The sequence below is a fragment of the Clostridium sp. C8-1-8 genome (assembly GCF_009928445.1).
Classification (GTDB): Bacteria; Bacillota; Clostridia; order Clostridiales; family Clostridiaceae; genus Clostridium_AR.
Genome location: NZ_JAABNO010000002.1, coordinates 346,029 through 403,699, shown reverse-complemented (window position 1 = coordinate 403,699; position 57,671 = coordinate 346,029). Strand labels below are relative to the sequence as shown.

Sequence of the window (57,671 nt, the reverse complement as noted above, 5' to 3'; positions counted from 1 at the left end):
ATATATCTTATTGATACCTTCATACCAAGCGAAGAAAGCACAGCTGCAGCCTATAACATTAAGTACAGTACTGGATACTCAGATATAAAGCTCCTAAGAATAGGTATCTTAACTGCACTTGCCATAGCAATCCACAATTTTCCTGAAGGCATCGCAACCTTCATTTCTGGGATACATAAACCTTCTATAGCAGTTCCAATTGCTGTTGCAATTGCTATACACAACATACCTGAAGGCATCTCAGTATCAGTACCCATATACTACGCTACAGGAGATAGAAAAAAGGCGTTTTTGTATTCTTTCATTTCTGGGCTTTCTGAGCCACTTGGTGCTATAATAGGATATTTTATACTTATGCCTTTTATAAATAATCTAACCTTTGGCATCATTTTCGCAGCAGTAGCTGGAATCATGGTATTTATATCACTAAACGAACTTCTTCCCGCTGCAAGGGATTATGGCGATGATAATCTCTACATATACGGACTTATTGGAGGAATGGCTGTAATGGCTATAAGCTTACTTTTATTCTTATAGATTAGCTTATAATAATAGAAATAAACACTCTATATCCATAATTATGATAAGTGTTTATATTTTATGGATGTACACATAGACATACACTCCAATACTTAAACTCAAAAGAAAGCTTTAGATAAATATGCTAATCTATATCTAAATGTATTTCAATATTAAGTAGTATATCTATACTACCCCTTAATAGAACTTATATTTTCAGAAATGTATAAATTAATAGTTGAGTTATAAATTATACAAGGGTTCCAACTTCAACTATTAAGTTATTCATGTAGCAAAAATCCTCAGAACCTGCGATTTTTGAACATGCATAACTTAAGTTTTTGTAATGGAACCCTATATACTTACCACTAAGTTAGTATGTAACAAAAATGTACATACTTACTTATTGTAATAAACTACTATATAATTCTCTAGTAGATAAACTATAATAAAAGTTTAAGCTATATTATTAAGAGGAGGTATTTTATGAGCTTTATTGAACTTGTAAAAGAAAGACATTCAGTAAGAAACTTTGATGAAAAAAAGGTAGAAAAAGAAAAACTTAATCTTATATTAGAAGCAGGAAGGTTAGCTCCAACAGCAGCAAACCTACAACCTCAAAGAATCTTAGTCATAGAAAGTGATGAGGCCGTTGCAAAATTAAAGGATTGTACCATTTTCTCTTTCAATGCTCCTATGGCCCTTATTGTATGCGCTGATAAAAACGAAGCTTGGAAACGTAAGTATGATGAAAAAATTCACACAGATATTGACGGAAGCATCGTCGCAACCCATATGATGCTTCAAGCTACTGAACTTGGCCTTGGAACCACTTGGGTTGGTCATTTTGATCCAGAAGCAGTAATAAAAGCGTTTAATATACCTGCAAACCTGGTTCCAGTATGCATCTTCCCATTAGGTTATCCAAGTGCCGATTCAAAGCCACACCCTAATCATGGAAAAAGAAACTCTCTTTCAGAGACTGTTTTTTATAACAAATTTTAATATAAAAAGTAACTAAAGAGAACTTTTTTTGCGCATTTTCCATTACTAATATAAATTAGTAAAGTATGGCAAGTAACATAATTTAATAAAGCAAGAAGGCCCTAAAATACTGCCTCGTATTTTAGGGCCTTCTTGCTTTATTCAAAACTTTACTCAAAAAATCTCATTAGTTACCATAAACTTATGGTACAAATTGTTCATCAGCAGAAATAATTATAGAATTCTCAGTATTTATCCAAAATATTTCTCTTTCTTTATGCTTGGCTATTCTGTCAGAAAAATCACTATAAGTGCACTGACTTAAGTTTCCGGTCCAATTGACGTAGTCATAATCTTTAAAAGTTGCCTTATTTGATATCTCATATACCTTCAGCTCTGTACTCTTGTTTCTTATATAATATCCATCTTCAGCATAATACTTGCCATCGCTTTCAAAAATAGCTTTCCCATCTTTTTTAGCTTCATCTGCTGCCTGTCTATCTTTGTAAAACTCTATTTCATCAAACTGAAGGTATCTCTTTCCATCCTTCTCATATACCGATTTAACATAGCCACATTTTCTTTCTCTTACTATTGGCTTTACTGTTAAAACTAATTTTACTGTTCTCTCATAATTACCTGCCACTACACCATCGAAGTTAAACTTTCCACTCTTACTAGTATCAACATTAGAATTATTCCAATTTACTGCTTGTTTAGTTTCTTCACCATTAATTTTTATATTTACTTCCTTGGGCAGAGTATAGTTCGTATCCGTATATACTGTATCTTGTAACACAGGCACCTCAAGCTTCCCTTGTATTTCCTTAAGAACTGACTTCATATTTTCTACATCAATGTTATTCTCTATTGCTAGTTTTACTATATAGTAAGCATCATCTAATCTATTCTTTTCAACATATCTATCCTTTATTTCTAAATAGGTACTTTTATTTCCTGTATCCAAAGCTATGGCACTTTCAAATACCTTCTTAGCATCCTCGTATTTCTTTTCTTGAAGATACTTACCTCCCTGTTCTATCTTTTCTTTTATCTCATTTTCTTCTGACTTTACTTGCTGACTCACATCTTTTGATACTACAATCTCTTTATCTTTTTTACTACACCCAATACATAGCACAGAAGCTGAAATGATTATAAAAAATATACCGCACATAGATTTTTTCAAGAAATTATTCATCATATTAACTCTCCTTTTCTTATCTTTAAGTTAATAATATCATTAAGTTTTTACCATCTTTCACAAACTTGTTTCCAAGTTATTGCCACTTAAAGGAAGTTCAATATTTGCAGTAATAATTTCTCCATTTTCTATACTAATCTTTCCATTGTGCATTTTTACTATTTCACTACATATATATAAACCAAGGCCTCTACTATCTTCTCTAACATCTGCCCCCTTAGTAAAAGGCTGAAAAATGTTATTATAGACCTCTCCAGGAATTACTTCTCCTTTATTCACTACCTCTATAATATAAAAGTTTTCTTTAATATAAGTTTTTATTAAAATAGGACTACTTCCCACAGAGTACTTTATTGCATTATCTAATATATTTATCAACAACTCTCTTATCTTGTTGATCCTGCCTGGAATTGTTCCTTCACTTACTTTTTGCTCTATCTCTAAAGAATACTTTTTAGCTTTAATACTCATGTCGTCACATATTTCACTTATAAGTAGCTTCATATCAATATCTTCAACATCCTCTTCTATAAAAGAAATTCCTTTAGAAATATCAATAAGTTCAAGAACAAGTGAATGTAACCTCTCGCTCTCTGAATATATTCTTTCTAACGCTCTATTCTTAAAATCTGGATCTGTAACTATACCTTCTAACAATAATTCAGCATATCCTGAAATTGCAGTTAGCGGTGTTTTTAATTCATGAGTAACGTTGTTAAAAAAATCTCGCCTAGCCTTTTCTAGTTTTTCAACCTTTTCCTTCTCATTTTTTATTGTATTTATTTGATTAAAAATCTTTTCTTTCATGTTTATGAACTCCATTGATAAGATACCTACCTCATCTTTAGAATTAACTTTTATATTAATGTCATAAATTCCTTCTCCAACTTTTTTCACTGCATTAGTTAAGTCAGATACTGGCTTTGTTATTTTAGCTGTGATTAAAAATGAAGTTGCAAGGATTATAACTAATATAATTATCTGAATAATAGTTATTGTGTTAATTGTATTTTTATATGTTACCAATATATCAGAGTAGCTTTTATTCAGGTAAATGATACCCAAATACCTACTGTTTATATAAACTGGGAATACCATATCACCTTGCACATTATCTTTGATATATTTAATTTTTACTACAGCCTCACCTTTTTTTGCATTTGCTATTAACTCGCTTTCTCCCCCCATGGATTCATTACTATCATCATTGTTAAGTATATTTCCTTGCATGTCCATAACCTTACTATTACTTTCATAGTTTAAAGAAATATATTTAGCTATATAGCTTGCATCATTCTTTAAAATATCATCATCTAATAGCTTATCATTTACCATTAGCCTATACTTTACATATTCTCTCGAACTTTTCATTATATCTTCCATGGATCTTGAAATGCTGTTTTCCATATTATAAACCAGCACTTGCCTTATCAATATATTTAAGATTAATGAAAAAGCAATCAAAATTATTGATATTGCTATTGTAATTTTAAATTTTATTTTCATCATAACCTCTCATTACATACCCAACCCCGAATACTGTTTCTATCAATGACTTACTGCTTTTATCATCCAACTTACTTCTAAGTCTTCTAACATGGACATCAACAGTTCTAAAATCACCTTCATAATCTAAGCCCCAAACTTTGTCTAGAAGTTCTTCTCTAGAAAATACTCTATTTCGATTCTTAACTAAAAACTCTAGCAAGTCATATTCTTGAGGCTTTAACTTTACCTCCGAGTCTACTTTAATTACAACCCTCGCTTCAATATCTATTTTTACAGATCCACTCAATTCAATGTATTTTGTATTACTAAAAGCTTTGTATCTTTCCACCCTTCTTAGTGCAACTTTAACCCTAGCCAATACTTCTTTTATATGAAAAGGTTTAGTTATATAATCATCTGCACCAAGTTCTAAACCTAAGACCTTATCGACTATATCGTTCCTAGCCGTTATCATTATTATTGGGATATAGAATTTTTTATTAACAAATTTACAGAGTTCAAAACCATTTTCATCTGGCAAATTTATATCAAGAAGGGTTACATCAGGAATAAAACTTTCTAATATCTTTCTAGCTTCTTTAGATGAAAAAGCACTCTTAACCTTATATCCATCAGCTATTAAAGCAGAAACCAATATATCATTAATTGATATTTCATCCTCTACAACCAATACTCTCAAGTCCATATTAATCGTTTTCCTCCATTATTCCTATTAAGTTTTGATTTTCATAATCTTTCATAATAAAAAATAGTAATACATAAAAAATTAAATCCATAATATACTTGGACATATTATTTCATTCTTTTTCAAATTTAAGTTTTAATAAATTTATTACTAGAAACTTTTAAATACTATAAAAAACTTCTTTAAAATAACATTAGTTTTGTAATTATAAAATAATTTTAAGGCTCAACTTTCTTTTAAAACTGTTTATACTGTCAATAGATCAATATTCTTATTTATATCGCCACATTTATTGTAACATAAATCAATTATAGCTAAATTATACCACCGTGCTATGTTTTTATAAAATATTAATTCAAGAAAACCATTATTTCAACCAAGGCATTAAATATATATCCAGTAAGTTATTATTCCTATAAAGTAAAAAAGCTCACTTAAATGAGCTTTTTTTGTGCATCTATCTTTATAAATGAATATCTAAAAAATCTAGCATGCCAATAAGTTTCAGGTTGCATTTAACTTCAATATGTTTCCAAACTAATCACTATAAAAATTCAATTTCATCAGTATACATGGACTTTACAAACCTTCCACCTAAAAGAGTATTGTGATGTTCCACTATCTTATCAGCAGTAAGTACTGGTCCATCAAAGGTAGAGTTAGCATCTCTTACTAGTACATTATCATGATATCCCTTGCTATATGCGGCTCTACAAGTAGTGTCTAAACAAAATTCTGTTTGCATCCCCATGATTATTAACTTCTTAATTCCCTTTTCCTCAAGAACTTGTTCAAGTCTAGTTTTATAAAAGGAATCCCAAGTAGTTTTTTCTACCACTGTTTCACTTGTTAGTGGTGCTATTCTAGGATGAATATGCCAAGTTGGTTTTGCTCTATTATATTCATCATCCTCCTCGCTTGTATGCTGTATAAAAATTACTGGAACATCAGACTTTCTTGCTTTTTCAAGCAAAAGCACTATGTTATCTAATACCTTTTCACCATTGTACAATGCTTGATCTTCATAAGAAAACATAGCAACTTGTACATCTACAATCAGAAGTGCTGTATCCTTGGACATCTTATTTCATTCCTCACTTTCAAATACTTTTTGTTAAATTACTAGTATATAATTGAAAACATCTTACTAATAACTTCTATATATGGATGTTTCCTTTGTAATAAAGTCTAATTATAGCACTTGTCTACTACTTAAAAAATATTAATTTAATAAAAATCCTATTAAAGCTCAAAGCTCTAATAGGATTTTTAATATATATTAGCAATAGTTATCTCTTAATACCTCAACAAGTTTACTTACCCTTTCATCTAAAATGAAATAGGTACATGTAAGTCCTTTTTTATTGTAATCAACTATTTTATGAGCCTTAAGCATAGCCAAGTGCTGAGAAATAGCTGACTGAGTCAAATTGCTAAGACTTTCATTAATTTCACTTACTGTCATTGGTTTTTCGATTAAATGACATACAATCATAAGCCTATTTTCATTTGAAAGCACCTTTAGCACTTCTGAAACCTCTTTAGCTTTATCAAGCATAGTTTACCGCCTCTCTTTTAGTTCAAATAAAAATCATTCCTTTGAACATATAACTCTTCACACTATTTATTAAATAATTCGATTTTCTATACTAATTTAGTGCCCAGTTAACATAATTTTTGAATCCAAGATTTAAGACCTTAACACTATAAGATTTTATATTAAATACAAAACCACTTATTTTTCAAGCTTCAAAAAAGCTCGCAGCTTAGAGAAAAATTTAAGTATTAATAATATAAACTTATAGTACCTATCTAGTTGCATACTCCATAAGCCTTATAGCTTTATACCCACCAGTTATATTTTTACACTTAAATCCATTTTGCTTCAATATTCGTTCGGCAATATAGGATCTAATTCCTACAGCACAATGAAGCCAATATTCCTTATCCTTATCTAATTCATTTAGTCTATTTCTAAGTTCATTAACATTTATACCTATGGAGTTTACTATTTTACCTAAAGCTCTTTCTTCTTCCGTTCTAACATCCAATACTATAATATTATCCTGTGGTTTTATCTTCTCTAATTCTCTTGGATGAACCAAATCACTCTTCCCAGTAAGATGGTTCTCTGCAACATAGCCCGCGAAGTTAACAGCATCCTTTGCAGATCCAAATGGAGGTGCATAAGATAGTTCAAGCTCAGTTAGATCATAAACTGTTCCTCCATATCTTATAGCAGTCGCTATAACATCAATTCTTTTATCTACACCTTCTCTTCCTACTGCCTGAGCTCCTAATATCTTTCCTTCATCATTAAAAATTAATTTTAATGTCATTTGCTGCGCTCCTGGATAATATCCTGCATGACTAAATGGATGAATTATTAATGAATGATGCGGTATATCAAGTCTCTCAAGAGTTCTCTCATTATTTCCAGTTGCTGCTAAAGCTAAATCGAATACCTTTATTACTGTGGTGCCCTGAGTATTTTTATATATTGACGGAATGCCTACTATATTATCTGCAATGATTCTTCCTTGTTTATTAGCAGGTCCTGCAAGTGGTATAGCGGTTTTATTTCCGTTTACAAAATCAATTACTTCTACAGCATCTCCACCAGCATATACCCCTTCTAGATTTGTCTCCATTGTACTATTGATTAATATATGACCTCTTTCACCTAATGCTATTCCTGAATCCTTCAAAAATTCAGTATCAGGACTAACTCCAATTGCAGAAATAACTATATCAGCCTTTATAGTATTCCCATTTTCAACCGTAGCTTCTATCCCATCTTCTATTTCCCTGAAACTAATTACTTTACTATTTAAGTTTAAGTTGACTTTATTTTTTTCCATAGCCATTTCAGCAGCTGCTACAATTTCGTCATCGAAAGGAGCCAATATATGTGATGCTGCTTCCACTAAAGTCACCTGCAGCTCCAACTTTTTAAGGTTCTCGGCCACTTCTATTCCTATATATCCTCCACCAACTACTATTACAGAATTTATCTCTTTTGTAATAGCCTTTAGCTTATCTGTATCTTGGACATTTCTTAAATAAAATATTTTTTCACTTTCTATTCCATTTATATTAGGCTTAAATGGTTTTGCTCCTGGTGCTAAAACTAAATAATCATAGTTTTCTTCATAATTACCTCTATCTTTAGAACTTATAACTACCTTCTTTGAATTACCATCAAGCTTAACCACTTCACTATTAACTCTCACGTCAATATTAAATCTATGCTTCATCAGCTCTGGAGTTGAAACTAAAAGCTCTTCTCTTTCTTCTATAACCCCACCGATATAGTAAGGCAATCCACAGTTTGCAAAAGATATGTACTCGCCTTTTTCAAATAGAACAATTTCTAAACTTTCATCTAACCTTCTAAGTCTTGCTGCAGCTGAAGCACCTGTTGCTACACCACCAACTATAATAACTTTACTCATATTATGTTCCCTCCAGGTTTTATTTGACACATAATTTATCTTTCTAATGGTCTTAAGTAAGAACCTGTTCCACCAGTTACATTTACAACTTTATAACCTTTAGTACTAAGCTCGCTACAAGCCTTGGCGCTTCTTCCTCCAGATTGACATATAATATGATATTCTTTTTCCTTCTCAAGATATTTCTCTGGATCCTTAAGAATAGTAGCCATAGGTATGTTCTTAGCATTTGGTACATGCCCTTCTTCATATTCATAGGGCTCTCTTATATCAATCAGATCTATCTTAGTAGCTATATCATCCACATCATGTATGCTTATTGCTTTAAAGTTGCCTCTCTTAATAAATGAAAACATAATAATACCTCCAAGTTTTTCACCAATATAATTTAGTATTTGTTGAAAGCGCAATTTTTATAAGTATATAAGTACCTTCTTATATACTTATATGTTATTTAGAAATAACTATTATGTCAATAGTTATTAATTCTAATTTTAAGCTTTTCTATTGGTGTATATAAAAGTTTAGCTTTATTATAAAAAGAAAGAAGCTAGTCCCAATTTAAAGCAAAATCGACTTAGCTTCTTATATTCTCTATCCATCAATATGAAATATTCCGATCTGCTTATAGTGATCCAATTTATAGTCTATAATTCCGAGACTATTGTTAAGTCTTTCAATTTGACTTAAAATATTCTCCTTATGTTTTTGTAGTATTTCTTTTCTTTCCTCACAGGTTTCTTCACCTTTTAGACACAGGTTCATAAATTCCTTGATCTCCCCCAATGACATTCCGCTATTCTTAAGACAGTTTATAAGTTCTATCCAGCAAATATCGTTTTCAGAATAATTTCTTATTCCAGAAGCACTTCTCTTTAAAAGTGGCATCAACCCTTCCCTATCATAGTATCTTAAGGTATGATCAGATAAATTGGTCCTCTGAGCCACTTGCTTTATTGTATAATTCATAATTCCCCCTCTTTCTTCATTAGGTATTGAAGTCATATATATAAATTTATACTTTAAAAACTTAATTCTATGTTTTCATTTCACTTAACCTTATGAATATCTACTTGCCTAAATAAAACAGCATTCCAAATTTAATTTAAACCAAAATTTCTGTGCAACACTAAAATCATTGAACACGAATTTAACCTTGCACTCACGAATTTAGTTTTTCATTTTACGGCAAATAATCTTATATACTCTTGACTTTGAGTTAACTCAAAGGTTTATATTTATTATATATTATATAGTTGGAAAGGTATAGGTGAATTTTATGAATTATAGAAAAGTAGGTAAATGGGGTTTAAAAGTGAGTGAAATTGCACTTGGTAGCTGGATGACAGATGTAAGTGGAGGTAATGCTGTAGATATTGCTAAAGATACGGTTAAACTAGCCTATGAAAACGGTATAAACTTCTTTGATTGTGCCGATGCTTATAGTGGTGGTGAAGCAGAAAAATTCTTAGGAAATATATTAAAGAACTTTGAAAGAAGTTCTTATGTAGTATCTAGCAAAGTATTTTTTCCAGTTGGTTCTGGACCCAATGATAGAGGTTTATCTAGAAAACATATATTTGAACAAATTGATAAATCTCTTAAAAATATGCAAACTGATTATCTTGATATGTATTTTTGCCACAGGTATGATGAAGAAACTCCCTTAGAAGAAACACTACAAGCTTTAAGTGATCTTGTTGAAAAGGGAAAAATACTTTATTACGGGGTAAGTGAATGGAGTCCTGTCCAAATTACAGAAGCACTTGGCATCATTAAAGCTATGGGTCTAAGACCAATGAATGTAATACAACCCCAATACAATATGATGGACAGATATATAGAAGACGAAATTATAGGTATTTGTGAGAAAAATGGCATAGGTATAGTTCCTTTTTCTCCACTGTCTCAAGGATTGCTCACAGGTAAATATAGAAAAGGTCAGCCTATTCCTGAAGGATCAAGAGCTACTCATCAAAGCGATAAGCAAATTAATAACTTATTAACTGAGGATAACCTTGATAAAGTTGAAAAGCTTTCAAAAATAGCTGATGACTTAGGAATTAGTCTCTCTGTTCTATCACTAGCTTGGACTCTTCGCAAGCCATCAATAAGCAGTCTAATCACAGGAGCTACAAAACCAGAGCAACTGAAAAGTAATATAAAAGCTAGTGGAGTCTCTCTTCCTTCAGACGCCTTAAATGAAATAGAAAATATTCTAAATTACCAACCATTTTCACGTAGAATAGGTTAATTTAAAAATAATACACCAGACATTTTATCTGGTGTATTATTCTATATGTCTTAGAATAAGATATTCCTACTTAAAACTATATATTTATATATGATAAAACTAACATTTAGTTTATACTTTAATAACTCTATTCTTAACTGGATAATATTTCTCATTAAAGAATATTGGTATCCCTTTTACCTTACAATTAATATCCGTCCTCACAATAAGGTAGTTTCCTGTGTAAATGGGGTCTAGGCGTTAATCTAGCATTTCCGATAATAGAATAAAAAATCCAAAATAAAAACTGTGATCTATCTAAAGATAAATCACAGTTTTTATTTTGGAGGCGCCACCCGGATTTGAACCGGGGCATAAAGGTTTTGCAGACCTTGACCTTACCGCTTGGCTATAGCGCCAAAAATGTTTAAATAAATGGTGGCCAGACCAGGAATCGAACCAGGGACACGAGGATTTTCAGTCCTCTGCTCTACCGACTGAGCTATCTAGCCACGTGGCGACTCAGAAGGGGCTCGAACCCTCGACCTCCGGCGTGACAGGCCGGCACTCTAACCAACTGAGCTACTGAGCCATATGCTTCTATCGTCCACGTATTATATTATATGAACTTTAGAAGACTTTGTCAACAAATTATTTTTTTAAAGTATTTATTAGTTCTCCAATTTGTTCATTAGTGAATAAATAACCTTTATTACAGAAATGACATTTTAGCTCTTCTTCTTTTCCTTCTTCATATATTTCAGTAAGATCTTTAAGACCAATACTTATAAATGCTCTTTCAACTTTCTCTCTTGAACAGTCACATTTATATAAAGGTTCTATGCTTTCATTTATTTTTAAATCCATTCCATCAAATATATATTCTAATATCTCTTCTATAGTCTTACCTTCAGTTATCATATTTGTTATAGGTGGTATCTCTTCCATTCTATAAGAAAGTAGATCTGCTAAAAGCTCATCTGCTCCAGGCATCATTTGAATTATAAAGCCACCTGCAGCTTTTATTGATAGGTCATTATTTACTAATACCCCAAGTGATACTGCAGATGGTGTTTGTTCTGAAGCAGTAAAGTAGTACGCAAGATCTTCAGCCACTTCCCCAGTATAAATAGGCACTTGTCCTACATAAGGATCTTTTAAGCCTAAGTCTTTTATTACCGTTAAGTTACCGTTTTTACCTATGGCTCCAGCAACATCTAATCTTCCATTAATGTTAAGAGGTAAATTAACAGCTGGATTACCTACATATCCTTTTACTGAGCAATCTGAATAGGCTGTCACAGTAACTCCTTTAGCCTCTCCCCCACCATTTATCTGAAGTGTAATTATTTCTTTTTCAGATTTTAACATTGCGCCCATTAAAGTTCCTGCTGTAAGCATTCTGCCAAAAGCAACTGCTGCTGTTGGGCTACATTCGTGAATTCTTGTTCCTTCATCCACTAAATTAGTAGTAATACCTGCTATTATTCTAACCATTCCATCTTTTGCCGTAGCTCTTATAATTTTATCTTCCATATTTAATTTACCTCCAAACATTTAAGTACATAAACTATTCTTTCACTATCTTCTTTTACATTGCTTTCTCTGTAACCATCATACTTACCTATTATATCAAAGCCACACTGTCCTAAGATGTCTTCAATGGTTTCTTCTTTATACGCTCTCTCTTCATGAATCTCTTCAAATCTTTCGTAAAGCTCTCCGTCTTTCACAAAGAAAGTTAAGCTCATCTCTACTATTTCCTCTTCAAAGATGTTCTCCCAAGCGTAAAATATATCTTCTGAATTGTATGTATAAATATTGTTTCCAAGTATCTCGCTAAGCTTATAATACGAATTTATATCAAATACAAAGATTCCGTCTTCACTCATATGCTTTTTTACTGAAAGAAAATAGTTTTTCAAATCTTCAATATCTAATATGTAGTTAGTCGAATCAAGGACGCAGGTTATAAGATTGAATTTTCTATTAAGAGCTAACTCAGTCATATCCTGACATACAATCTTACACTTCATTCTTTCTTCCCTGAACTTTTTATCAGCATTTATTAGCATACTTTCTGATGAGTCAACAAGGAATATATTTTTAAAATGCTTTCCTAGGATTGCGGCCACATTTCCTGTTCCACAGGCAAGATCTAAATAATAATCATAATTTATGTTATTATTTTTACATAAGTTAAGTACAAAATTACTTATATCATCATAATTTATATCTTCATATATCAGTTGATCATAAAGATTTGCAAATTTATTATAGCTGTCCATCTAATAATTATCCCCCAAACTAAATCTACTAATTAATATATTATTAAATTTCAGCTAAGTCAATGATATAAATATAATTACAACGGAAACTATACCAAATACTATCTTCTGCCTAAAATTTCATCATTACTAGGTATCTTCAGATTTTTCTTTCTCTTAGTCATAATACCACCTATTCTACCGGTCTCCTCTGCAGTTAGCCCTCCCCAGCCTTCTGAATCTACTTTATCTTTTAATCCAAGTTCTTCTGCAATTTCATATTTCATAGCTTCTCTAAGCTTTTCAGCTGCAGTTAGCTCCTTATTTGATTTTATTTTTGACTTTATAATTTTTTTTAATGGTGTCTTACTCATAAGAAATTCTCCTTTCTTATTTTTTTCTATTATTGCCATATCAATTTATTGATATACTGGACAAATATAGCTATAAATAGCTACATATTAAGTACATGAAAGTATTGTTCAAATTAAGTGGTTATTCAGGATTCCATATATGAACAACCTACTAGAATTGAATATCTGTTTTTTAAGCTGCTTAAAGTATATGATTATTAAACACTTAATTTCAGTGCAGCACTTTAATAGTCCCAGTAAATAACAAGTCCTAAAAAGATATATTCTTTATAACAAAATATACTTTTTAATATGAAGTGATACATATATATTATGCGAAAATTAAAATTTAAAATTCAAAAAATTTCATCTGCCTATTAAATAATAGTGTATAATTAATTTAACGTGACAAAGTATTATGATATAATAAGACCTGATTTATATTTATGCATTAATTATAAAAAACTTAGGAGGGATTGCTTTGTTTAATGTAGCAATAGTTGGGGCAACAGGTAACGTTGGAAGAAAGTTTATTGAAATACTTGCAGAAAGAAATTTTCCAATAAAGAACCTGTACTTATTTGCATCAAAAAGATCTGCAGGTAAGACTATGAAGTTTAAAGATAGTGATTATGTGGTTGAAGAGTTATGTGATGAAAACATAAAAAATAAAGAAATTGATTTTGCATTATTTTCTGCCGGTGGTGATGCAAGCTTAGAGTTTGCTCCAAAGTTCGCAGAAATTGGTGCAGTTGCTATAGATAACAGTAGTGCATGGAGAATGGATCCAAAGGTTCCTCTAGTTGTTCCAGAGGTTAATCCAGAAGATATTGCTTGGCATACAGGAATAATAGCAAATCCTAATTGTTCTACTATACAGGCTGTAGTTGCTTTAAAACCTCTATACGATACCTATGGTATTAAGAGAATAGTATACTCAACTTATCAAGCAGTATCAGGGGCAGGTCTTCAAGGAATATTAGACCTACAAGACGGTATTAAAGGAGAAGCACCAAAAAAGTTCCCTTATCCAATCGCAGGAAACATCCTTCCTCATATTGATATCTTCACCGAAGATGGATACACAAAGGAAGAAATAAAGATGATAAAAGAAACTAGAAAAATACTTCACAATGAAGATTTAAAAGTAACAGCTACTACTGCAAGAGTTCCGGTTCTAAACAGCCATAGTGAAAGTATAAACGTAGAGCTTTTAAAGGATTTTGATATTAAAGAAGTTATTACTTTACTTGACAACTCTAAAGGCATAGTTGTATATGATGATACTAAGAGTAATAAATATCCAACACCATTACAGGTAGATGGAAAAGATGATGTCTATGTAGGAAGAATTAGAAGAGATTTTAGTATAGACAATGGGTTAAATCTATGGGTGGTTGCTGATAACATAAGAAAAGGTGCTGCTTTAAATGCAGTACAAATAGCAGAGTTAATGATAAAAAACAAATAATATATAAAAAGTGAATTACTTTTTAAATTAGTTAGACATGGAGGTATGATTATGTCTTTGTTTAAAGGATCTGGAGTTGCTATAGTTACTCCTTTTAATGAAAGTGGAGTGGACTTTAAGAAATTAGAAGAGCTTCTAGAATGGCATATAGCTAATAACACAGATGCTATAATAATATGTGGTACTACTGGTGAAGCTTCAACTATGACCGAAGCAGAAAAAAAAGAAACCATAAAGTTTACTGTGGATATTGTGAAAAAGAGAATTCCTGTAATAGCAGGTACTGGTACAAATAATACCGCCTACTCCATTGAGATGAGCAAATGGGCTGAAAGTATAGGTGTAGATGGTCTTCTAGTAATAACTCCTTATTATAATAAAACCTCTCAAAGAGGAATGATAGAACATTTCAAGGCTATAGATGTTGCTGTAAATACCCCAATAATTCTTTACAATGTTCCAGCTAGAACTAACATGAACATCAGTGCTGAGGTTCTACTAAAGCTTACTGAGCTAAAGAATGTTGTTGCAGTAAAGGAGGCAAGTGGAGATTTAAGTCAAATAGCTAAAATCAAAGCTCTTTGTGGAGATAAGATAGATATATATTCTGGAAACGATGACCAAACTATTTCTATATTATCACTAGGAGGAATAGGGGTAATATCAGTGCTTGCCAACGTTATGCCAAAGGAAGTTCATGATATGTGCGAACTATTCTTATCTGGTAAGACAAAAGAAGCTTTAGAAGTTCAAATAAGAACCTTAGATCTTGCTAATACACTATTTATTGAACCAAATCCAATTCCAGTTAAAACAGCTTTAAACTTAATGGGATGCAATGTTGGTGCTTTAAGATTACCTCTTTTTGAAATGGAAGGCTCAAATCTTGAAAAACTAACAAGCGTTTTGAAAAAGCATGATCTTGTAAAGTAATGGAGGTAATACTATGACTAGAATAATATTAAATGGCTGCTGCGGTAAGATGGGAACTGTAATATCTAATCTTGTAGAAAAAGAAGAAAATCTTCAAATAGTAGCTGGAATAGATAAATTCCCAAAGGGTGAAAGAAGCTATCCAATATTTAACGACTTAAATGAATGCAATGTAGCTTACGATGTATTACTTGATTTCTCAAGACCGGATTCATTAAGTTCCATAATAGCTTACTCAGAAAAGACTAAAAAACCAATGGTTCTATGCTCTACTGGATATACTAAGGAAGATTTAGCCTTAATAGATGAAAAGTCTAAGACTCTACCAATATTCAGATCAGCTAATATGAGTGTTGGTGTAAACCTAGTTAACATGCTTCTTAGAAAGATCTCACCGGTTCTTTATGAGAACTTCGACATTGAAGTAATAGAAAAGCACCACAATCAAAAAGTAGATGCACCTTCTGGAACAGCAGTTATGCTTGCCAATACAATAAAAGAGTCTATTGAAGAAGAAACTCATTTTGTTTACGGAAGAGAAGGCATAGCTAAGAGAGATCATAAGGAAATAGGTATACATGCTATACGCGGTGGAAGCATAGTTGGAGACCATGATGTAATATTTGCCGGTGACGGTGAAGTTATAGAAATAACTCATAAAGCTATCTCCAGAGAGGTTTTTGCTGTAGGTGCACTAAAAGCAAGTGATTATATGGGAAAGATATCAAAACCAGGACTTTATGATATGGAAGACGTTTTAAATCTTTCTTTTTAGGTAATTTTGCAAAAAGACTGAAGTGGATTATTTTATCCATCTCAGCCTTTTTTGTTTTATCTTTTTGTATTCATTAGCTAAAAGCTCTAGATTGAAACAATATGTTCTTAAAGATGTAGCATGTACTATATCTCCTTTATGAATTCCTCTATTAAGTCCAAAGCCCTTTCTAATTCCTTATCACTGTAGCAGTAAGAAATCCTCATGAAGCCTTCTCCTCCTGCTCCAAAAGCGCTACCTGGCACACAAGCAACCTTCTTCTTCTCTAAAAGAAGTTCACAAAACTCTTCTGAAGTCATATTAAACTTCTTTATTGATGGAAATATATAAAATGCACCCTTAGGAAGATTTACTTCAAAGTTCATGACTTTAAGTCTGCCATATACATAATCTCTTCTTCTAAGAAATTCTGATTTCATGTATTCAACATCGCTAAGACACTCTCTAAGTCCAACATAAGCTCCGTATTGTGATATAGAAGTAGCACAAGAAACATTGTATTGGTGAACCTTCATGAAATCATCCATAAGCTTTTTGTTAACACAGAAATACCCTAACCTAAGTCCAGTCATTGAAAATATTTTTGAAAAGCCACCTATAAATATTACTCTCTCCTTTAATTCCTGAAGCTGAGCAATTGAATGGTATTCATCATAGCATAAAGCACTATAAATCTCATCAGTTATTACCATAAGATCATATTTTAGTATAAGATCCTTCAGATTATCCAACTGTGATTTCTCTAGTATTGCCCCTGTTGGATTAGTTGGGAAAGATAATAAAATGTACTTAGCGCCGCTTTTTAATATAGCTTCTTCTAAATAGTTAATATTAAGAGAAAAGTCTTCATTTAGTTTATAGTTAACTACTTCACCACCAACAAGCTTAACACCGTTTTCGTAAGCAGGGTAAGCTGGAGTAGGTATTAGTACTTTCTCCCCTCTATCTATAAGAGTAGTAAATACTGTAAAAAGAGCTTCACTTCCTCCTACTGTTATGCAAATCTCATCTTTATCATAACTTATCCCAAAGCTTTCTAGATATTTGCTTATCTCTTCTCTTAGTTCTACTAGGCCTGCATTTGACGTATATACTGTCTTGCCTTGCTCCAAAGCCTCTATCATAGCTTCCTTCACTCTTTTAGGAACAGGAAAGTCAGGCTGCCCTAGTGTAAGAGATATTGCTCCTGGCACCTTTGCTACCTTGTTAGAAAATTTTCTTATTCCTGAAAGTTCAATCTTATTTACATTACTATTCATATTAATACTCTATCCCCTCTCTAGCAACTACACCTTTTTCGTAGTAGTGCTTTATCTCCTTCATTTCTGTAACCAAATCTGCTCTTTCAATCAACTCTTTTGGAGCATTTCTGCCAGTAAGGATAATTTCCATATCCTCAGGCTTATTTTCTATAAGTTCTAAGACCTCTGAAATCTCTAAGAAATTGTTATACATAGCTGCCATTATTTCATCTAATATTAATATATCACACTTTCTTTCTTTAACCACAGCTTTAACAAAGGAAAACGCCTCTTGTATCTCTCCCTTTAACTCAAGCTTCTCTGCTTCATTTAAAGTCCAAACAAAACCTCTTCTCTTCTCAAATCTATGTATCTGAAAATTAGGAGAATGAAATTGAGCTGAATTAAGCTCTCCAGTTTTATTACTTTTTAAGAACTGAACCATAACCACCTTCATTCCATCACCGACAGCTCTAAAAGCCAATCCTAAGGCTGCAGTAGTTTTCCCCTTACCATTTCCAGTATATATTTGAACATATCCCTTTTCTAACTTTGCCACTAATTATCACTCCTGTCTCTTCTAATACGATATATCTGTAACTAATTAATATATTTTATCTGAAGCATTTACAGATTAATATTTGCATATTTTTACACAAAAACTGCATATTAATGCAATAATTTAAAACCTGCAATACTTTTTAATGTTAAAATCATTGTATTTTGGCTTCTTTTAAACTGTACCTATAATCCAAAAAACTTTCTAAAATATATACTGTGTAACTGCTTAAATTCTCAATATCGCTAGGTATAATATGCCTATAAATGGCTATTTAAAGACATTACAAAATAATGTTTTCTATTATTTAAATTAATAAACTTAATTTTAAAAGTAAAATACTATAAGTTATATTTTACTTTACATGTTGAACTTTCGCCATAATATTTTATAAAAATTGAATTTCTACCTCTAACCCCTTTCATAATTGAGTAAGTTTTATTATAATAATCTTATTGCGTAATACATATCTAAGCAATAGAGGAAAGGATGATACAATGAGTTATAATTTTACTGATCCATATGAAATAGCTAGATTTATAAAAGAATCAAAGAAATCTACTCCAGTAAAAGTATATGTAAATGGAGATTTAAAAGATAGCGAAATGAATAACATCGAATGGTATGGCTCTGACAACTTCTACGTACTTTTCGGAGAAAGTGATGACATAACAAAGGTAATTCTTGATAATAAACATAAAGTAAAGCACTTTAGAGTTGAAAATGATAGAAGAAACTCTGCAATTCCTATGTTAAACCTACTTGATATAGATGCTAGAATAGAACCAGGTGCTATAATAAGAGATAAGGTTACAATAGAAAAAAATGCAGTAATCATGATGGGTGCTGTAATAAATATAGGTGCTGAAATCGGTGAAGCTACTATGGTTGATATGAATGCTGTAGTTGGCGCTAGAGGTAAGCTTGGAAAAAGAGTTCATCTTGGAGCAGGCGCAGTTGTTGCTGGAGTTCTAGAACCGCCAAGCAAAACACCATGTATCATAGAAGATGATGTACTTATAGGAGCTAATTCTGTTATTCTTGAAGGAGTTAAGGTAGGAAAAGGATCAGTAGTTGCAGCCGGTTCAGTGGTTGTAGATGATGTTCCTCCTGGAGTTGTGGTTGCTGGTACTCCTGCGAAGATAATAAAAATAGTAGATGATAAGACTAAAGACAAGACTCAATTATTAGACGACTTAAGGAAATAAACAAATTTGTAGTTTCTAGATAGTAAAAAAGGGCGAATATTCGCCCTTTTAATATGTTATGAAATAGGTTCTAAACTGCGCCTATTTGATCATCAACTAACTCATTTTCCCCATTAACTCTTTCCATCTTAGATATTGAAACTTCGTAAGCTACTTTCTTAATCACTTCTTCTTCTGAAACTTTCTTTTGGTATTCTCTACTTTGAAGTCTTCCCCATATTCTGATATTGTCACCAACACTTAAGGTCTGACAAAATCTTGAGTTTCTACCCCATGCTATTGTGGGTATATAGTCGGACTTATTATATGCTCTATTTACAGCAAGCAGTACGTCAGCAATCTCCCTACCAAAAGGAGTTGTCCTATATACTGGCTCCTTACATATATACCCGTCTAAAAAAATTTCATTTGGGTTTTTGCTTCTCTCCTCACATGGTCTAATATCACGAGCAAAGACTGTCAATATGAGCTTATTAGCTCCATCTACAAATTTATTATAAGACCTTAATTGTCCTTCAACAATTATATCAGTACCTATACTTAAATCAAAGTTAGTAAGCAATCTTTCAGATATAGTTATATTTAACATATCTTTAGAATCACTTAATCTCATTACCTCCAAAGAAAAAGTAAGAAATTTCTCCCCATACATTTCATGGCTAAAGTCTAATTCTGAAGCAACAGTTCCTTCAAGGTAAATTTTATTATTTAACATTAAATTATCCATTTAAACCCCTCTCTCCCTTGTTTTTTAAAATTTTTATTTTTTGTAATAAAGTATAAATTAGAAAATAACTTATTTCCATTATAATACATTTCATGCCTTTTTTACAATATGTTTTTTTTCTAGTTAACCATATGTTGTTTACCATCGCTGTCAATGGTGAAATTATTCTTATAGATAAGGTCACCAACAGGTACAAATTCATAGCCTTGAGCTTTCAAATTCTTGAAAATTCTCTTTAAATTTTCAGGAGTATATTTGCCGTTATTATGAAAAAGCAAAATAGAACCTGGCTTTACATTTTTCATTACTCTTTCATATTCTTGATCTGCCCCCTGATTCTTCCAGTCTACACTATCCACATCCCACTGTATACAATAATATCCCATATTTTTAACTGTATTTATTACAGTATCATTATAAGACCCGCTTGGACATCTAAAAAGCTTTGTCTTATAACCTGTATTATTGTAAATTATATCTTCAGTCTTCTTTATTTCAGATACCATTCTATCTGTAGATATGTTAGCAAAATTAGGATGTATATAACTGTGATTTGCTATTTCGTTTCCCCCCTCCTTTATTTTTTTCAACTCCTCAACGTTTTCTTCATTTGAATTTACCCAGCCTCCCATGATAAAAAACGTACCTTTTACATTATATTCCTTCATTATGTCTAATATACTTAAAAGCTTATCATCATCAGTCCAATTGACATCAAAGGTTATAGAAATTTTTTTCTCCTTCGTGTCTACAGAATATATAGGTAAAGATTTTTTTATCATCCATGCATTTACTGCAGTAGATGCTGCTACAGTAACAACAACTAATACTAAAATTAATATTAAGATTGTTTTATACTTTCTCAAATGTATTCCTCCATAATGAAGTCTCTTTAGAATAATATTCACTTACCTACTAAATAATGACAATAAAATTTTCATAGAGAAATTAATAAGTTTTATGCTATAATATAGACATACTGGTGATTGGGAGGATAATCGTATGAATGACAACACATTAGAACTTGCTGAAAACAAGCTTCTGCTTTTATATATAATTAAATCTATTAAATATCCAATATCTAATGCACAATTAACTGAGATTGTTTTGGAAAACAGCTTTATTAATTACTTTTTCCTTCAACAGTATATAACAGAGCTTATTTCTTCTGGCTTTATAAAATACGAAGCTAGCAATGATAAGAAGCTTTTATTCATTACAGATACAGGAAAGAAAGTATTAACTTTATTTAAAGATAGGATATCTCCACAAAGACTAAGCTTAATAGATGATTATTTAAAATCAAGCATAGAAAAGATTAAAAGAGAGCTTACTATCTCAGCAGACTATACTCCAGATCAGAACAATACCTTTATAGTTAACCTTAAAGCAGTTGAGGATGATAGTTTACTCATGGATTTAAAGGTAAGTGTAGCCTCTAAGAAGCAAGCTATTGCCTTATGTAGTAAATGGAAGGAAAATCCTTCGTTAATCTATAACAACATTATTAATATACTTATTGAAGAGAATTAAATATACAAATCAATGAAAAATTCGCTAAAGCAAACCTTCTTTAGTGAATTTTTTTCGTCTTTATCTATTTATTCACTTATTTTTTACAAGTGTACTTATTCGTAATAAAATATATTTTCAAATTCTCCTCTCAAAACCCATAGAAGTGTTGATAATAGCTTTCGGATAAAAGTGGAACATCTTTAATAGATGAGATCTAATAGTTAAATATTTCATAAATTATTTTCAATTTAATATTATAACTTAATTTGGAGTAAATATGATTTTACACTATATCCGCTTCTATAAAACCTAGTAATATAGTATAATTACTAATGACAGTACTATAAAGATACTACAATTAGAGATATTACTTTAATAAATTATCAGTTATAAAGTATAATTGTTTAATCTTTTAGTCAATAAAATAACATTATGAGGGGGAGTCTCAAATGAATTCTTATAAAACAGCTGGTGTGTGTTCAAAGCAAGTAAGCTTTGACATAGTTGATAACAAAATATCTAGCGTAAACTTTGTAGGTGGATGCAATGGTAACCTAAAAGGAATATCTTCGCTTATCGAAGGTATGGAAGTTAATGAAGCTATAAAAAGACTTAAAGGAATAACTTGTGGTAATAGAGATACATCTTGCCCAGATCAATTATCAAAAGCCTTAGAGGAATATGTAGCTAGCTTATAATAATTTATAAAACTTGTAAGTAAAATGCATCAAAAGAACTTGTTTATTATTCTTTCGGTGCATTTTATTCTTTCTTTTACCAATTATCTTAAGCCTCTTCAATATCTTTCACCACTGATTCTTATAAAATATTAAATCCAAGGCTCTTCATTTTTGCTATGATTTTTAGTCAATGTAGTTCCTATGTCATATTTATCTAATTTACTACTTCATAAAAATATAGTATATTAAAACTACTAACTATTTTATATAGTAAGCGTTATAAGCAAGTTCTTATTACTCTTTTAAATAAAACTTACTAAATAACTAAAGACGGCAGTTAATTATTGTGTTGATTATTACTTTTCAGATTTTTCAGAAGATTCTTCACATATAAGTAGATAAAGAGTAAAAAAACAAGAGCTATTATGCGGAAAGGTGGTAGCAATGGAAAATTTTAAAATGCAAAACTATCCTAATCTAGAAGAGATACAGCTTTCAATTTATGATTCCGAAACAATACATTATGGCGGTAATCAGTACTGGTTTCCAAAGAAGGCTCATCAGCTTAGTGGCTGTGGCCCTGTTGCTGCAGCGAATATAACTGCATATCTTTCTAAATTAGCTCCAGATAAATTTAATAATTTGTATCCATATAAGGATATTATCAATAAAAAAGATTTTGTAGAGCATATGATTGAAGTACGTAAGTATGTAATTCCTGGGATGTTTGGACTTACTTCTGTAGAGCAATTCAGCGAAAATGTTTTGTCTTTTTCACAAAGTAGAGGTGTGTCTTTGGTCCCCCATATATTAGACGAACAAGCTACCATGGACAATGCAATAGATTTTATTTATGAAGCTTTAAATTTAAAGCTACCTATAGCAATTTTGATATTAAAGCATCCAGTTAAAGAACTTGAGGATTATACTTGGCATTGGATGACTATAACTAATCTATTGATTAACCCTAACAACAATAAACATTACATCTCTGTATCAACTTATGGTGAATTCCACCAAATTGATTTAGACTTACTATGGAATCATAGAAGGCCTAAGGATGTCATAAGATTAGCTTATTTTACTTAAAAACAAGCTGAATTTGATACAATGTTTAGGTGAACTTAAAACATTATATGTTTAGTAAAAAATTGAACTTCTACTATTGGGATATAAGTATTTTTGCTTATATCCTTTTTGTTATACAAAGGAAAATTTAGTCATTTAACACATAAAATATTTTCAAAAAACAATTCTAAATCTACATATGCCCAATTTTCAGTAATTTTTCTATCTCTGCATTTCTGAATACATATAATGAAAATCTGTCCGTCAACAAGATTATATTTTTACAGTTACTTTAAATAGTTGTTGTAAGCCCTTGAAATCATTAGGTTTAGCTAGCAAAAATTTTTATACTGTTCTAAGAAGTATAAAAAGTTTACCATAAGTCCTATTAGAAGAATCTGTATTAAGAAAAAAACTGTAACTTCCTCTTATAATTAAATTCTAAAAAAGGAATATACATTGAAGTTTTACAGAAACTAAATATATGTTGATTTATAAAAGGAGGTTTTTTAATGCCAACCATAAATATGCTCTCTTCTGCTGATAAAGTAAAAGGGCAAGGAGTTTTATCAGCTTACATTGAACAAGTAAACTTAGTAAGTACTGGTCTTATAGATAAATATATAGTAAAAGTTAATAAGTTATCCTTTTGTGATATAATGCACTATCATACTATAGATTTAAAATTTTTTTTGAGCATTCCCTTTACCAGACTTCTAGGTACTTCTGTAGCCTATGTTCATTTTGTTCCAGAAACTATAGAAGAAAGCCTAAAGCTACCCTACTTCATAAAGAAAGTTTTTTATAAATATATGATCTCTTTTTATAAAAGTGTAGATCATTTAGTAGTGGTAAACCCATATTTTATAGATGTTTTAAAACGCTACAAGATAAATGAAAGTAAAATCACCTATATACCAAACTTTGTTTCTGAAGAAAACTTTTATAGATATGATACTGAAAAAATTAATAGTATAAAAGAAAGATATAATATATCTTTGGACAAATTCGTAGTTTTAGGAGTTGGTCAAGTTCAAACTAGAAAAGGTGTTATAGACTTTATAGAAGTTGCTAAAAACTTGCCTGAAATACAATTTGTATGGGCTGGAGGATTTTCATTTGGTGCAATAACTGATGGCTATAAGGAGCTAAAGACTATTGTAGAAAATCCACCAGAAAACGTAAAATTCTTAGGTATAGTAGATAGAGGTGAAATGAATGATATTTATAATATCTGTGATTTAATGTTTCTGCCTTCATATAATGAATTATTCCCAATGTCTATACTAGAATCGATGTCGCTAAATATACCAATACTATTGAGAGACTTAGATATTTATAAAGGTATTTTATTTGATTGCTATATAAAAGGTTCTCATGTAGATGATTTTATAAAAAACATAGCTACTCTTAAAGAAAAAGGAGAAGATTATCATCATTGGTGCAAAGAGTCTTCAAAGTGTCATGAATTTTACTCTAAAGATTATGTATTAAAGCTATGGGAGAAATTCTATGATGAAATATATACTCAAAAACTAGGAAAAACCAGGAGAAAACTTAATGAAGAGTAAAATTCTTAATCTTGCTGTAGTGATCATATCAGCTTTTATCTTCATTACATTTTTTCTATTTACTAAAGGACTAAAGGCACTAATAGATGAAATAATGACTTTGAATTTTTCTTGGTTACTTACAGCCATAATCCTCATCATAGCATTTTGGATATTTGAGAGTCTTGTAATATACGTAATAACAAAGGAGTTACATCCCATAGATGATTTATTTATTAAATCTATTAGATTTCAAATAATAGGACAGTTTTTTGGTGCTATTACTCCTTTTTCCGCTGGTAGTCATCCTGCTCAACTATATGAGATGACAGAAAGTGGTATACCAATTGGTATTGCAGGCTCCATATCAATGATAAAGTTCATAATTCACCAAATAACTAATATATTAATTTTACTAATGGCATTTTTACTCAGATTTAATTACTTTTACTCAAGAGTAAACTACTTTTTATACCTATGTTTTTCAGGCCTTATTGTACATATAATAACTATGATTTTGGCTGTTCTATTTTTATTTAGCCACAAGCTTACTAAAAAGTTATTAATATTGATTTTTAAAATATTAAATAGGTTCAAACTATTAAAGAATATTGATTCTAGTTATAATAAGGTTGAAAAAGAATTAGAAAACTTCCACGAAAATGCACTGCTTATAACAAAATATAAAAAAATGTGTATGAAAGCTTCTATACTAACAATACTTCAATGGTTAGCCTTCTTTTCTATCCCTTACTGTATATATAGAAGTTTTGGATTTAATGCTGAAGATATTATTACAATGATAGCTGCACAGGTATTTTTAGTTAACTTCATGGTAATAATTCCACTTCCCGGTGCTGAAGGTGGTGCTGAAGGTGGCTTCTACTTAATCTACGGACTATTTTTTAAATCTGGAACAATAATAACAGCTATTTTTTTATGGAGACTCATAACATACTACTCTTCAATAGCTATTGGAAGTATATTAAGTTTACTCTTTCCCCATAATAGTTTGCAAAAAAATAAAACCTAGTATCTGCTAGGTTTTTTACTTTAGGAAGGTAATTCACTATTATTTTAATAATTATGTTTTATGATTAATCACATTTACTAAATCTATTTCTATGTTGGCTGTACTCTTTAAAACTCTGTAGTACTCCTCCAACACTTTATTACAGAAAATTTCACTGGAATACTCATCAGCTTTAATTAGAGCACTTTGTTTCATATTGTATCTTAAATCATGATCATTAAGAATTTTGTTTATATAATATGTATATTCTTTTCTACCTCTATAGGCAAAACCATTTTTCCCTTGTTCTATTACTCCATCGATACAAGTATCGTATTTACAAACTACAGGGCATCCACTACTAAGTGCCTCTATATATGTAAGCCCCTGTGTTTCACTAGAAGATGCTGTAACAAATATTTCAGCTATCTTATAGTATTTATAAACTTCTTCTGATCTTATCATACCAGTAAATATAACGTTTTTCTCTATGCCTTTATATGTTACCTCACACTTTAGTTTTTCTAAATATGGCCCTCCTCCTACAATTATAAGTTTTATTTTTTTATTAACCGTTATTAAATCCCTCATAAAGTCAATTATTTCACTTATATTTTTCTCTTGGCCAATTCTACCTACATACGCTATAACCCTATCGTCTTCTCTTATATTAAGATTCTTCTTTATCCTTTTCTTTTCATCGTTTAGAAGTTCTTTTTTGAATCTCTTTAAGTTTATCCCTGTAGGTATCACATTTATTGATGTGTTTACCCCATAGCTTAGCAAAGAGTCTTTTGCTTTTTGAGTAGGTGCTATTACACTATCTAAACTGTTTAAAAGCATCCTAATAAACTTTGCAGATGTATTCTTAGTTATTAACCTTCCTCCTAAAACATATCCTAAATAGTCTTCGTACATAGTATGATATGTATGAATTATAGGTATATTTAATTTATTTGATATATATTTAGAAACAAGCATCATTGAAAATTCAGTTTGAGAGTGAATAATATCAGGGTTCCATCGAATTATTTCACCTATAAGTCTATTATGTAAAGGAAACTTAATTCTAGCATCAGGATAAACACCTATGCCAATTGATTTTAAGTAATAAATATCTCCTCTAACAGTTTCTTTTCTGTCATTAGATAAAGTCAATATTTTTACTTTATGCCCTTTCAGTTTCAACTCATTATATAAATTAGTTACTGAAGCGACAACTCCATTAATCATAGGAAAATAGGTATCTGTAGTTATTAATATTTTCATAAAGCTATCCTCCTTAGATATCCAGACAGTAACTTTGGAATATAACTGCACTTGCACAATTATCATTAAGCAACCATATTAGTTAAAGCCTATAAATTAGGATATTCTAAACAATTTCATCATTAGATCATTAATTTCCTTATTATTAGCACATAAAAATAGTGTTTCCATTAATGTAAAACCAATTCATAATCTTGATTTTTTTGAAAAATTTAAATATGTAAGTGTCAGTACTTAATCGATTTAATATTTTTTCAACTTATATAATTTTCTGCTTTATGACTTCATAAAATTTTTTTAACAAACTAGCACATCGATTATTGAATAAAACCTTACAAGCTTCATATAATATAAACGTTAAAAAGAACGCTTGTTCTCATCAAAATTATCATATATAATATATTTATTAACATAAAGACGGTGATAACATGGATATAAATGAAAAACTTAGAATTCTTAGCGGTGCAGCAAAATATGATGTGTCTTGTTCCTCTTCTGGTTCAAGCCGTTCTTCAAAGAAAGGAGACTTAGGTTCTGTAGCAAGCGGAGGTATATGCCATAGCTTTACTCCTGATGGAAGATGCATCTCACTATTAAAGATACTCCTAACAAATTATTGCATTTATGATTGCGCTTACTGCATCAATAGAAAAAGCAATGATATTGAAAGAGCTGCTTTTACAGCTGATGAAGTAGTGAACCTTACTATGAATTTTTATAGAAGAAATTATATAGAGGGCTTATTTTTAAGTTCTGCTGTTTTTAATACACCTAACGCAACTATGGAGACCTTAACCAGAGTAGTTGAAAAGCTAAGGACAGAACATGGTTTTAAAGGGTATATACACTTAAAAGCCATTCCTGGAGCTGATGAAGAGCTTATAAAGAAAGCCGGTACTTTTGCAGATAGAATGAGTGTTAATCTTGAACTTCCTTCTTCTCAGTCTTTAAAGTTATTGGCACCAGATAAGACAAAAGAAAATATTTTTCAGCCTATGAAGCTTATAAAAAATGGTATCCAAATCAGTAGATCTGAGAATAAAGTATTTCGAAGAGCACCTTTATTTGTACCTGGAGGACAAAGTACTCAGCTTATAGTTGGAGCTACAAAGGAAAGCGATCTTAATATACTTAATTTATCTGAAGGCCTTTATGAAAAATATTCACTTAAAAGAGTATATTACTCAGCTTATGTTCCAGTTAATACAGGTAGAAACCTACCAGAGTTAAAGAATCCTCCCACTTTAAGGGAGCATAGACTTTATCAAGGTGACTGGCTGTTACGTGTTTATGGCTTTAAAGCTGAAGAACTTCTAACCGACAAAAATCCAAACTTTGATATTAACTTTGACCCTAAGACCTTTTGGGCTTTAAACAATATTCATCTTTTCCCAGTTGAAATCAATAAAGCTCCCTACGAAACCTTAATTAGAATTCCTGGCATAGGTATAAGAGGTGCACAAAAGATTATGAGCGCTCGTAAGATATCAGCCTTAGACTTTCAAGATTTGAAAAAGCTAGGGGTTGTATTGAAAAGAGCTCAGTATTTCATAACCTGCAAAGGAAGGTATTACGGCTCCGTTCCACTAGATGAGGAAAAGGTAAAAACTGCTTTAACCCCTAGATTTGATCTAAATATCTTAGAAAATGAAGGAGAGCAGCTAAGCTTTTTTGATAAAATAGATAAAAAATTTCTCTTACCTGATAACGTTGACTTTAATACTACAACGAATAAAATATTATTATTAAACGATAGACCAAGTTCATTAACTGGAGAACTATAGGAGGGATATTCATGAAGGAATTTATCTATGATGGAACTTTTGAAGCGTTGCTAACGGCAGTATTCTATGCTTTTTCCTCCAAAGAGCCCTGTACTATTAAGAGAAAGTTTAACTACACTCCTAGTCTATTAAACGAAACTGTAGAGATTGAATTTGAAAAAGATAAGTTTGATAAAGTATACTACTCTATAGAAAATAAACTTAGTGCTACTACTCTTGAAAATATATATCACCTTTATCTTAGTGAATATGAAGATTGCGAAGATATAATATTGAAATATCTGAAACTATCCTTCAAGTATGGTGTTAAAGTTAATCTGGCCAAAAATAATGACGTGATAATGCTGGTTGATAAATATTGTAGAAGAGTTACCTATGAAGCTCACAGATTCACTGGTTTTGTTAGATTCAAGGAAATTGGCCACCTAAGCTATTATGCTTCTATAGAACCAGATCATAACATACTTCCTATAATAATAACTCACTTTACCAATAGATTCTCAGATCAAAATTTTATATTACATGACGTAAAGCGTGAAAAAGCTATAATCTATAATAGATCAGAAAGTATAATAATAGATTTGTCTAAAGCTGATGGATTTACAATTGAGAACTCAAGCAACGACTCTAGTTTTGAAACACTGTGGAAGACCTTTTATACTGCTGTAAATATCGAAGAAAGAAAAAATGAAAAACTTAGACGACATTTTATGCCTAAAAGATACTGGTCTCACATTACTGAAGTTAAGTAATACACATTTATTAGTAAAAGCCACTGATTATAATAAAGCACATTGCTTCAGTTTAAGTTTATAGAAGCTTGTTTCAACTAGCTAGGTATCAAGCTGTAATAATATAAAAACTCTTTTTAACTAAAAATAATATATAGGTTAAAAAATAAAATAGCTTATAGAAGTTTAACTCTTCTATAAGCTATTTTATTTAGATATTTATATTCTTACTGTATTTTAAACAATACTATACATATGCCTTAAGTCTACTACATTAATAGCTTAACCAAATATTTACTTACAAAATACACGGTAAGATTATAAGCCAATATTATAAATCCGCTCATCAACAAATAGGTAATGCATTTTTTTAAAGGATTTTTAACCGTATTTATAGATTTTATTCCTTTGTAGCAAAAGTATGTTGCTACAGCCCATGGAACTAATCCCTCTACAGATAGTACTGGGAAAATAATATTTAATAAAGGAATTATATAAAGAAACTTATTCTTCTTAGCTTCTATAATATCTTTGTTATTCATTGGGTTATTATCTAATGTTTTATTTTCCATAATTACCTCACCTACTTTTTGAAATAATTTGCTCTGATCAGCTTGTCTCCCAAATCAATACTTTCAAGCATTCTTTCCTTTTCTCCTGGATAGCTTTCTGTACCTAAAAACTGTCTAGTTGATAAAACAGTATAATCTTTCTTTGTATTTAGAAGATTACGTCCAAATATCTTATCTTCCATTTGATTTACATCAGCACCAAAAAGATATGCTAAAGTAGGTAATGTATCACACTGTCCTCCAAAGGTTGATATCGTCTTTCCGTTCTGCCCCTTCGAGTATATTATTAGAGGTACTCTTCTGTCGTTTTCCTTCCACCAGTCCCCTTTGTATGAAATATTCTTTATTTCATCATCATAGAACTTATGAACACCTTCGTGATCTCCATAAAATACAACAACTGTATTGTCCAATACTCCAGACTTATCTAGTTGCTCAAGCATTTGTCCAATATACTTATCGGTGTACTGAATACTTTGGAAATAGCCACCAAGTTTAGTTCCTTCCAATTCTTTAGGAAGTTTTATCTCCCTATACTTATCTGGTATATCAAAAGGTGCATGGCTTGTTAAAGTTACTGTATAAGCATAAAAAGGAGACTTCAATGCCTTAATCTTATCTGGTAGTTGCTTTAAGTAACTTTTATCACTAATACCTAAATTTATAACTTCATCAATGTTGTAATTAGTTGAATCTATAGCTTTTTCAAATCCAATGGATCTAAGAGCAGGCATCCAATTCCAGTATGACCCCTTATCAGGATGAGAAGCAAAAGTATTATATCCTAAGCTCTTCATAACGTTTGGTAAAGAGTACTGATATGTATTGTTAGGATATCTAAAGAAAGTTGCTCCTTCCCTTACTGGAAATACTGAAGTTTCAGTTACAAGCTCACCATCAGAACTTGTTCCATTATAGGTCTGTTCATAGAAATTGTTAAAGTATATACTGTTTGATAGTAATTTATTTAAAGTCGGAGTAATCTCTTGACCTTCTACCTTTTGATTAATAACAAAGTTTTCAAGGGATTCCCATTGAACCACTAAAAGATTCTTGCCCTTAAACATTCCTTTGTATTGGTTATCAGGTAAGTTCTCCTTTTTATCATCAAACCATTTTTGTATGTTCTTTTTTTCACTACTTGAAATAACATACGGCTTGCTTTCTACATAAAAATTATAGGAATCAAAAATATGATATCCCAATGGTGTCAAGTTTGACATGGTCTGATTAGGTGACCAGCTTTTTCTAAAAATCATTTGGTTAGTAAAACCTCTGTCATATTTATCGATTTTATAATGAGCATAGGTTAAATATAATGTTGGGATAATTAATAAAAGTAAAAAAGCAGTTACACTCATTCTGTGGTATTTGGCTTTTGAACGTCTCTTAACCATTAAAACCACTTGAAGAATAATATCTATTACAAAGACTATATCCACAATTCTAATCATTGAAATAACACTGCTACTTAGGTTGTCTAGATTTGAAGTCATGCTAAACATATGTAAACTTAAGAAGGAACTGTTACTTCTAAAATACCATATATCTCCTATATACAATACGCTTACTAACATATTTATAACTAAAAACCCAATAGTTTGTCCTTTGTTCCTAAATAAAAAACCAAAGGATAAAACAATACAAATAAAACTGAAATATACTAGAAAAGGAGGCATAGAATAAAAAACTCTCATTGGAACAATTCCGTTAGCTTTATCATCAGATATTAAAGCTATAAATAAAATTGATTTTACTAGTATAGCTATAAAGCAATACCAAAAGAAATAGCTTTCTTTTATTGTCAAAGCAGCTTTTTTTATTACTTCGCCTGGGTTAGTTCTTTTTATAGTCTTCTCGTTATTTAACATATAATATAACCTCCAAATTGAGCTTAAAAGAGTTACTATTTAATTTTAGAAAATTGAAAAGCATATACTATTATAACACGACAAAATCTTTTGTCTATGAACAAAATTTTAACAAAACCTTAATGAAAGCTTACAAAATGTATACAAAATGATTACAAGTAAATTTATTACTCTTTAGTTTGTATGTATCCTTAAGTTCTATATATCCTTCAATACACAATAAATAGATTTATCTTAAAGTATAATATATGAGCTATGTTTAATAATACTGTTTAAATTAAGTGGTCATAAAGGATATGCTATATGAGCTAGCTATTAGAATTAAACGATTTTTTAAATGGAATGGCGTTAATTAACTGTATGTTCAAACATAGTGAGTTTACAGTTTTAGCCCTGGAATATGAAAAAATCATATTAATTCTTTGCGTAAACTCATATAAGCATAGGGTGACTGACTACTTAATTTCAACACAGTACTTTAACAGATCCAATATATAAGAAAATAAAAAAAGATAAGTTACTTATCAGAGAGTGAATACTCTAATATCATAACTTATCTAAGAAAAATATCTAGCTAAAACTACTTATATATTACTAGTTTATTAATTTAGTTAGAACTTGGAGCTCCTTTTGTGATAGTTCCTGCCCCCTTGTTATTAGGTAAGAAAGTATAAGTTCCTGGTGAAAAATTATAGTTTTTTCCACTATTATTATCCCACTGTCCAACTCCGTTATTAAAGCAAGCCTGCAAGCTTTGAGCCTTACCTAGGTCTATGGAAATTTTGTTATAACCTTGAATTTCAGCTTTAGGCATTAATACCCCAGGTGAATTGGTCCATTTACCACCAGGTATACAATAGTGAATATATGGTGTAGGATATCCTTCTTTATAGTAAATTGTAACAATATTACTATTTTGATTGCCAACATTAACAATATTACTTGCATCTGAGATTGGGTTATTATTTTTATCTAACGCTCTAACATAATAAGAGTATGTTGAATTGGACATAGAAATATTCTTATCTGCAAAGCTTGTATCTCCTATTGTTGTACCAATTAACTGGCCATTTCTATATATCCCATATCCAGCTATACTATTGTTAGTAAGTGCTTCAGAGCTTTGCCAACTTAGATTCACAGAGGAATCTGTAGAACTAACAACTGACAGATTACTTGGTGCAGTAGCTCCAAATGAGTCAAGCTTAGTCAACGTATTACTATCTCCTTCAATCTTCCATCTACCATCACTGATAGTATAGTTTTTAGAATTATTATTATCCCAAGAACCACCATTCAAATTAAAGCAAACGCTTGCACAATTTGACGACCCAAGATCTATCGTATATTCTTTATAGCCTGGATATATATATGAGTCACTCATAAGCTTCCCTGGAACTGAAGTCCATACACCATCTATACCGTAGTGTATATAATTTCTATTTATAGAACTCTTATAATATATTACAGCTTTATTGCTATCTGTAGATACATCTACATTATTACTATTAGCCGAATAATTAGAACCATCATAAGCATTTATATAATAAATATATTTATTATTAGCTTTTACTGATGTATCTGTATATGTTGTATTAGCAGACCAGCCAACCAGCTTTGCCTCACCACTAGGATCTGAAGCATCTATACGGTATATATAATATAGCGAGACATTATAATTATCTGTAGAAGGCTTCCAATTCAAGTTTACTAATTGATTAGATTTATTTGTACATTCTAAATCTGTAGGTGTTGTTGGTGGTATAGTATCCTTTGCCGTTGAAGCATCTATAGATTCGGAAAATAATGAATAGTTGCCGTTTGCATCATGCGCCTTAACTGAATAAGAACTGCTTGAATTTGGTGATAAATTGGTTACCGTAAAATCAGTACCAGATGTAGTCCCTATTTTAGTTCCCCATGAATACACATCATATCCTGTTACAGAACTTGTTGTTGATGGATCCCACGCTAAGTGCAGCGAAGTTAACTGTGCAGAATCTGAATGCAAGTTTTTAGGCACTTCAATCCTGTCCGGATTAATAATAAGCCTTGTTGTTGAACCATCTAACGAAATAGGATTGTGAATTTGAGCAGTATAAACATTAGATGTTGTATTGTCTATAATTTTAAAATCTTTAATTACTAATGCTTGTCCGTCTTGTGAAGTATCTTGAACGTTCACTACCCATTCATTAGATTGAAAATTCTTAATTTCTGCTCCATCTATTATTGATGATATATCAAAATCAAATGTACCATCACAGGCATTAGTTGTGCCGTCAAATGAATATTCTCCACCAATCCCTGCCAACATATATGGTGTAAATCTCATGCCAAGATTTTTTCCCTCATCATCTGTTGTAGTAAACTCTACACTAATTGAATTTCTCTTTGCTGTATTCAATGTTATCTCAGCAGTAACCTTCGGCTTGTCCTCCTCTGATTTAATAGAAATCCAATATGCCTCATTGTTATATTCAACAATATCTGATCTGTTTGAAGCTGATGGATTATCTTTTACCATAGATACAGTATTTAACGCATCATATGCAACCCACATAAATCCTTTATTTCCCCAGTCATCACCCCAAGAATTAGCTATCTTAAAAGCGCCCTTCTCGCCTGGGTCTACTTTGCCATTATTATTGATATCTGTCCATATGTTATCATCATATCCCACTATGGTCATACAATGGTGACCACTTGACGTATTGTTCTGCCATCCACATATCGTCTGTCCAACATAGGAATTATCCAAGTCAGTTGAAGGATCATCCTTTATACTCATAAAATTCCATGAATTTATATATGTTGTAAATGTTAATACTTTTCCATTGGCTAGTAAAGTCTTTATATCCTTAAGATGAGAATCATTTGGTGATGTAATTGGAGTTTTAGTTGAATCATCCCCTACATTTACATAGCCTGTCTCATCGATTCTATTATTTAATGCAGCTTTGTACAAATCAGGTTTTGTTGGCCATGATGTATAATTTGTTATTGGCATGGTGTCTCCGATGTAAGGATACTGATTCAAATTATCTACACCCATCTGTTGCATCACTCTATAGTTATCTGTTGGAAAACTACCAACATCTTGTCCATAATTCACAAAATTGTAAGTCCATTTTGGAGAAAATTTATTCAAATCACTAGAGTCGTTTTTTGCATCTAATCCTCTCGCTAAATTTGTTGTATAAGACATCTGATAATAGGTTGTAGCAAAGCTTGCACAACTTCCTAAACTTCCTTGTGTTCTTATAGGTGGAAAAGCTGGTAATTTACTATTATCTACATGAACTGGTACTTGCGTAACTGTTTGTACTCCGTTAGTGGTATTAACCTTAGCCCCATTAATACTATTCATTAAACTATCAGCCTTAAGCTTATTTTCTATCTCCAAATTTCTTCGCTGAATAGCAGTAGAATTCAAAGATACATCTTTAGTTTTAATCATGTTTTTATCTATCCATTGCTGATCTTCTTTTGTTTTCTTTCTTACTCCATAATTGTCCTTTTTTTCAATCGGTTGTTTTATATTCTTTATCTCATAGTTTCTTTCTATAGTTTTAGTGTCCAGGATAGCAGAATTATCATTAGTAGTATTCTTTCCAGAAGCATATACAGTATAACCTTGAGTAGGCATAGCTAAGGCACTAAAACAAAGAAGTACTGCCACTACTACAAATCTTTTCAACTTATTCATTCATAACCACCTCTCTAGTGCAGTTAACACTAGTATTTCTTGCTAGCATATTTGTAACTTAGTTATAAATGTAAGTACTTACCTTTTCATTATACTAGTTATTTTTTGTCATACAAGGGTTATAAATGGTTTCTTTTTGTTATAAAAAGTCAAATTTTGTATGATATCGTTTATATAAATCGTTTTTTGTGTTAATCTTACATTAATTTTGCAAATGATTATCTTTTATTTATCCTATTGATAAACTCTATAGGATTCCTAACTTAAGTTTCGATATATAAATCCTTTAATGCAATTCATATTACTCCAATTCTTTTAACTTATATTCTATTTTTATTATATAGACATACTACTTCACATTGAAACCTATCAAAATAATACTTCGTATACTCATAGAAAGTTTTATTTTCAGTCTGTATATTGAAGTAATACATATTTAATCCTGCTAAGTAAACTTATCTATAACCTTACTTGTCTTATTTTTATTTATAAAAAAATACTTTTATCTTAATTACACTTTATAAATGCTTTACCTTTAAGGATCATTCTATAAAAGAAAAAGGAATTACTCCCTAGTTACCTAGGTTGTAATTCCTTACTATTTCTTATAACTCTTCTCATATCACCAATCATATAAAGCGAACCGCAAACAAGTATTAAGTCGTCCTTATTAGAAGTTTCAAATGCCTTTTTAAAGGACTGTTCATAATCCTCAATTATCTCACTAGCTACTCCCTTACTGTCTAACAATTCTTTTATTACTCTAGTGGACTCTGCCCTATCATTATGAGGGGGAGTTACTATTGCTGAATCTGCTATCTTACTTATAGCTTCTAGCATACTATCAACCTGCTTATCTCCAAGTATTCCTACTATAACCTTCAATTTATTATAATCAAAATAGGTATTTACACTTTCAATAAGCTTGGTTACACCATCAATATTATGAGCACCATCAATAACCACTAATGGAGAGGCATTCATTACTTCCATCCTCCCACTCCATCTTACCTTAGATAACGCTCTTATTATGTGCTCTTTGGTTATCTCTACTCCCATATCCTCAAGTACTTCCATAGCTTTTATAGCTACTGCACAGTTTAATAACTGGTGCTTACCAAGAAGTGATAGTTTAAGCTCATAGCTTTCTTTATCAGTTTCAATCAGAATACATTGAGAATTATCTTTCTCCTTTGGGTTTATAAGCTCTGCCCAGCGAGGCTCTACTCTATATAAAATCGAGTTTCTTTCAGCTGCAACAGTCTCTATAACCTCCATAGCTTCTTCTACTTGAGGATATGATACTACTGGAATATTATCTTTTATAATACCAGCTTTTTCACCAGCTATCTCATATAAAGTATCCCCTAATATATTCATATGGTCATAGCTTATTGAAGTTATCACTGAAAGTATAGGAGTTACTACATTGGTTGAATCCAGTCTGCCACCAAGTCCAACCTCTACAACAGCATAGTCTACAGCTTCATCATAAAAATGCTTAAACATTGCTGCAGTTATTATTTCAAATTCCGTTGGACTATCATAACCTAAGGTTATAACTTCATCTACTGCTAACTTTACTTCTGATACTACTTTGGCTAAATCAGTCTTTGAAATATTATTCTTATCTATCTGAATTCTTTCTTCAAATTCTTCAATATAAGGTGAGGTATACATTCCTACTTTATAACCAGCCTCCATTAGTATAGAAGTTATCATTGAAGTAGTTGAACCTTTTCCATTCGTTCCAGCAATATGTATGACCTTAAGCTTTTTATGAGGAGAACCAAGAAGCTCTAACAGCTTCTCGGTTCTCTCTAAACCATAATTACTTCCAAACTTTGCAGTTTCAGTTATATATCTAATAGCTTCTTCGTAATTCATATCAATTACCTACTATAGTGAGCTAATTCTTGCAAGGACTGCTTCAAGCATTTCTTTATACTTGTCACCCTTTGCTCTTTCAGCATCTACAACTTCCTTAGGCGCCTTATTTACGAAGCCTGGATTGTTAACTTTCTTTTCTACTCTTTGTATTTCACCTTCAAGCTTAGCTTTTTCTTTGTTTAGTCTTTCTAATTCCTTTTCTCTATCAACTAAGTCAAGTAAAGGCATAAATAGCTCTCCGCCTTGTACTACAACAGATACTGCATTTTCAGGAACTTCCTTTTTATCTCCTATAAATATAACTTCTGATGCTGAAGCTAGCTTTTCTATATATGATCTACCATTTTCGAAAGCTCTCTTACTTTCTTCAGCTATATAAGCTATAACCTTAGCTTTTCTTGATGGAGGTACATTCATTTCTGCTCTTACATTTCTTAATGACTTAATTGCCTCTATTATGAAAGTCATATCCTTCTCTGCAATTTCATCATGAAGCTTTTCATCATATACAGGCCACTTAGATATAGTTATTGATTCATACTCTGCATCTAAGTGAGTGTATATTTCTTCTGTTATGAAAGGCATAACTGGATGTAAAAGCTGCAAGCCTGTTGTAAGAACCTTAAATAATACATTATATACAACACCCTTTGACTTTTCATCGTTACCATATAGAACAGGTTTTGCAAGCTCTATATACCAGTCACAAAGCTCAGTCCACATAAAGTCGTAAACCTTCTGTAAAGCTATACCAAGCTCAAAGTTTTCAATGTTATCAGTTACTTCCTTAACTATAGTGTTAAGCTTTGATAAAATATATCTGTCAGCTAAACTGTATTCTGTACAGTCATTATATTTATCCATAAGCTCTCTATCAAGATTCATCATAACAAATCTTGAAGCATTCCATATCTTGTTCGCAAAGTTTCTAGCTGATTCAACCTTTTCTGGGTAGAATCTAATATCATTCCCTGGAGCATTACCATTTACAAGCATAAATCTTAAGGCATCTGCACCGTAAGTTTCAATTACGTCTAATGGATCTACACCATTGCCCAGAGACTTACTCATCTTTCTTCCTTCTGAGTCTCTTATGATTCCGTGAATCAATACATTTTCAAATGGAACTTCACCCATGTTGTGAAGACCTGAGAATATCATTCTTGCAACCCAGAAGAATATTATATCGTACCCAGTAACTAAAGTACTTGTTGGATAAAAGTATTTTAAATCTTCAGTATTGTCTGGCCATCCAAGAGTTGAGAAAGGCCATAATGCTGATGAGAACCAAGTATCAAGTACATCTGTTTCTTGATATAGACTTTCAGAATGGCATTTTGAACATGAAGTTGGAGTTTCTTCTGAAACTATTATCTCTCCACAGTCCTTGCAGTACCATACTGGTATTCTATGTCCCCACCATAATTGTCTTGATATACACCAGTCTTGAATATTTTCCATCCAGTTAAAGTAGATTTTTTCAAATCTTTCTGGTATGAATTTTGTTTTCTTTTCTCTTACTGCATCTACTGCTGGTTTTGCTAAGGATTCCATCTTAACATACCATTGTTTTGATATTATTGGCTCTATTACAGTACCACATCTATCATGAGTTCCAACATTATGAGTATGCGGTTTAATCTTTACTAATAGACCTTGTTCATCTAGATCCTTAACCATTTGCTTTCTAGCTTCGTATCTATCTAAGCCTTGGTATTTTCCACCTAATTCATTTATAGTTCCCTTGTCATCCATAACTCTGATTTGAGGAAGATTGTGTCTCTTTCCTACTTCATAATCGTTAGGGTCGTGAGCTGGGGTTATCTTAACTGCACCAGTACCAAACTCTATATCAACATAGTCGTCAGCTACTACAGGTATCTCTCTTCCTACCAATGGAAGTATTAAAGTTTTTCCTATAAGATGCTTGAATCTATCATCATTAGGATTTACTGCAACTGCTGTATCACCTAGTAAAGTTTCTGGTCTTGTAGTTGCTATTTCTAAGAATTCCTCAGAGCCCTTTACTGGATATTTGATATGCCAGAAGCTTCCTTCTTGCTCTTCATACTCTATTTCTGCATCAGATAATGCAGTTTCACATTTAGGGCACCAGTTAGTTATTCTGTTTCCTTGATATATAAGGCCTTCATTATATAACTTAACAAATACATGCTTTACGGCTTTATTTAAGTTTTCATCCATTGTGAAAGCTTCTCTTGTAAAGTCTGCTGAACATCCCATCTTCTTAAGTTGGGTTCTTATTCTTTCTCTATACTCATCAGTCCATTCCCAAACTTTTTCTAAGAAAGCTTCTCTTCCCATTTCTTTTTTCTTAAGCCCTTGCTTTAATAGTTCATTTTCTACCTTTACTTCAGTAGCTATACTAGCATGGTCTTCACCTGGAAGCCACAAAGTACTAAAACCTTGCATCCTCTTAAATCTTATAAGCATATCTTGAAGCGTGTTATCAAGTGCATGCCCTAAATGAAGCTTACCAGTTATATTTGGTGGCGGCATTATTATTGTATATGACTTCTTATCTTTATCAACTTCAGGAGTAAAGTATTTTTTTTCCTCCCAATTCTTATAAAGTCTTTCTTCAAATTCTTTTGGATTATAGGTAGTTGCAATGTTCTTTTCTTCTAGCATCTAGATTCCTCCTTAATTTCCCGGTAAATAATTTAAATTATTATGAAAATGTCTCTGAAGATACTCCTTCAGTGAACTTTTTACCAAACTAATTTTTTTGCCCATCTGCCTTTTCTAAACCTAGGTGAAGAAATTCTGGCAGGATACATAGTTTTTCTGTTCACTCCAATTAGCTCTCTAAGGACTTTATGCCTTTAGGTTTAGCTAACAAAAAAAACTGTATAATTCTCTAAACAATAAAAAAAGAGCCTTCATCCATAAAAGGACGAAGACTCGCGGTACCACCTTTTTTCTCTCAACTAAGAAGTTAAGAGCTCTTTAACCTTTAACGATATCGCTACCGTCTCTGCCTACTTTAGAAATTACATTCAATAATTAATCAGAATTAAACTTCTATCTTTCAACAGAGAAGCTCAAAAGCTACCTTCAAAGCACACCATATGAAAAACCTTACAGCCTACGGATTTTTCTCTCTTAATATGTTCTATGCCTTTACTCCTCTTTTTCAAAGCTTTTTCATATAAATTATAGTAATATTATATTACAACATCAAATTTTGTCAACTATTGCATGACTATTTTTTAGCTGATGCCACTTCTTCAAATGCTTCCTTTTTCATTTCATTTTGCTCTTTAAGATTCTTAAATGCAACAGAAAGCATTAATTTTATTCTGTTAAGCTGATTAACCTCTGAAGCACCTGGATCATAGTCTACTGCAGTTATATTTGACATAGGATATTTATGTCTTATGGCCTTAATCATTCCTTTTCCAGTTACATGGTTTGGAAGACAAGCAAATGGCTGCATACAAATTACGTTATTAACTCCACTTTCAATAAGCTCAAGCATTTCTGCTGTTAAGAACCAACCTTCTCCAGTTTGATGCCCAAGAGATAGTATATTAGAAGCAAGCTTTCCAAGTTCTTTTATATGCTTTGGTGGAGAAAATCTCTTACTTCTTACAAGTTCTTCCTTCATTGTGTTTCTGTATCTTTCCATAAACCATATTGCAGCGTTTGATAAATCTCTTCCCATCTTACCAAAGGATAAGTACTTATACTTAAAGTCTTGATCATATGCTGAGTAGAAGAAGAAATCAAGTAAATCTGGCACAACTGCCTCTGCCCCTTCTTCTTCAAGCAGGTTAACTATATCGTTATTTGCTGTTGGATGGAATTTAACAAGAATTTCTCCAACTACTCCTACTTTAGGCTTTACAATATCATTTAGTTCTAGATTATCAAATTCTCTTATTATACTCTTTACATTGTTCTTAAATAATCTATGTCCACCATTCTTAACATTTTCCTTAGCTAAATTATTCCACTTTTCATATAAAGCATTAGCTGATCCCTTAACCTTCTCATATGGTCTTACTCTATACAGAACTCTCATTAAAAGATCTCCGTATACTAAAGCCATCAAAGCTTTATCTAAAAGCTTTGGAGTTATCTTAAAGCCTGGTTGTGGCTCTAAACCTACAGCATTTAATGATATTATAGGAATATTTTGATATCCAGCTTCTCTTAAGGCTTTCTTTAGGAAACCAACATAGTTAGTTGCTCTACATCCACCACCAGTTTGAGTTATTATAACTGAAGTATTACTTGGATCATACTTTCCAGACTTAAGTGCATGAATCATCTGACCTACAACTATTATTGATGGATAGCAAGCATCGTTATTTACGAATTTTAATCCTTCTTCAACAGCTTGTTTATCTGTAGAAGGTAGTACTTCCATGTTATATCCACTAGCTTTAAATGCTACCTGAACTATTTCAAAATGTATAGGTGACATTTGAGGCGCCAAGATCGTATGATTTTTTCTCATCTCCTTAGTGAAAGGTACTGTATGGTAGCTTGTATCCTCTTTATGTGGAACATAACCATTTCTTTCTCTTTCCTCTAAAGCAGCCTTTAAAGATCTTATTCTTATCTTTATTGCTCCTAAGTTATTACCTTCATCTATCTTTAATACAGTATATATCTTACCATCACTTGCTAAGATTTCTTGGACTTGGTCAGTAGTTACAGCATCTAATCCGCATCCGAAGGAGTTTAGCTGGATTAATTCAAGATTTTCTTGTGTTGCCACAAAGCTAGCCGCAGCATATAGTCTTGAATGATAAACCCACTGGTCAACTACTCTAAGTGGTCTTTGAACCTTTCCTAGATGGCTTACACTATCTTCAGTAAGCACTGCCATACCAAAGCTTGTGATAACATCTGGAATACCATGATTTATTTCAGGATCTATATGATATGGTCTACCAGCTAACACTATACCTTTCCTGCCAGTCTTCTCCAAGTAATCTAATACCTCTTCACCCTTAGCTTGTATATCTTTCTTATATTGTTCTCTTTCATCCCAAGCAGCATCAACTGCTTCTTTTACTTCTGCTGCAGTTACATTAAAGCCCTTAAATTCTTCTTCTATTCTCTTATACAATCTTTCCTTATTGTTTAGAGAGAAAAATGGATTAAGGAAGTTTATGTCTTTCTCTTTTATAACATCCATATTGTTCTTAATAACTTCTGGATAAGAAGTTACCATAGGACAATTGTAGTTATTGTTTGCCTCTTTAAATTCTTTTTGTTCAAAGGCAATGCTTGGATAGAATATATTTTTTATTCCTCTTTCTATTAAAGCTTCTATATGTCCATGAACGATCTTAGCAGGATAACAAGCTGATTCTGAAGGAATTGATTCTATACCAAGCTCATAAATCTTCTTTGATGATATTGGTGAAAGTTCAACTCTAAAACCAAGCTTTGTTAGCATAGTGAACCAAAATGGATAATTCTCGTAGAAATTAAGAACTCTAGGAATTCCAATGGTTCCTCTCTTTGCTTCTTCCTTCTTAAGCGGTCTATAACTAAAAGTTCTCTTTAGCTTATAATCATATAAATTTGGTATGTCATTCTTCTTCTTATCTTTGCCTAGTGGTCTTTCACATCTATTACCAGATATGTACTCTTCATCAGTAGAGAACTTGTTTACAGTTAATAAGCAGTTGTTTCCACAAAGTCCGCATCTTCTTAAGTCAGTATCTATAGTAAAGCTTTCTAACAGTTCTTTTGCAAGTAAGGTTGTCTTTCTTCCTTCTTCTAATCTTTCCTTAGATATGATTGCTGCTCCAAAAGCTCCCATAAGTCCAGCTATATCTGGTCTTACTGCTTCTCTTTCAGAAACTAACTCAAAACCTCTAAGTACTGCATCATTGTAGAAAGTACCACCTTGAACTATTATCTTCTTTCCTAATTCCTTAGGATCTCTAATTTTTATAACCTTAAATACAGCATTTTTTATTACTGAATAAGAAAGACCAGCGGAAATATCTCCCACTAAAGCTCCTTCCTTCTGAGCTTGTTTAACTCTTGAATTCATAAATACTGTACATCTTGAACCTAAATCAACAGGTCTTTCTGATAAAACAGCCTCTTTAGCAAAATCTGCAATTTCCATATTTAAAGAATTTGCAAAGGTTTCTATAAAGGATCCACATCCTGATGAACAAGCTTCATTTAGAAGAATACTGTCAATTACTCCATTCTTTATCTTGAAGCACTTCATATCCTGTCCACCAATATCTAGTATGAAGTCAACTCCTGGTAAGAAGTGCTCTGCAGCCTTATAGTGTGCTATGGTCTCAATTTCACCTATATCAATATGAAGAGCAGCTTTAATAAGACTTTCTCCATAACCTGTAACAGTAGAATTAGCTATTTCAACTTTTTCTGGTAGCTTTGAGTAAAGTTCCTTTAATACACCTATTACCCTATTTAAAGGACTTCCCTGGTTACTGCCATAGTAGGAATATAATATTTCGTTGTTCTCGCTAATCAATACCACTTTAGTAGTTGTTGATCCCGCGTCTATCCCTAAATAAGCTTTACCTTCATAGCTATCTAAATCTCTTCTAATAGCCTTTGCATTATCATGTCTAGCTTTAAAGTTGTCATAATCTTCTTGGCTCTTAAAGAGAGGATCTAATCTCTCTATTTCATTTGATTGCATTGTTTTCATTTCACTAACTTTTTCAAGCAGCTTTTTATAAGGTATTATATTATCTTCCTTTGAAGATAATGCAGCCCCTATAGCTACGAAAAGCTGAGAGTTCTCAGGAAAAATTATTTCATCTTCCGTTAATTCTAGAGTTTCTATAAATCTTTGTCTAAGCTCTGATAAAAAGTATAGAGGCCCTCCTAAAAAGGCAACTTTACCTCTTATTGGCTTTCCACAAGCAAGTCCACTGATTGTTTGAGTAACTACTGCTTGGAATATTGAGGCTGCTATATCTTCTTTTCTAGCTCCTTCGTTTAATAATGGCTGAACATCTGTCTTAGCAAACACACCGCATCTAGCTGCTATTGGGTATATAACAGAGTGCTTTTTAGCCATATCATTTAATCCACTAGCATCAGTTTTAAGTAGTGAAGCCATCTGATCTATAAAAGCTCCAGTTCCTCCAGCACAGCTTCCATTCATTCTTTGCTCTAGATTTCCATCAAAATATGTTATCTTTGCGTCTTCTCCACCTAGTTCAATTACAACGTCTGTCTCTGGGATATAACTTTCTACTGTCTTAGTGCAAGCAATAACCTCCTGTATAAAGGTTATATCAAGCCATTTTGAAACTGAAAGTCCACCAGAACCGGTTACATTTACAGTAACATCAACGTCTTTCACATGCTTATACCCATCTCGTATAAGTGCTATTATAGTGCTTCTTATATCTGAAAAATGTCTTTTGTACTTGCTATAGACTATGTTGTCACGATTATCAAGTAAAACCATCTTTACAGTGGTAGAGCCTACATCGAGTCCCATATGAAACTTAGTCATATTCTCATCTCCAAACTAATAATAATAAGTAATTATAAATAATACCATTAATATATTATAGAATATTTTTGTTAAATATGTAAGTAGTATTTTTAACATGTATATTCTCATACACTATGTCAATAATTATTAAAGAGAAATAATTACATCTATTGTAAAAATATTGGAGGATTTTTATGAGTAGTTTTGTTAAAGGAAATGAACTTTATAACAATAAAAATTACGGGGAAGCCCTCTCCTATTACATCAAGGCTATTGAAGAAAAGGATAATGAACCTTATTCCTACTACAACGCAAGTGTTTGCTATATAAAATTGAAAGACTTCTCTAAGGCTATAGAAATGCTTACAAAAGCTATAGATTTAAACTTAGATGCCAAATATTTCTTTAATTTAGCCTATTGTTACTCAATGATTAATAGTCCTCAAAAGGCATTACGCTACTTTAATATGGCGTGGGCATTAGATAATGACGATAAAGATTGTGAAAAAGCTATCAGCTTGATTGTAAATAAGTATAAAAACCGCTAATGCCTTTGCATTAGCGGTTTTCTTTTAATGTTATTTCTACCATTCTCCTGCTATCTTTTCAATCTTGTGATCATTATAAAATCTTTTAGAATCAAAATAGTTTCCTGCTTTATAGAAAGTAGTATCCACGGTAATCCATCTATTCTCTTCTTTTATAAATACCTCATTCCAAGCATGGTTTACCCACTGTTCACCATTAAAGCCTTGACCAATGACCAATCTTACCTTTAAGTTTGCAGCTCTTGCCATTGCAACATATAAACAAGAATAATCAAAACAAATACCTGTCCTACTTTCAAAGGTAGGTATAGCTCCAGATTGAACTCCAAAATTGTTGCTTAGTACCTCACTTGCTTTGTTGTCATCATACTCAATGTTCGTACCAATCCAAGCATACAAAACCTTTGCTTTCTCTTTGTCACTACTCTTAAATCTTGTAAGCTTTAAAGCTTCTTGATTAATCTCATTATTGGATTTAATACCTTGATCCAAGGTTACTCCATTATAATATATTATCTCTCTTGGAGTATTACTCTTGTTGCTATCTTTAGTCTTAGCATTTTGGCTTTGATTCTCATCAACTCTTACTACTTTGATCTTAAGAGAATCATTTAATATTCTTGGTATTTCCTTCATTATAGGAGAAGTTGTAATAGGATTGATTACATTTTGACTTATTGTCTTGTAGATTGCGCTTTCGTTTATAGACTTTTTCACATCGCTGGGAAAGCTAAGATAATTAGCAAAGTTTAGTGTTATACAAACAACTATTAAAAATATTATTGCTCTTGGCAATGCAAATATCGCTCCAATAACACCTCTAAAAGTGCTTCCTTTTTTCTGAGAATACCTGTTTAATGTATTTATAACTGGCTGAACTGTAAGCTTATTAAGTAGTCTCATAACTAAAAGTATAATATTGTAGGTCATATATATTAGTATAAGAAATAGTCCGTAATAACTAACTTGTCTATATCCATTTAATATTGTATCCAAGTAGTCAGACAAACTACTTAGATATTCTACTATCTTTGGCAATAGATCCTGTTTAGAACAATACACTATGGCAATAACTATAGATAGAAACAAAGCTATGCTTTTTTCTATATCTAAAATTTCTTCCATAGCATCCTCTGAACTGAACTTATTTATAAATCCAGTTATAATAGGGATAAGAAATACAACTATAAGTATAAGGTTTGTAATATTCATTTTCATTGTTATCTACTCCATAAATTGATTCGTATTCATAACCTCTTTTATCAATCTATTAATCATATCAAATTCATAACCCTTAGATGCCATAAATCTAAATAATTTTTGAGATATCTTAAACTTGTCTTCTTCCCTCTTAGCTAGGGATTCGTATTTCTTTTTGCATAAAGAATATGCTCCATCATTTTCTGCTTCAGTATTTATACTACTTATTTTGTCCTTTAATAATTCTTCTGAAACACCTTTTCTTAATAAATTATAATAAATCTTATTTTTCCCTTGAGTATTTATCTTTTCCTTTAGGTACATCTCCACATACATTTTGTCATCAACAAAATTATACTCTCTTAAAAACTCTAAAGTTCTTTTTATTAAAGGTTCAGGAAAGCCCTTTTCAAAAAGCTTATCCTTTATTTCCTTCTCTGTCTTGTGGGTTCTTTCTATTATCCTTAAAGCTGAGTTCTTGCATTTTAGGAAATCTTCTTCTTCTATTATGCTCTTAAGTTTCTCTATTTCCACTGCAGTATCTTTTTTCAAACTATATCTATAGATAAGTTCTGCTTCGCAGGCAAATGAAAACTCCTCGTCTATATATACATTTACTCTATTCTTGTTTCTCTTTTGTACCTCTATATTGGTAATTTTATTCATCTATTTCCTCGGCTTCCTTATCAGCTCTCAAAATGTGTATGGTAGGCTTATTAAATATCTTTCTTGCTGTGTTGTACAGATCAATATTCTCTATATGATTAAGTCTTCCCATATCATGTATAAATTCATCAATTGGCTCGCCTTCAAGCACTTGGTTAAGTATATAACTTGAAAGTTCAGCACTATCATCCAAAGTAGAAACCACAGCAGTTTTGTGAACCTTTTTCATAAGCTCAATGGTGCTCTTAGGAAAAGGTATCTCTTCTAGCTTAATCTTTTCAATACAATCATCTATAGCTTCTAGGGCCTCTTCAATGTTTTCATCTTCCACTGATGTAAAGATATAAAGAGTCTTTATATCTTTTCCAAGATCCAAATTAGTATATACATCATAGGCAAGACCTCTTTCCTCCCTTAGTTCTCTAAAAAGTATTGAATTTGCACTTTCTCCAAACTTATGGTTTAGTATCTTCAGTGCTAGCTCTTCCTCATTAACAATATGATCCAAAGTATAAAGATAAGTTATAGTACTAAGCTCAATATCTCTTTTATAAGTAGTTAAAGTTACTTCTTTATTTTTTTCTCTTGCTATAGAACTTATGCTTCCTAACTTACCGCTCCAATTACCAAAATATTTAGAAAGAGTATTAATAGCCTCATCATGGTCATAAGAAGATACAATAGTTATTATGGTATTGTCTGGAGTATAGAATCTCTTATAGAAATCCACTAAGTCTTCTCTAGTGAAGCTGCCTACGCTTTCTTCATCTCCACTTATCTCATATCGTAAAGGACTATGTTCAAAGGCAATTTCGTTAATTCTTTTAAAACTTAAGTCCTCTATGTCATCCTTACTAGTCTTTATTTCTGCTAATATTACTCCTCTTTCCTTCTCTAGTTCTTCTTTATCAAAGGTTGAAGCTGTAACCATATCTGCTAAAAGTTCAATAGCCTTTACTATCTCTTCATGCAAGCAAGTAACGCCATACACCGTTGAGCAATAATCAGTATATGCATTATACTCTCCACCTAAAAATTCCAATTCGTCATTTAAGGTCTTATTATCTCTAGTTTTGGTTCCTTTGAACAACATATGTTCTATGAAATGTGCCACACCTTTTTCCTTTATGCCTTCGTTCAAGGACCCTACCTTAACCCCTACATTTATGGAAGCAAGTTGTGTATCCTTTTTTACAGTTATTATTGTAAGCCCATTTTCAAGCTTCGTAGTATTACTATCTAAGTTCAATCTATACATTAAAAATCTCCAATCTACATTAAAATAGATAATTGTCTATTCACGATAAAATATATCCACATTTTTACCTTTTAATTCTATACAAATGAATTTAACCAACTCTATCTATACATTTTATAATAATATTAATATAAACTCAATGTGAAAAATTTCTGATATTCCTCACATTGAAATTTGTACCTTACAAGATTACTTAAACTCAACCTTTTGTCAAAAAATCCTTATATGACATAACTACAACTTCTATTACTAATAAAAATATTTTTTAAAAGAGTAAAACCATGTTTATTGTCTACATATTGACACATTTCTTATGTATAATAAAAGTGTAATAATTGCAAGGAGGGTTAATTATGTCCTTATCACTACTTATAGTTGAAGATGAAATTAGAATAAGATTCCTTTTAAGAGACTACTTTATAAAGGAAGATTTTAAGATATTTGAAGCAAAGAATGGAAAAGAAGCCTTAAATATTTATGCTGAAGAAAAAATAGATTTAGTTATTTTAGATATTATGATGCCTGAGCTCAATGGCTTCGAGGTATGTAAGAAAATTAGAGAGGTTTCAACCACACCTATAATTATGCTTACAGCTAGAAGCGAAGAAGATGATAAGCTTTTAGGCTATGAATTAGGAGCAGATGACTATGTTACAAAACCTTTTAGTCCAAAGGTTTTAGTAGCTAAAGTAAAAGCTTTATTAAAAAGAACAAGCAATAAAACTGACACAAACATAATGGACTATGATGGCCTTAAGATAAATAAGATTTCCCATGAGGTTCTGGTTTATGACAAAACCATCAACCTATCCCCTAAAGAATTTGACTTACTTCTTTATTTAGTTTCTAATGAGAGTATTGCTCTTACAAGAGATCAAATACTAGACAATGTTTGGGGCATTGATTACTATGGAGACTCCAGAACCGTAGACACAAACATAAAAAGACTAAGGGAAAAACTCTTAGATAAGGCTGAATTCATAACTACCGTTAGGGGAAGTGGATATAAATTTGAGGTGAAGTAATGAAAAAAAGTATATCAAAAAGAATCTTCGTAATCACCTTTGGATTGATTGTAGGATTGATGCTGGCTGCAGCTATCTTCCAGATATTCTTTTTTGAGAGTTTTTATGTTGATAAGAAAACTAAAATCTTAAGCAAAAGCCTTGAAAACTTTAAGAGTCAGTACTCTTATAACATACCTAATGAAGATGTACTTTCAAGGGCTTTGGTGACTTACGGATATGACAACAATTCAATATTAGGGATATTTTCTGTAGATGGATACGGACGTTATTTCTCTAATCCCGATTCAAGTAGAAATGTGGTTTCTAAGATATTTAATAGCATTTTCACAAGTATTGCCGATAGTCCTGGTGGTGTAGACAGCTTCTTAAATGATGGAAAGTCCTTAAGTAAAATTTATGCTGATACTTCAAATGATGGCTTAAGACATATTGCTATAATAAGCCCCATGTCCCTAAAATCAAAAAATGATTGTATTATAATAGCTGTAACTTCCTTTCAAAGCGTTGAAGAAGCTTCATCTATAATAGGAGAATTTTATAAATATATATTTTTAGCTTTAATATTTATTGGGCTAATTTTATCCTTTATTTATTCCAACTTAATCTCTAAGCCTCTAGTTAGATTAAATAATGTAGCTCATAGAATGTCCTCTATGGATTTTTCTGAGAAATGTGTCACTGATAGAGAAGATGAGATAGGCAATCTGGCAAATACTTTAAACTTTTTATCAGAAAATCTATCGAAGTCACTAACAGACCTTACAATCAAAAACAAAAAACTTCAAGAAGACATAGAAAAAGAAAGAAAGCTGGAAAAGATACGTAAAGACTTCATAGCAGGAGTTTCTCATGAACTTAAAACACCTATTGGAATCATTGAAGGCTATGCAGAAGGTCTAAAGGATAATATAGTAGAAGGCGAAGCAAAGGATATATATTTAGATATAATAATTGATGAATCAAATAAGATGAACAAATTAGTTATGGATATGCTAGAATTATCAAGGCTTGAAGCAGATAATAACAAACTTCAAATAGAGGCTTTTGATATTATAACTTTAACCGACACCATATTATTTAAATACGCAAATAACTTTGCTGAAAGAAACCTGCAGATAAATAAAAGCTATCCTGACGCAAGCAAAGCTCTAGTGTTAGGAGATGAATTTAAAATAGAGAGTGTTATAACAAACTTCGTAACTAATGCAATAAAATACACTAACGAAGGTGAAGCCATAAATATTTATATAGGTATAGATAGCAAAAGAGTTAAGTTTTCCATTGAGAATACCGGTGCTTTTTTAGATAAAGAAGATTTGGAAAAGGTTTGGGTTCAATTCTATAGAGTGGATAAAGCTCGTAGCCGTGCTGAAGGCAGTAGCGGTCTAGGCCTTGCTATAGTCAAACAAATGCTCAATCAGCATAACAGCACCTTTGGCGTAAGAAATACCTCTAAGGGAGTAGAATTCTTCTTCGACTTAGCTTTAGCTGATACTGCCCCCAACGAGAAATAAACGATTCTACCTTTGCTTTTATTCATTAAAAATTCCCTAACTGAAATAGCTTATATATTAAAAATATTATGTTTAAAATAATGTAGCAGAGCACTAGATATGCTCTGCTACATTATTCTTCTTAATAAATTATACTAGTAAATCAAATTACTAAAGTTTGTGGCTACAATAATACTCTACTACCCTATTAAATAATTTATCATGAATTGATGGGTAAGTTAGTTTATCCGGCAAGGTATCAAACATTCTAATTTCTTCAATTTCAGACTCTGGTAGCTTTCCTAGTTCACTTATTTCTGAATAGAACAATAGTCCATAAGATTCTTTATCTTCTGTATTTACAGAAGATATGGCTATTGGTACTAGACTAAACTTTATAGCTCCGGTTTCTTCAAATAATTCTCTCTTAGCGGTATCAGTTATACTCTCTCCTATTTCATGAGTTCCACCAGGAAGCTCCCATGTTTCCTTACCTTTTTCTCTTACGAAAATCCACTTGCCCTTATATCGACTTACTACTACAGCACATAAAAAATTAACGTCTTCCAACTTACATAAATCAAGTATCTTTACATTAAGCATAACATATGCCCTTTCCATATAACTCGGATATGTTACAGTAATCATTAAAACTACTGCAGCTATACTATTGTATAGGGTTATAAAATTAACTTCTAAATATAATCCTTACCAATAAGAATTATATACAAGTATAACTTAAATTTCTAACTGTAGATCTATATCAATTTATCATCTTCTAGCAGTATTTACACTTTTAAAATACCTATCTCGCAGTAATATAAGTATTTTAAATAGCTTTAAGTTCTGCTACTCTAGATCATACCACCATCAATAGTTATTATCTGTCCAGTTACATAGGAAGACTGCTCAGAGCAAAGAAAGCTAACAACTTCTGCCACTTCACTTCCTTCACCAAATCTCCCCATAGGTATTTCCTCTGTAAGTTCAGTTGCTTCATCTTGCGATAACCACTTATTCATTGCTGTATTTATAACACCTGGCGCAACACCATTAACTCTTATCATTGATGGTGCTAATTCTTTCCCTAAAGCCTTAGTAAAGCTATTTATTGCTCCCTTAGTTGCGCTATAAACAACTTCACAAGCAGCTCCAGTTTTTCCCCAGATAGAAGATATATTAACTATATTCCCTTTTCCCTTACTCAAGAAATATGGTATTGCTAACTTAGATGTATATATTACTCCCTTTATATTGGTATCTATAAGCTTATTGATTTCTTCCTCACTTATATCCATAAGTAATCCTATATAAGACACTCCTGCGTTATTCACAAGAACATCTAACTTTCCAAAGGTTTTTATAGTAAATTCAATAAGCTTCTCAGCTTCAACATATTTTCCTACGTCTCCTTGGCATGCTACAGCATAACCACCATTAGTTTTAATAAATTCAACAACCTCCTTAGCCCCCTGCTCATCCTTATAATAATTAACCACTAAGGATGCTCCCTTGGAAGCTAAATTGATAGCAATATCTTTTCCAATTCCCTTTGATGCCCCTGTTACAATAATCACTTTCCCGCTTAAGTCATTCATAAAATAATCCCCTGCAACCTAATCTATAGTACTTCTTTTATTATTCTTTCCGCATTTTTAAAGAATATCTTTTCAACTTCTTCCTGTGAAAAGTTATTTTTCAGTAACGCTTCTGCAAGTTTGCCCATTTCACTAGCATCCTTTATTTCAACTTCATTCTCTATTCCATCAAAATCACTGCCTAGTGCTATGCAGTCAATTCCCCCTACTTGCCTTATATGCTTTATATGTTCAACCATATCCTCAATCCTTGCTACCTTGGTTGTTCCCATAAATCCACTACAGAAGTTTAATCCCATAACCCCACCTGCAGAGCTTAACAGCTTAATCATTTCATCAGTTAAGTTTCTAGAATGATTTCTAACTACTCTAGAATTTGAGTGAGAGGCCACAAAAGGTTTTTTAGAGTATTTAACTACATCATAAAAACCTCCGTCAGAAAGATGTGATACATCTACTATGATTCCAAGGTCATTCATCATCTCAACTGCTTCTATGCCAAAAGGTTTAAGCCCCTTTTCCTTAAACTCCTTCTTACAATGAGGATATCCAATCTCATTTTCAAAGTTCCAAGTTAATGTTATAAGTCTTACTCCCAAATCGTAAAATTCTTTTAGGTTTTCTAAACTTCCCTTTATAGCTCCGCCTTCTTCTATAGTAATAAAAGCCCCTAACTTATTTTCCTTGATATTTCCTAAGTATTCTTCGTAATTTCTTACTATAGCTATTTCAGAAGAATTCTTTTCAATTTCACCCTTTAATCTGTTGTACATATCAAGGCAATCATTTTTCAAATCAGTACATTCATCTTTTTCTAAGAACAATGCAAAAAATTGAGCTCTAGCATTACCTTTCTTAAGCTTTTCTATATCTACAGAAAAATCATTTTTTCTTAAACCTGCTGTTTTATCATGCACAAGTTTATATGCTGTGTCACAGTGTAAATCTATAAATTCCATATACTCTCTCCTTATAATCCTTATATATTTATTTATGCTATTTTTTATTAACCGGTTAAACTTATTTAAGATATTATTCTAACCAAATTAAGGAACCACTTTAGCTACATAGTGCAGTATCTTATTTCGATACGATAGACTATTTTCAGCTTCAGTGGTTCATATTTAATAGAATCTCTTTATTTATAATTATCTATATAATGGATACTTATCGCAAAGAACCTTAACCTTTTCTTTTGCTACTGTAAGATCTCCATCCTTATTACTTATAGCATAATCAATTATTTCAGCTATTACCTTCATATCTTCTTCCTTGAAACCTCTAGTTGTAACTGCGGGAGTTCCTATTCTTACTCCACTTGTTACAAATGGACTTCTAGTTTCGTTAGGCACAGTATTTTTATTTACGGTAATACCTATGGAATCAAGTAATATTTCAGCTTCCTTACCAGTTATATCTTTGTTGCTTAAATCTACCAATATAAGGTGATTGTCAGTACCATTTGATACTAGCTTAAAGCCTCTAGCTATAAGCTCTTCTCCAAGTACCTTTGCATTCTTTACAACTTGTGTTGCATACTCTTTAAATGAAGGATCTAAAGCTTCCTTAAAGCATACAGCTTTTGCAGCAATTATATGCATAAGTGGGCCACCTTGCATACCTGGGAATATAGTCTTATCTACATCCTTAGCATACTTTTCCTTACAAAGTATTAATCCACCTCTTGGTCCCCTTAAAGTTTTATGGGTAGTTGAAGTAACAAAGTCTGCATATGGCACTGGTGATGGGTGTTCTCCAGTAGCTACAAGACCAGCAATATGAGCCATATCCACCATAAAGTATGCTCCTACTTCATCAGCTATCTCTCTAAACTTAGGGAAATCCAAAGTTCTTGAATATGCACTAGCACCAGCAACAATCATCTTAGGTTTACACTCTAAGGCTATTCTTCTAACTTCTTCATAATCTATGGTTTCTGTAGCTTTATCTACTCCATAAGAAACAAATTCAAACAATTTTCCTGAGAAGTTTACTGGTGATCCGTGAGTCAAATGTCCACCATTACTTAAATCCATACCTAAAACTGTATCCCCAGGATTTAATACAGAAAAATATACTGCCATGTTTGCTTGAGATCCAGAATGTGGCTGTACGTTTGCATGTTCAGCACCAAAAAGTTTCTTAGCTCTTTCTCTAGCAATTTCTTCAACCTCATCAACTACGTGACATCCGCCATAATATCTTTTGCTTGGATATCCTTCAGCATATTTGTTAGTTAAATAAGATCCCATAGCCTCCATAACTGCTTCGCTAGCAAAGTTTTCAGAAGCTATTAATTCAATACCATCTTGTTGTCTATGTAGTTCTTTTTCTACAAGCTTAAAAATATCCTGATCATTATTTTGTAAACTATTAAAATTCATTCTATCACCCCAAAATCTTTCGTTTATATAGATTATAAGTTTTAATTAGAATTTAATCAACTCAATATCATTATAAAAAATACCATGAAAACATTATAATCAGTGTTATTGTAAAAAAATCTCATTATTACTATTTTAGTATAACTCCATTATATATGTCCACGCCTTTACTATAAAGTAAAATTTTATATTAGCATTAAATATCCGCTATAATTATCTAAATTTATAAAAAAAGCTTCTAAATATAAGTAAATTATAAATAGGAATAAACTTTAAAACTTAACTAATCTCACAAGTTAATTAAGCCATAATACTACTCTGCTAGAATAGGATTATAATATATAAAATTAGCAATTAAGTAAAATTGATTTATGTGTTATAATACAACTGGTATTATTTAATGACTAAAATTTATTTAAAAATATGAGGTTATCATGGACATTAATAAAATCTTACATGTGGCAACCTTTGCTGGACAAATCATATTAGAAAGCGGTGGTGAAACATATAGAGTTGAAGAAACTATTTGGAGGATCTGTAAAGCTTTTGGTGTAGAGCATGCAGACAGCTTTGTTACTCCTACGGGTATAATGGCTACGGTTTCTGATGAAGATCACAAGACTACTTCTTTGGTAAAAAGAATCCATAAACGCACAGTGAACCTAGAGAAGATTTCTAGAGTTAATGATCTATCAAGAAACATACAAACACAAAACCTTTCAGTAGATCAGTTCTACGATGAGCTTCTTAAGATAGAAAACGGCAAAAGATACAGCCCTCTGATAACTCTGTTTTTCTCAGCTTTGGGTGCAGCTGCTTTTTCTATACTATTTGGTGGAAATATAAAAGATGCCATTGCAGCCTTTATTATAGGTGTAGTAATAAAGTTGTTCTCTAATCTCTGCAGTGAGCTTAATATAAATGACTTCTTTATAAATAGTATAAGTGGGGCTATTGTGGCTGTAATGGCTTTAGTTTCAGTGAAATTAGGTATAGCTTCAAACACAGATATAGTCATAATAGGTGCAGTAATGCTTCTAGTCCCTGGGCTTGCTATAACTAATGCAATACGAGATACAATAGCAGGAGATTTGGTTTCTGGGCTTACAAGAGCCGCTGAAGCTTTTCTTATAGCTATTTCTATCGCTGTTGGAACTGGTGCTATTCTTATATTATGGTTAAAGAACTTCGGAGGTATCTAAAATGTTACTAAAAGAAACTATAGCTGCACTTATAGCCACCTTAGGTTTTGGTATTATATTTAATATAAAAGGAAAAAATCTTATATTTGCTTCCATAGGAGGCATGATAAGCTGGCTCATATATAAGCTAGCTCTTCAATCTACAGGCTCAGACATAGTTGGATTGTTTATTTCCTCAATAGTCTTCAGCGCTTATTCGGAGGCCTGTGCAAGAATACTAAAAACTCCTGTAACCACAATAGTTATATGTGCTCTAATCCCGCTAGTACCTGGAGGAGGCATGTACTATACAATGTATGAAGCTGTTAGAGGTGATACTGCAAAGGCTTTTAACACTTTACTAACTACTCTAGCAAGTGCAGGTACTCTAGCTTTAGGAGTAATATTTGTATCAACTCTTACAAGACTGATAAGCTCCGCAAGGCATCACTACATTGAAGTTATAAATAAAGAACGACGCCCTTATTAGAGATTAAGAAAGTCACTGAAGCTACTTTCTCTTTCCCAAGGCATATAAGGGAAACTGAAAGTAGAAAAAGGATTCAATGAATAATCATTGAATCCTTTAACTTATTCCTATTACTTCATAAATGTATTGATTGTCTTGATCAGCTGTGCTAATCCTTCTTCTGCTTCTGAGTCGTGAGGTATGCCCATGCAGTTTCTAGCATAATCTTCTATGATCATACCGCCTACTTTATTTATTGCTGCTCTTATAGCAGCTATTTGAACAAGAACATCTGGACAGCACACATTCTTATCTATCATATTATGAATGCCTTTTACTTGCCCTTCTATTCTTCTTAGTCTAACTAATATATCTTTTTTAAGCTTTTCACTTTTTTCATCTACAACATCATCAAATGTTTCGTCCATAATTTATCACTCCTATTAGTATACCTATATACCGTATATATTGTATCATCTGACTATATTTTATACAATATTAAGATATAATTTCCTAGTAACATTTAAACTCATAGTAACTTATTGAACTCAAACTAAAGGTTACTTTTTTTTCAAACAGCTTTATCTAA

General features: G+C 31.6%; 49 protein-coding genes, 3 tRNA genes and 1 other annotated feature (1 of these 53 only partly in view). Of the genes, 19 read left to right on the top strand and 33 right to left on the bottom strand.

The genetic code is table 11. The features are described from left to right. Positions 1 to 537: the 3' portion of a zinc transporter ZupT gene (gene zupT / locus GXK57_RS03590; RefSeq protein ID WP_160671515.1), read on the top strand. The gene continues 258 nt to the left of window position 1, outside the view; only the last 537 of its 795 coding nucleotides appear in the window; its start codon lies off the left edge, out of view; it ends in the stop codon at positions 535 to 537. Positions 538 to 1,005: 468 nt separating this feature from the next. Then, the gene (locus GXK57_RS03580; protein WP_160671512.1) at positions 1,006 to 1,524 is read left to right on the top strand and encodes a nitroreductase family protein; all 519 of its coding nucleotides are present in this window, start codon (positions 1,006 to 1,008) and stop codon (positions 1,522 to 1,524) included. A 181-nt stretch (positions 1,525 to 1,705) separates the two neighbouring features. Here GXK57_RS03580 and GXK57_RS03575 read toward each other — a convergent pair whose 3' ends face one another. From GXK57_RS03575 to GXK57_RS03540, 8 genes are all read right to left on the bottom strand, one after another. Beyond that, positions 1,706 to 2,707 (bottom strand): Ig-like domain-containing protein, encoded by a 1,002-nt coding sequence (locus GXK57_RS03575; protein WP_160671509.1) that lies wholly within the window; start codon positions 2,705 to 2,707, stop codon positions 1,706 to 1,708. 57 nt (positions 2,708 to 2,764) lie between these two features. Next, positions 2,765 to 4,213, bottom strand: coding sequence for a HAMP domain-containing sensor histidine kinase (locus GXK57_RS03570; RefSeq protein WP_160671506.1), 1,449 nt, complete (start codon positions 4,211 to 4,213; stop codon positions 2,765 to 2,767). Next, positions 4,197 to 4,901, bottom strand: coding sequence for a response regulator transcription factor (locus GXK57_RS03565; protein WP_160671503.1), 705 nt, complete (start codon positions 4,899 to 4,901; stop codon positions 4,197 to 4,199). The genes GXK57_RS03570 and GXK57_RS03565 overlap by 17 nt, the downstream gene beginning before the upstream one ends. A gap of 544 nt (positions 4,902 to 5,445) precedes the next feature. Further along, positions 5,446 to 5,982 carry a cysteine hydrolase family protein gene (locus tag GXK57_RS03560; RefSeq protein ID WP_160671500.1) on the bottom strand — a complete coding sequence of 179 codons (537 nt, stop codon included), beginning with the start codon at positions 5,980 to 5,982 and terminating at the stop codon, positions 5,446 to 5,448. A gap of 198 nt (positions 5,983 to 6,180) precedes the next feature. Continuing rightward, positions 6,181 to 6,459 (bottom strand): metalloregulator ArsR/SmtB family transcription factor, encoded by a 279-nt coding sequence (locus GXK57_RS03555; protein WP_160671497.1) that lies wholly within the window; start codon positions 6,457 to 6,459, stop codon positions 6,181 to 6,183. 250 nt (positions 6,460 to 6,709) lie between these two features. Further along, a complete protein-coding gene (locus tag GXK57_RS03550; protein WP_160671494.1) occupies positions 6,710 to 8,356 on the bottom strand; it encodes an FAD-dependent oxidoreductase in 1,647 nt (548 codons plus the stop codon). Positions 8,357 to 8,391: 35 nt separating this feature from the next. Then, complete coding sequence (locus tag GXK57_RS03545) at positions 8,392 to 8,712, bottom strand: rhodanese-like domain-containing protein (protein WP_160671491.1); 321 nt, start codon at positions 8,710 to 8,712, stop codon at positions 8,392 to 8,394. Between the two features lie 238 nt (positions 8,713 to 8,950). Continuing rightward, positions 8,951 to 9,325 carry a MerR family transcriptional regulator gene (locus GXK57_RS03540; protein WP_160671489.1) on the bottom strand — a complete coding sequence of 125 codons (375 nt, stop codon included), beginning with the start codon at positions 9,323 to 9,325 and terminating at the stop codon, positions 8,951 to 8,953. A 310-nt stretch (positions 9,326 to 9,635) separates the two neighbouring features. Here GXK57_RS03540 and GXK57_RS03535 point away from each other — a divergent pair, with 310 nt between their 5' ends. Further along, a complete protein-coding gene (locus GXK57_RS03535) occupies positions 9,636 to 10,610 on the top strand; it encodes an aldo/keto reductase family protein (RefSeq protein WP_160671486.1) in 975 nt (324 codons plus the stop codon). Positions 10,611 to 10,933: 323 nt separating this feature from the next. Here the strand turns inward: GXK57_RS03535 and GXK57_RS03530 are convergent. The 6 genes from GXK57_RS03530 to GXK57_RS03505 all read right to left on the bottom strand — a co-directional run bounded on the left by GXK57_RS03530 (position 10,934) and on the right by GXK57_RS03505 (position 13,230). Beyond that, a tRNA-Cys gene (locus tag GXK57_RS03530) sits at positions 10,934 to 11,008 on the bottom strand. 17 nt (positions 11,009 to 11,025) lie between these two features. Beyond that, a tRNA-Phe gene (locus GXK57_RS03525) sits at positions 11,026 to 11,101 on the bottom strand. A 3-nt stretch (positions 11,102 to 11,104) separates the two neighbouring features. Next, positions 11,105 to 11,181: transfer RNA gene (locus GXK57_RS03520), tRNA-Asp, on the bottom strand. Positions 11,182 to 11,240: 59 nt separating this feature from the next. Then, complete coding sequence (hslO, locus tag GXK57_RS03515; RefSeq protein WP_160671483.1) at positions 11,241 to 12,125, bottom strand: Hsp33 family molecular chaperone HslO; 885 nt, start codon at positions 12,123 to 12,125, stop codon at positions 11,241 to 11,243. A 2-nt stretch (positions 12,126 to 12,127) separates the two neighbouring features. After that, a complete protein-coding gene (locus GXK57_RS03510) occupies positions 12,128 to 12,877 on the bottom strand; it encodes a class I SAM-dependent methyltransferase (protein WP_160671480.1) in 750 nt (249 codons plus the stop codon). A gap of 101 nt (positions 12,878 to 12,978) precedes the next feature. Further along, on the bottom strand, positions 12,979 to 13,230 hold the full coding sequence (locus tag GXK57_RS03505) for a small, acid-soluble spore protein, alpha/beta type (RefSeq protein WP_160671477.1): 252 nt from the start codon (positions 13,228 to 13,230) through the stop codon (positions 12,979 to 12,981). Positions 13,231 to 13,690: 460 nt separating this feature from the next. Between GXK57_RS03505 and GXK57_RS03500 the strand changes: the two genes are divergently transcribed. From GXK57_RS03500 to dapB, 3 genes are read left to right on the top strand one after another with little or no spacing between them, the layout of a single operon-like run. Beyond that, positions 13,691 to 14,680: an aspartate-semialdehyde dehydrogenase gene (locus GXK57_RS03500; protein ID WP_160671474.1), complete on the top strand. Its 990-nt coding sequence runs from the start codon at positions 13,691 to 13,693 to the stop codon at positions 14,678 to 14,680. 51 nt (positions 14,681 to 14,731) lie between these two features. After that, entirely contained in the window at positions 14,732 to 15,613 is an 882-nt protein-coding gene (gene dapA / locus GXK57_RS03495) for a 4-hydroxy-tetrahydrodipicolinate synthase (protein WP_160671471.1), read from the top strand. Between the two features lie 13 nt (positions 15,614 to 15,626). Continuing rightward, positions 15,627 to 16,388 (top strand): 4-hydroxy-tetrahydrodipicolinate reductase, encoded by a 762-nt coding sequence (gene dapB, locus GXK57_RS03490; protein ID WP_160671469.1) that lies wholly within the window; start codon positions 15,627 to 15,629, stop codon positions 16,386 to 16,388. Between the two features lie 125 nt (positions 16,389 to 16,513). On the opposite strand, the gene GXK57_RS03485 is transcribed toward dapB, so the two are convergent. Further along, positions 16,514 to 17,647, bottom strand: coding sequence for an aminotransferase class I/II-fold pyridoxal phosphate-dependent enzyme (locus GXK57_RS03485; protein ID WP_160671466.1), 1,134 nt, complete (start codon positions 17,645 to 17,647; stop codon positions 16,514 to 16,516). Between the two features lies 1 nt (position 17,648). Beyond that, positions 17,649 to 18,188: a cob(I)yrinic acid a,c-diamide adenosyltransferase gene (cobO, locus tag GXK57_RS03480; RefSeq protein ID WP_160671463.1), complete on the bottom strand. Its 540-nt coding sequence runs from the start codon at positions 18,186 to 18,188 to the stop codon at positions 17,649 to 17,651. A 497-nt stretch (positions 18,189 to 18,685) separates the two neighbouring features. Here cobO and dapD point away from each other — a divergent pair, with 497 nt between their 5' ends. After that, positions 18,686 to 19,396: a 2,3,4,5-tetrahydropyridine-2,6-dicarboxylate N-acetyltransferase gene (gene dapD, locus GXK57_RS03475; RefSeq protein ID WP_128212751.1), complete on the top strand. Its 711-nt coding sequence runs from the start codon at positions 18,686 to 18,688 to the stop codon at positions 19,394 to 19,396. 70 nt (positions 19,397 to 19,466) lie between these two features. On the opposite strand, the gene GXK57_RS03470 is transcribed toward dapD, so the two are convergent. Both GXK57_RS03470 and GXK57_RS03465 read right to left on the bottom strand, forming a co-directional pair. Then, positions 19,467 to 20,123 carry a single-stranded DNA-binding protein gene (locus GXK57_RS03470; protein ID WP_128212750.1) on the bottom strand — a complete coding sequence of 219 codons (657 nt, stop codon included), beginning with the start codon at positions 20,121 to 20,123 and terminating at the stop codon, positions 19,467 to 19,469. A 119-nt stretch (positions 20,124 to 20,242) separates the two neighbouring features. Beyond that, positions 20,243 to 20,995: a polysaccharide deacetylase family protein gene (locus GXK57_RS03465; RefSeq protein WP_128215960.1), complete on the bottom strand. Its 753-nt coding sequence runs from the start codon at positions 20,993 to 20,995 to the stop codon at positions 20,243 to 20,245. Between the two features lie 130 nt (positions 20,996 to 21,125). Between GXK57_RS03465 and GXK57_RS03460 the strand changes: the two genes are divergently transcribed. From GXK57_RS03460 to GXK57_RS03440, 5 genes are all read left to right on the top strand, one after another. Continuing rightward, on the top strand, positions 21,126 to 21,656 hold the full coding sequence (locus GXK57_RS03460; protein WP_160671460.1) for a DUF4364 family protein: 531 nt from the start codon (positions 21,126 to 21,128) through the stop codon (positions 21,654 to 21,656). A gap of 431 nt (positions 21,657 to 22,087) precedes the next feature. Next, positions 22,088 to 22,336: a TIGR03905 family TSCPD domain-containing protein gene (locus GXK57_RS03455; RefSeq protein ID WP_160671457.1), complete on the top strand. Its 249-nt coding sequence runs from the start codon at positions 22,088 to 22,090 to the stop codon at positions 22,334 to 22,336. Between the two features lie 426 nt (positions 22,337 to 22,762). Continuing rightward, on the top strand, positions 22,763 to 23,407 hold the full coding sequence (locus GXK57_RS03450; protein ID WP_160671454.1) for a hypothetical protein: 645 nt from the start codon (positions 22,763 to 22,765) through the stop codon (positions 23,405 to 23,407). Positions 23,408 to 23,898: 491 nt separating this feature from the next. Then, a complete protein-coding gene (locus GXK57_RS03445) occupies positions 23,899 to 24,957 on the top strand; it encodes a glycosyltransferase family 4 protein (protein WP_160671451.1) in 1,059 nt (352 codons plus the stop codon). Continuing rightward, on the top strand, positions 24,947 to 25,969 hold the full coding sequence (locus tag GXK57_RS03440; protein ID WP_160671448.1) for a lysylphosphatidylglycerol synthase transmembrane domain-containing protein: 1,023 nt from the start codon (positions 24,947 to 24,949) through the stop codon (positions 25,967 to 25,969). Before GXK57_RS03445 ends, GXK57_RS03440 begins: the two co-directional genes overlap by 11 nt. 51 nt (positions 25,970 to 26,020) lie before the next feature. Here GXK57_RS03440 and GXK57_RS03435 read toward each other — a convergent pair whose 3' ends face one another. Further along, positions 26,021 to 27,217, bottom strand: coding sequence for a glycosyltransferase family 4 protein (locus GXK57_RS03435; protein WP_160671445.1), 1,197 nt, complete (start codon positions 27,215 to 27,217; stop codon positions 26,021 to 26,023). A 428-nt stretch (positions 27,218 to 27,645) separates the two neighbouring features. On the opposite strand from GXK57_RS03435, the gene GXK57_RS03430 reads away from it, so the two are divergent. Together GXK57_RS03430 and GXK57_RS03425 are read left to right on the top strand one after the other, a co-directional pair. Continuing rightward, positions 27,646 to 29,001 (top strand): putative DNA modification/repair radical SAM protein, encoded by a 1,356-nt coding sequence (locus GXK57_RS03430; protein WP_160671442.1) that lies wholly within the window; start codon positions 27,646 to 27,648, stop codon positions 28,999 to 29,001. A gap of 11 nt (positions 29,002 to 29,012) precedes the next feature. Further along, entirely contained in the window at positions 29,013 to 29,753 is a 741-nt protein-coding gene (locus GXK57_RS03425) for a TIGR03915 family putative DNA repair protein (RefSeq protein WP_160671439.1), read from the top strand. A 248-nt stretch (positions 29,754 to 30,001) separates the two neighbouring features. On the opposite strand, the gene GXK57_RS03420 is transcribed toward GXK57_RS03425, so the two are convergent. The 6 genes from GXK57_RS03420 to GXK57_RS03395 form a co-directional block, all read right to left on the bottom strand. Then, the gene (locus GXK57_RS03420) at positions 30,002 to 30,304 is read right to left on the bottom strand and encodes a hypothetical protein (protein WP_160671437.1); all 303 of its coding nucleotides are present in this window, start codon (positions 30,302 to 30,304) and stop codon (positions 30,002 to 30,004) included. A gap of 11 nt (positions 30,305 to 30,315) precedes the next feature. Next, complete coding sequence (locus tag GXK57_RS03415) at positions 30,316 to 32,175, bottom strand: LTA synthase family protein (RefSeq protein WP_160671434.1); 1,860 nt, start codon at positions 32,173 to 32,175, stop codon at positions 30,316 to 30,318. 607 nt (positions 32,176 to 32,782) lie between these two features. Beyond that, positions 32,783 to 35,884, bottom strand: a complete 3,102-nt coding sequence (locus tag GXK57_RS03410; RefSeq protein ID WP_160671431.1) for a carbohydrate binding domain-containing protein — start codon at positions 35,882 to 35,884, stop codon at positions 32,783 to 32,785. Between the two features lie 576 nt (positions 35,885 to 36,460). Next, positions 36,461 to 37,771, bottom strand: a complete 1,311-nt coding sequence (locus GXK57_RS03405) for a folylpolyglutamate synthase/dihydrofolate synthase family protein (RefSeq protein ID WP_160671428.1) — start codon at positions 37,769 to 37,771, stop codon at positions 36,461 to 36,463. A gap of 12 nt (positions 37,772 to 37,783) precedes the next feature. Further along, positions 37,784 to 40,426, bottom strand: a complete 2,643-nt coding sequence (locus GXK57_RS03400; protein ID WP_160671425.1) for a valine--tRNA ligase — start codon at positions 40,424 to 40,426, stop codon at positions 37,784 to 37,786. A gap of 258 nt (positions 40,427 to 40,684) precedes the next feature. Beyond that, positions 40,685 to 40,944: a binding site (T-box leader), on the bottom strand. A gap of 56 nt (positions 40,945 to 41,000) precedes the next feature. Continuing rightward, complete coding sequence (locus GXK57_RS03395) at positions 41,001 to 45,275, bottom strand: 2-hydroxyacyl-CoA dehydratase (protein ID WP_160671422.1); 4,275 nt, start codon at positions 45,273 to 45,275, stop codon at positions 41,001 to 41,003. A gap of 176 nt (positions 45,276 to 45,451) precedes the next feature. On the opposite strand from GXK57_RS03395, the gene GXK57_RS03390 reads away from it, so the two are divergent. Continuing rightward, complete coding sequence (locus tag GXK57_RS03390; RefSeq protein WP_160671419.1) at positions 45,452 to 45,805, top strand: tetratricopeptide repeat protein; 354 nt, start codon at positions 45,452 to 45,454, stop codon at positions 45,803 to 45,805. Positions 45,806 to 45,841: 36 nt separating this feature from the next. Here GXK57_RS03390 and GXK57_RS03385 read toward each other — a convergent pair whose 3' ends face one another. The 3 genes from GXK57_RS03385 to GXK57_RS03375 are packed head-to-tail and all read right to left on the bottom strand — an operon-like array spanning position 45,842 to position 48,929. Then, the gene (locus tag GXK57_RS03385; RefSeq protein ID WP_160671417.1) at positions 45,842 to 47,023 is read right to left on the bottom strand and encodes a transglutaminase domain-containing protein; all 1,182 of its coding nucleotides are present in this window, start codon (positions 47,021 to 47,023) and stop codon (positions 45,842 to 45,844) included. Between the two features lie 6 nt (positions 47,024 to 47,029). Further along, the gene (recX, locus tag GXK57_RS03380; protein ID WP_160671414.1) at positions 47,030 to 47,671 is read right to left on the bottom strand and encodes a recombination regulator RecX; all 642 of its coding nucleotides are present in this window, start codon (positions 47,669 to 47,671) and stop codon (positions 47,030 to 47,032) included. Then, positions 47,664 to 48,929 (bottom strand): pitrilysin family protein, encoded by a 1,266-nt coding sequence (locus tag GXK57_RS03375; RefSeq protein ID WP_160671411.1) that lies wholly within the window; start codon positions 48,927 to 48,929, stop codon positions 47,664 to 47,666. Before GXK57_RS03375 ends, recX begins: the two co-directional genes overlap by 8 nt. Before the next feature lie 353 nt (positions 48,930 to 49,282). Here GXK57_RS03375 and GXK57_RS03370 point away from each other — a divergent pair, with 353 nt between their 5' ends. Next, positions 49,283 to 49,954, top strand: a complete 672-nt coding sequence (locus tag GXK57_RS03370; RefSeq protein ID WP_128212731.1) for a response regulator transcription factor — start codon at positions 49,283 to 49,285, stop codon at positions 49,952 to 49,954. Next, entirely contained in the window at positions 49,954 to 51,471 is a 1,518-nt protein-coding gene (locus GXK57_RS03365; protein WP_160671408.1) for a HAMP domain-containing sensor histidine kinase, read from the top strand. The genes GXK57_RS03370 and GXK57_RS03365 overlap by 1 nt, the downstream gene beginning before the upstream one ends. A 150-nt stretch (positions 51,472 to 51,621) precedes the next feature. Here the strand turns inward: GXK57_RS03365 and GXK57_RS03360 are convergent, their stop codons facing one another. From GXK57_RS03360 to glyA, 4 genes are all read right to left on the bottom strand, one after another. Then, positions 51,622 to 52,053 (bottom strand): NUDIX domain-containing protein, encoded by a 432-nt coding sequence (locus GXK57_RS03360; RefSeq protein ID WP_160671406.1) that lies wholly within the window; start codon positions 52,051 to 52,053, stop codon positions 51,622 to 51,624. Positions 52,054 to 52,304: 251 nt separating this feature from the next. Beyond that, positions 52,305 to 53,048: an SDR family oxidoreductase gene (locus tag GXK57_RS03355; RefSeq protein ID WP_160671403.1), complete on the bottom strand. Its 744-nt coding sequence runs from the start codon at positions 53,046 to 53,048 to the stop codon at positions 52,305 to 52,307. Positions 53,049 to 53,071: 23 nt separating this feature from the next. Beyond that, complete coding sequence (locus GXK57_RS03350) at positions 53,072 to 54,007, bottom strand: dipeptidase (protein ID WP_160671400.1); 936 nt, start codon at positions 54,005 to 54,007, stop codon at positions 53,072 to 53,074. Between the two features lie 189 nt (positions 54,008 to 54,196). Further along, positions 54,197 to 55,432 carry a serine hydroxymethyltransferase gene (glyA, locus tag GXK57_RS03345; RefSeq protein WP_160671397.1) on the bottom strand — a complete coding sequence of 412 codons (1,236 nt, stop codon included), beginning with the start codon at positions 55,430 to 55,432 and terminating at the stop codon, positions 54,197 to 54,199. A 434-nt stretch (positions 55,433 to 55,866) separates the two neighbouring features. Here glyA and GXK57_RS03340 point away from each other — a divergent pair, with 434 nt between their 5' ends. Further along, the gene (locus tag GXK57_RS03340; protein ID WP_160671394.1) at positions 55,867 to 56,634 is read left to right on the top strand and encodes a threonine/serine exporter family protein; all 768 of its coding nucleotides are present in this window, start codon (positions 55,867 to 55,869) and stop codon (positions 56,632 to 56,634) included. A 1-nt stretch (position 56,635) separates the two neighbouring features. Continuing rightward, positions 56,636 to 57,103, top strand: a complete 468-nt coding sequence (locus GXK57_RS03335) for a threonine/serine exporter family protein (protein WP_160671391.1) — start codon at positions 56,636 to 56,638, stop codon at positions 57,101 to 57,103. Positions 57,104 to 57,213: 110 nt separating this feature from the next. On the opposite strand, the gene GXK57_RS03330 is transcribed toward GXK57_RS03335, so the two are convergent. Further along, positions 57,214 to 57,510 carry a metal-sensitive transcriptional regulator gene (locus tag GXK57_RS03330; protein WP_160671388.1) on the bottom strand — a complete coding sequence of 99 codons (297 nt, stop codon included), beginning with the start codon at positions 57,508 to 57,510 and terminating at the stop codon, positions 57,214 to 57,216. Between the last annotated feature and the right edge of the window lie 161 nt (positions 57,511 to 57,671).

Excerpts from the sequence above, each read along its gene's own strand:
- GXK57_RS03580 (WP_160671512.1), top strand. The coding sequence starts at position 1,006 with ATGAGCTTTATTGAACTTGTAAAAGAAAGACATTCAGTAAGAAACTTT.
- GXK57_RS03575 (WP_160671509.1), bottom strand. The coding sequence starts at position 2,707 with ATGATGAATAATTTCTTGAAAAAATCTATGTGCGGTATATTTTTTATA.
- GXK57_RS03570 (WP_160671506.1), bottom strand. The coding sequence starts at position 4,213 with ATGAAAATAAAATTTAAAATTACAATAGCAATATCAATAATTTTGATT.
- GXK57_RS03565 (WP_160671503.1), bottom strand. The coding sequence starts at position 4,901 with ATGGACTTGAGAGTATTGGTTGTAGAGGATGAAATATCAATTAATGAT.
- GXK57_RS03560 (WP_160671500.1), bottom strand. The coding sequence starts at position 5,982 with ATGTCCAAGGATACAGCACTTCTGATTGTAGATGTACAAGTTGCTATG.
- GXK57_RS03555 (WP_160671497.1), bottom strand. The coding sequence starts at position 6,459 with ATGCTTGATAAAGCTAAAGAGGTTTCAGAAGTGCTAAAGGTGCTTTCA.
- GXK57_RS03550 (WP_160671494.1), bottom strand. The coding sequence starts at position 8,356 with ATGAGTAAAGTTATTATAGTTGGTGGTGTAGCAACAGGTGCTTCAGCT.
- GXK57_RS03545 (WP_160671491.1), bottom strand. The coding sequence starts at position 8,712 with ATGTTTTCATTTATTAAGAGAGGCAACTTTAAAGCAATAAGCATACAT.
- GXK57_RS03540 (WP_160671489.1), bottom strand. The coding sequence starts at position 9,325 with ATGAATTATACAATAAAGCAAGTGGCTCAGAGGACCAATTTATCTGAT.
- GXK57_RS03535 (WP_160671486.1), top strand. The coding sequence starts at position 9,636 with ATGAATTATAGAAAAGTAGGTAAATGGGGTTTAAAAGTGAGTGAAATT.
- hslO (WP_160671483.1), bottom strand. The coding sequence starts at position 12,125 with ATGGAAGATAAAATTATAAGAGCTACGGCAAAAGATGGAATGGTTAGA.
- GXK57_RS03510 (WP_160671480.1), bottom strand. The coding sequence starts at position 12,877 with ATGGACAGCTATAATAAATTTGCAAATCTTTATGATCAACTGATATAT.
- GXK57_RS03505 (WP_160671477.1), bottom strand. The coding sequence starts at position 13,230 with ATGAGTAAGACACCATTAAAAAAAATTATAAAGTCAAAAATAAAATCA.
- dapA (WP_160671471.1), top strand. The coding sequence starts at position 14,732 with ATGTCTTTGTTTAAAGGATCTGGAGTTGCTATAGTTACTCCTTTTAAT.
- dapB (WP_160671469.1), top strand. The coding sequence starts at position 15,627 with ATGACTAGAATAATATTAAATGGCTGCTGCGGTAAGATGGGAACTGTA.
- GXK57_RS03485 (WP_160671466.1), bottom strand. The coding sequence starts at position 17,647 with ATGAATAGTAATGTAAATAAGATTGAACTTTCAGGAATAAGAAAATTT.
- dapD (WP_128212751.1), top strand. The coding sequence starts at position 18,686 with ATGAGTTATAATTTTACTGATCCATATGAAATAGCTAGATTTATAAAA.
- GXK57_RS03470 (WP_128212750.1), bottom strand. The coding sequence starts at position 20,123 with ATGGATAATTTAATGTTAAATAATAAAATTTACCTTGAAGGAACTGTT.
- GXK57_RS03460 (WP_160671460.1), top strand. The coding sequence starts at position 21,126 with ATGAATGACAACACATTAGAACTTGCTGAAAACAAGCTTCTGCTTTTA.
- GXK57_RS03455 (WP_160671457.1), top strand. The coding sequence starts at position 22,088 with ATGAATTCTTATAAAACAGCTGGTGTGTGTTCAAAGCAAGTAAGCTTT.
- GXK57_RS03450 (WP_160671454.1), top strand. The coding sequence starts at position 22,763 with ATGGAAAATTTTAAAATGCAAAACTATCCTAATCTAGAAGAGATACAG.
- GXK57_RS03445 (WP_160671451.1), top strand. The coding sequence starts at position 23,899 with ATGCCAACCATAAATATGCTCTCTTCTGCTGATAAAGTAAAAGGGCAA.
- GXK57_RS03440 (WP_160671448.1), top strand. The coding sequence starts at position 24,947 with ATGAAGAGTAAAATTCTTAATCTTGCTGTAGTGATCATATCAGCTTTT.
- GXK57_RS03435 (WP_160671445.1), bottom strand. The coding sequence starts at position 27,217 with ATGAAAATATTAATAACTACAGATACCTATTTTCCTATGATTAATGGA.
- GXK57_RS03430 (WP_160671442.1), top strand. The coding sequence starts at position 27,646 with ATGGATATAAATGAAAAACTTAGAATTCTTAGCGGTGCAGCAAAATAT.
- GXK57_RS03425 (WP_160671439.1), top strand. The coding sequence starts at position 29,013 with ATGAAGGAATTTATCTATGATGGAACTTTTGAAGCGTTGCTAACGGCA.
- GXK57_RS03420 (WP_160671437.1), bottom strand. The coding sequence starts at position 30,304 with ATGGAAAATAAAACATTAGATAATAACCCAATGAATAACAAAGATATT.
- GXK57_RS03415 (WP_160671434.1), bottom strand. The coding sequence starts at position 32,175 with ATGTTAAATAACGAGAAGACTATAAAAAGAACTAACCCAGGCGAAGTA.
- GXK57_RS03410 (WP_160671431.1), bottom strand. The coding sequence starts at position 35,884 with ATGAATAAGTTGAAAAGATTTGTAGTAGTGGCAGTACTTCTTTGTTTT.
- GXK57_RS03405 (WP_160671428.1), bottom strand. The coding sequence starts at position 37,771 with ATGAATTACGAAGAAGCTATTAGATATATAACTGAAACTGCAAAGTTT.
- GXK57_RS03400 (WP_160671425.1), bottom strand. The coding sequence starts at position 40,426 with ATGCTAGAAGAAAAGAACATTGCAACTACCTATAATCCAAAAGAATTT.
- GXK57_RS03395 (WP_160671422.1), bottom strand. The coding sequence starts at position 45,275 with ATGACTAAGTTTCATATGGGACTCGATGTAGGCTCTACCACTGTAAAG.
- GXK57_RS03390 (WP_160671419.1), top strand. The coding sequence starts at position 45,452 with ATGAGTAGTTTTGTTAAAGGAAATGAACTTTATAACAATAAAAATTAC.
- GXK57_RS03385 (WP_160671417.1), bottom strand. The coding sequence starts at position 47,023 with ATGAAAATGAATATTACAAACCTTATACTTATAGTTGTATTTCTTATC.
- recX (WP_160671414.1), bottom strand. The coding sequence starts at position 47,671 with ATGAATAAAATTACCAATATAGAGGTACAAAAGAGAAACAAGAATAGA.
- GXK57_RS03375 (WP_160671411.1), bottom strand. The coding sequence starts at position 48,929 with ATGTATAGATTGAACTTAGATAGTAATACTACGAAGCTTGAAAATGGG.
- GXK57_RS03370 (WP_128212731.1), top strand. The coding sequence starts at position 49,283 with ATGTCCTTATCACTACTTATAGTTGAAGATGAAATTAGAATAAGATTC.
- GXK57_RS03365 (WP_160671408.1), top strand. The coding sequence starts at position 49,954 with ATGAAAAAAAGTATATCAAAAAGAATCTTCGTAATCACCTTTGGATTG.
- GXK57_RS03360 (WP_160671406.1), bottom strand. The coding sequence starts at position 52,053 with ATGCTTAATGTAAAGATACTTGATTTATGTAAGTTGGAAGACGTTAAT.
- GXK57_RS03355 (WP_160671403.1), bottom strand. The coding sequence starts at position 53,048 with ATGAATGACTTAAGCGGGAAAGTGATTATTGTAACAGGGGCATCAAAG.
- GXK57_RS03350 (WP_160671400.1), bottom strand. The coding sequence starts at position 54,007 with ATGGAATTTATAGATTTACACTGTGACACAGCATATAAACTTGTGCAT.
- glyA (WP_160671397.1), bottom strand. The coding sequence starts at position 55,432 with ATGAATTTTAATAGTTTACAAAATAATGATCAGGATATTTTTAAGCTT.
- GXK57_RS03340 (WP_160671394.1), top strand. The coding sequence starts at position 55,867 with ATGGACATTAATAAAATCTTACATGTGGCAACCTTTGCTGGACAAATC.
- GXK57_RS03335 (WP_160671391.1), top strand. The coding sequence starts at position 56,636 with ATGTTACTAAAAGAAACTATAGCTGCACTTATAGCCACCTTAGGTTTT.
- GXK57_RS03330 (WP_160671388.1), bottom strand. The coding sequence starts at position 57,510 with ATGGACGAAACATTTGATGATGTTGTAGATGAAAAAAGTGAAAAGCTT.